Below are 41,598 nucleotides of genomic sequence, written 5' to 3'. Positions count from 1 at the left end.
CCTCGGCGGTGTGTGGAAAGAGTGTATCATGTTCTCTTTCCCACGTCTATACTAACAGAGCGCAAGCGAAGCATCTCGGCGCCTCAAAAGAGATTCTTCACTTCGCTCAGAATGACAGATGATGTCGCTTTGTGTCGCCAACTCTGCAAGACTATAGCAATTGCCTGACTCCTACCATTTCTCGATCACCCTCACGCGCAGGAACGACGCCACCGAAGCAAAGCGGTTACCTGCTAAAGGTCTCCATTCTGTAGCATGAGCTGAGCGCGCAGGATTGCCGCCACGCTGATAGCGTCGGTGATTTCGCCTGTGCACACCATGCGGTACGCCTCCTCGAAAGGCACCCGACGCACCTGCAGCTGCTCGGTATCCTCCGGTTGCGCCATGCCCATGCGCAGCCCACGCGCCAGGTACACAATCGCCAGTTCGTCTGTCACGGAGTTCGACAGGTGCATCCGCAGGATTTCGCGCCACTCGTCCGCCTCCATGCCCGTTTCTTCCTTCAGCTCGCGCTGCGCCGCCGCTAACGGTTCCTCGTCCAGCCTGCCACCGCCTTCGGGGATTTCCCATGAATAGCTGTTGAGCGTGTAGCGATATTGACCCACCAGCCAGGTACAGCCCTCCCCGTCCAGTGGTAACACGCCGATAGCGCGGTTCTTGAAGTGCACCACCCCGTAGATGCCTTCTCCACCGGAAGGCTTGATGACCCGATGCTCCGTCACCGAAATCCACGGGTTGTCGTAGACAGGCGTAGAGCTGAGTGTACGCCAGGGGTTACCTTCCATATCAGGCTATCCTTTCACCGCGCCCAATTGGACTCCCCGCACCAGAAACCGTTGCGACACCACGAACAGGATGACCAGCGGGATGATGTTCATGACGCTTGCCGCCATGATGAGGTTGGTCTGCCTGCCGTAGTTGGTGTCAAAGTACAACATGCCGATGGGCAGGGTGCGCAGGTGTTCGCTTTTAATCAGGATGAGCGGCCAGAAGAACGAGCCGTAGTTGCCCATGAAGGTGAAAATCGCCAGTGTGATCAAGCCCGCGCGGGAGAGGGGCATGATGATGTCCCAGAAGATTTGCCAGTGGGTTGCGCCGTCGATCTTCGCCGCCTCGTCCAGCGAGGGCGGGATGGTCAGCATGAACTGCCTTAGCAGGAAGGTACCGAACGCGCTGAACGCCGCAGGCACAATCAACCCGACGTAGGAATCCAGCAGGTGCAGCCACACCATCAGTGTGTAGTTGGGAATCATCGTCACCACGCCCGGGATCATCAGCGTGGCGAGATACAGCCGAAACACCGCATCGCGCCCTTTCCACTGCAGGCGGGCGAAGGCGTACGCCGCCATCGCACTCGTCAGGCACTGCAGGAAGGTCACCCACGCCGCGATGAACACACTGTTGAAGTAGTAGCGGGCGAAGGGGATTTGCTCGAACACCTTCGCGTAGTTTTCGGGATGCCACACGCTGGGCAGCGGGTTTATCTGCTCGACCTCTTCCAGCGGTTTGAAGCTGGCAAGTACCATCCACACAAACGGCGCGAGCGTGGTCAGCGCGATGAGCGTCAGAATCAGGTGGCTGGCAATCCCCTTGCCCACCCGATTCCACCACACCGCCAGCGGCGAAGGTTTTTGAACGGCTTCTGTGTTCAGCATCATACCTCCCTCAATCAGTAGCTGACCTCCTTCGCGCCAAACTTCCAGTTAATGAGTGTGACCACGAAGATAATGGCAAACAGTATCCACGAGATGGCTGAGGCGTAGCCAATCTGAAACTCTTCGAAGGCTTTGGTGTAGATGTAGTAGGTCAGGGTGGTGGTGGTGCCTGCGGGTCCGCCACCCGTCATGACCCGCGCCTGCTCGAAGCCGCCCTGCAGCCCCCCGATGAAGCTCATCACCACGATGAAGAAGGTGGTCGGTGCGAGTTGCGGCCAGGTGACGTTGCGAAACACCGACCACTTGCCCGCGCCGTCCAGCTGCGCCGCTTCGATGAGCTCCTGCGGCACGTTGGTCAGCGCGGCGAGATAGAGCAACATGTTATTACCGCCGATAGCAATCCAGATACCCATGATGATGAGTGCGTCGCGTGCGCCCAGTCCGAACTGTTTGGCAGTGAGGCGCACCTGTTCCACATCCAGCCCCAGCAGGTTGGCAGTGGACAGCAACCACTGCGGCGCTTTCACGTCCAGTCCCAGCGTCTGGCTCACTGTGTGGATGACTGCATTGATGGGACCAAAGTCGGGGTTGTACAGCGCCTTCCAGAGTATCATCAGCGCGACACCGCTGGTGATGCTGGGCAGGTAAAAGAGAGTGCGGTAGAGGACAATGCCGCGCAGTTTCTGGCTGAGCAGGAGCGCCAGCGCCAGCGACCCCGCAATCGCCACCGGCATTCCCAGCATCAGGTAGAGCGTGTTGATGAAATAGAGCCAGAACTGCTGGTCACGCATCAGCTCAAGGTAGTTTTCGAAGCCGATCCACAGGAAGGGCACTGTGCGCTGCAGGTTCCAGTTGCTGAAGCTGACCACGAGCGAAAACAGCACGGGCCCCGCGGTGAATATCGCGAAGCCCAGAAAGTTCGGCAGCAAAAAGAGCCATGCGATATAACGTTCGTCGCGAACTCGGGTGCGCATTTGTATGTACTGTCTACTGAAGTTGTAGTGAGTCTTCGACGCCGGGACCTGCCCGTCCTTCCCTGCTAACTGCACCGACCATTCCGTTTGCCGTATAATAGATGCGGAGGTGTGAACAATGGCAAGGCGAATCGTGGTAGACCCGACTGTTCACTTCGGACAACCATGCATCGAAGGTACGAGAATCCCTGTCTACGCGGTGCTCGAGCTTGTCCGGGCAGGTATCCCCTTTAGCGAAATCGTCCAAGACTATTACCCCGAACTCAGCGTGGAGGATGTCAGCAAATGCGTGGAGTACGCCGTGCAGGTCATCAAGGCGGAGGAGGTGACAGCCGAACCGCTATCTTCCGTTTCCTGACCGACCAGGACGTCTACGAGAAAACCGTGCGTCAGCTTCTGGAGTGGGGGCACGATGTGGTACGGGCACGCGACGCTGGTCTTTCCGCCGCTACGGACGCGGAACTCTTAGCATACGCCGAGCGAACAGGTCGAATCCTGATTACCCGCGACAAGGGCTTTGGGCAGCTCGTTTTCGCGCAGCGCAGACCACACGCTGGAGTCATACTGCTCAGGATAACACCTGAAACGATAAGCGATATCCATCTTCAGCTTGCCCGCTTTCTTTCCAAATACGCCACAGAGCAACTATCTAATACTTTTGTTACCCTCGAGTCCGGTCGTTACCGCCTGCGGAGAACGCCCACTGGCAGCGAATGACGAAGGTTCCTTCTCTTTCCCTTTCACCAGTGCCTCGTAGCGACGGCGCAGCTCGGGGTCACGCTGGAGTGTCTTCTGGATTTCCTCGTTAATCTGGCGGGCGGCGGTGCGCAGGGCGTCTGCTGCCGACTTCTGGTTGCTCTTGACAAGGTCCAGCTGCTTGTTCAGGATGCGTTGCACCGCCTGTCCGTTCACGAAGGGACTGATTTCGTCCGGCACCGCGTAGTTCATCGCATCCCGCCATACCGCGTTGAAGTCTTCCTCTGGGAAAGCGGGGTCGTGCAGGTATTTTTCGGTATAGGAGTATTTCTTGACCGGCGCAAGCGCATCCGCCTGATGGTTTATCAGCTCGTTGTACTCCCTGCTGGCAAGATAGAGAAGAAACTTCAGCGCGTGCTCGCGGCGGGGGCTGTTGCGGTTGATGAGCGACGCGCGCCCGTAGCCACGAAACACGCGGTACGGACCGTGAGGCGACTCGACCGCGCCCAGCCGAAGCCCCTGATAGCTGCGCAGCGTACACAGCCACCACCGGCCTCCCAGCGCCATCGCCCCCTTCTTCGCACCGAACCACGTGATGGTGCCTGACCCCCATCCGCCCTGCGTCGCCATCGCCGCCTCCTCTACCGGACTGGGCATCACTTTGTGTTTGTATATCAAATCCTGCATGAACTGCACCGCGGCAATAGCCTGTGGGCTGTCGATGATGCAGCGCGTGCCGTCGGGGGTGTAGAGCCTGCCTCCCCACTGCAGCACGAAGTGATACCAGTTCCACCAGTCCATCAGCAACCCGAACTGCACCGGTCTGCCGTTCTTATCGCGCACAGTGAGTTTTTTCGCGACCTGCACGCACTCATCCCACGTCCACGGCCCTTTCGGGTAAGGCACGCCGTACCTGTCGAAAAGGTCTTTATGGAACCAGGTGGCGTTCACCGCGGCATTGGTGGGAAAGCCGTAGACACGCCCCTCGTGGATGATGTTCGGATGCACCGCTTTCCATACCTCACTCTCCACGTCGATGCCCGCCTTCTTTAGCTCGTCAGTCACATCCCATGCGATGCCCGAACGCACATACGCGGAGAGCTGGAAACCGTCGTAGCAGTCGAAGATGTCGGGACCGACACCTGCCAGCGACTGCACGATGACCTTCTCCATACCCGTGTTGCTGGGGTCCAGGCGCAGGTCGTACTGCGGGTGCAGTCGGTTGAACAGGGCTATCTGCTCGCGGCGGGCGGGGTTATCGTCGCTCACCCACACCAGTGGGATTTTGCCTCTGGCGGTGTTTTCCGGCTGGATGCGCCACGCCACCACAGAAAGCAACACCAGTATTGCAAAGGTTGACAGAAAGACGTATTTCATGGCTCCATCCGTTTTGAACTTTTTCTCCATCCGGAGGTATACTTTCCTTCAGCAAGGTGACGGTAGAAGGAGGCACTATGCAGCGAACGTTTGTGATGATTAAACCCGACGGAGTGCGTCGGGGGCTTGTGGGTGAATGTATCCGTCGCTTCGAACAGCGCGGGCTGAGGATAGCAGGCTTAAAAATGCTGGTTGCGTCGCGCGAGCTGGCGGAGAAGCACTATGCGGTGCATCGCGAGAAGCCGTTTTACACGGAACTGGTGGACTTCATCACATCGGGACCGGTGGTGGCAATGGTCATCGAGGGACCGAATGCCATCCCGCTGGTGCGCACGATGATGGGCGCTTTGGACCCGCTTCAGGCGCAACCGGGCACGATTCGCGGCGACTTCACCTGCGACAAGCAGATGAACATCATTCACGGTTCCGACTCGCCCGAAACCGCCGAGAGTGAGATCGCGCTGTGGTTCCAGCCGGATGAACTGGTGTAAACTCACGGCGGGACAGGGCGTAGGGGCGACCACAGAGGGGTGGGCAACCACAAGGAATTGGGCAACCACAAGGGGTTGCCCCTACGGGGTGGGTTGGATGCATCACATCAATCGGGCGTAGGGGCAGACCCCTGTGTCTGCCCCGTAAACCCCGTGTCTGCCCTCCAAAACCATACCTGCTTTCCCTAGAACACCGCCTCGACGACCACCCTGCCGTTGAGACCAGTGATGTCTGCGTCGTTGCGCTCGGGATCAAACCGCTCAGTCCGTTCACCGTTGACCTGCACCGCTTTCAACGACAGACCCTCCGGATGCCGGAAGCGCACCAGCACTTTCGGCGGTGTGGAACGCAGATCCAACCGCACCTCGGCGGTAATCCGATCGCCCTCTACCGCAGGCTCGTACCGTACACTCACCCTGCCAAACCGCGTGCAGACCCCCTCCGTACCGAACGGCTTCCCGCTGCGGAACCATTCACGTGGGATAGCGCGCCCGAAATGCAGCACCTGCTCGTCGGCATACACTAACATCGCCCGCAGCCACATGATGGCGTTTGCCTCATCGCTGGTCTTGAAGTGCGCTGCGTTGGAGTAGCCCAGCACGGGCGACGGGTGTTCGATCATGGCGTTAATCTCTTCCCGATAGCACGAACACCACGCGTTGTAGAACATCCAGATAACAATCTCCGGCTCGTCGCGCTGCAGGTGCGGCATCAGTCCCGCCAGTAGATTGGGCTGGATGGAGAACCCCGCGCGGTCAAACCAGTTCGCCTCGAAATCAGGAATGAGATAGCCGTAGGGTGGCTGCGGATAGCGGTTGTCCTGAAAATCGTCCAGAATCCACTGCGCCTGCGGGCTGTCAGCGTCATACAAACCGCTAATCAACAGGTAAACAGCACCTTCCAGCACCTCTCGAATCCAGCCCACATCGCGCCCCCGCCGATACAGCCGGCTGGGGTAGTGCGGAACCCATTTTCCATCGCGCAGGCGGACCAGCGGTGCGTACTGGCGCATGGTCTCGAATCCGCGAATCAGGTCAGCGCGGTAGGCATCAGTCTCGCGGCGCAGGCGGGGTGACTCGGGATGTCCGATGGCTTCCAGCGCCTTCGTAGCGGTATCCACGCCACGCCACGTCAGGGCGTTGGTGGACAGCCAGTAGTGGAAATCGGTGACATCCTCCAGGCTCCCCGCGGGCAGGAAGCCGTATTCCCAGCCTCGCGAGTGGGGCAGGGGGCGCATGGTATTGCGTCGCTGGCGGAATACCCAATCGCAACCCGCAATCAGCGATGGCGCAACCCGTTGCAGCCACTCCGCATCGCCGGTCAGGAAGTAATGCATCCCGATACACCACAACGCCCAGCCGTGATGCTGATTGTATGCTCCGCACTCGTAGCCGCCTGCTCCGAAGTACATCCCCTCATAGTCGGTGAAGTTTCCCGGTTGCGGGGCAGTGCCCTGATACTTTATCCACAGCTCGATACGCCTGCGCGCCTCCTCGTGCAAGCCGCGCTGGTCGAGTTCGTGCGTAACCATGCACGCCTCGTTGGTGAAGTTGCCGTAGGTGGAAGTTCCTACCGATGTATTAATCAGCCCGCTGCCGTCGGGCATGGCGGTGTCGGTAATCAACACATGGTTCAGGTGCGCGGCGTGCAGGGCCGTCAGGTGCGGTTCGGGGCACTGCAGTTGCGCTCCCTGCCTCGCCTGCTCTCGCCAGAAGGCGGTCACCTCGCGATAGCACTGGTCGAGGTCCAGGTTCTGCAACGCATGCAGTTCCTGTGGCTGGTCAATCGCGATGTAGGGTATCTTCAGCAGCAGCTCGCACGCCTCGCCGGGTTGCAGCGGTTGACGGAAAACGACCTGTTTCGCTCGCACTTCCGGCTGCATGGTGCCTTCCCAGCGGGCACGCATCACCTTTTGACCGTTCCACTCCGAAAGGATGTGACTGCCTTCCACAAACAGCGCATCCTGTTCGCTGCGAGGTATCAGGTAGTCATCCTGAAGCCCGTTACTGCCGTAAGCGTTGTAGGACTTGCGCGACTGGTGCGAGTAGGCAACGGGTAGTTCCGCCACCGCCGGCGCGTCGCCCTGATTCACGAAGCGAAACCGTACCATAGCCACGATGGTGTCATCGCTCGCCAGAGACTTATCGAAGATGGGGCGCTCTAACGGCGCGGCGAAGCTCTTCTGTTCGATAGCGATATCCCCGTCGCGGGCGCGAATGTTGTATGCCAGCACGGGTGGGGGGTCGGTGTAGCGGGCTATTATGGCCTTGCGCTCCAGCCCGAAGAAGAAACGCGCGTTGCCATCGCACAGGAAGCGTGCCGTGTCCTTGCCGGGGATGCTGGTGACGTTCCATTTGTGCAGCACCAAGTCGCCGTTGGCTTCCAGCCAGAACCGCTGCCGGTTGTGCTTGCACCCCAGATTGTAGCTGACCACATGGGGACGGGGCTGTCCGTAGTACGCGCCTGCGTAGGTCTGCTCGCGATGCTCCTTCACTCGCTGGTTCAGCGTCTTCGCGCCTTCGATGCGCTTCTGGTAATCGGCAAAGCGCGTGGGGTCGCTGGCGAAGGTGATGTAAATGCCCTTTTCCGCGTACCAGATGGGACCTTCCTCCACCAGGCTCTGCAGGGAGATGGTGAACACATCGTCGTCCAGCGAGAAGGTGAGATGCCCCTCGTCCCCGCAGTAGCGGTGCGCTGGTTGCAGGTGTGCCACATACAGTTCGAACGACCGCTCTGCTTCTGGCAGCAGCTCCAGCGTCCAGTGGACTGGGCGCACTCCGCGCGGCGCATGAACGGATCGAACGAGAGAAGCGTTGTAGGTACTTAGCCGAATGCGATGTCCGGGCGTTGGCTTGCCGGCATTCAGTTCCACTCGCAGATGGCTGGTGACCGGGCGAGAAGTGGTGTAGATGTTGACAGAAACAATCTGCTTTGGGTCGGGCGCTTCGATCTTGAGACCCAGTGTGCGCCGGAAGGTCACATCGTAGTCCTGCACGTCTGGAAACTCTGCGCTCAGCCCCTTGAAGGTAATCCGTGCCGTGCGGGGGCTTTCTGGATGTACCTGTATCGCTGCCTGCTGCCACTGGGTGTTGAAGTGGTCATCGATGGGCGTCCAGCCGAAGGCGCAGGGATTGTCCATATCACGGGCATATTCTATGCGCACCTGCGGCCAGGTCTTTCGCAGGTAGTAGACGTGGAGAACCTCAGGTATCTGCCCGCGAAAGCGCACACGCAACTGCTGGATGTCGCGCGGCTCCTCGAAGCGATACTCTCCCGGTTCGCAGTTCGGCAAAGCGAATGGTGAGATATCGAATCTGTCCATGCGCACCTCCTCTGCGCGTGTGACCGCTCATCCCTCTTCATAAAGCACTACCTCGTCCTCCTTCACGTAGGGGCGAATGTGGGGGCTAAGGGCTTTCATACTAACCAACTCCACTCTTCTACCAATTCGCTGGCTAAGCTCTTCCTCCAAAGCGAACCAGCGAAGCCCCAAAGGGGGACGTTGTTCTAACGGCTTCAACTCCACGCGGATATCGACGTCGCTACTTTCCGTGTCGTCCCCCCGCGCAAACGACCCAAAAACGGCGATTCGTCGGGCGTAAGGCTTAAGTAGCGGCACGACGTGCTGACGAAGATACCGGAACCTGTCCATAGACACGATTGCCCCTTCCTCATTATTCCCAATGATACGCTCTTGCCCCGTTCAGGCGCAACCGCCACCAGCTGCCCTGACGTACTGGCTGTATCGCAGGCGCAGCCCCGCCCACGCACCGCACCTGTGCAGGCATCGGGAAGCGAGAGACGTTCAGGTCTACCACAAAGCCGCCCTCCCGTGGGTAAGCCAGCAGCTCCCAGCCGCGCCCGCGCCTGCGAACCAGCACGCTGCCGTTGGTGCGCACCGCGCCGAAATCCACCGCCTTGCCTGCCTCGTTCAGATGGCTGCGGTACAGCGCCAGCCGTTGCTCACCCGTGCTTTGCTCTGGCACGAAGCGGATGGTTCTGCCGTTATCTCGCACCTGCAGCACCCCCAGCAGGTTGCGTCCGTGGCGGTCTACCTCACCCTCCAGATTCACGCGCCCTCCGCCCGGCGTATACAGGCCGATGGTCCACTGATAGTCGCCATCGGGGATGTTTTCGGGAATGGTGACGGTGTACTCGCCGTCAATGACCTCTTCCCCACGCCGCCACTGACTGGTGGGTTTGGGCAGGGCATGGTCCTGCTGGAACTTGATGCCCTCGTCCCACGGTTCTGGCGGCAGCTGGCTGAAGTGTACGAAGCAGAAGTAATCCCTGTCCAGTGTGTCGTTCACCTGCCAGCGGTAGGTGACGCGGAAGGTGCGCTCGCCCGCCTGCGTAAACTGTGCCACCTCTGGTCGGATTCGCTTCAGCCCCGTCAGGTTCCAGTGCGCGGCGTTGCGGGCATTCACGAGCAGGCTTTCGGCGGTCTCCGCGTAGTCCACCACCACTCCCTGCCGCAGCGCGGTGTAGGCGGTCACTCCCGCTCCCGTCGCCAGCCAGCCGAAACGGGGCAGGGTGATGGCTCCGACGCGCAGGGGTTCTGGTGCGCTGTTTGCCACCACTGTTAGTCCGCTGTCGTAGCGCACGCGCACCCGCTGCCAGTTGCCTGCCTTCGCCGCGGCGGTGCTGTCCACCCATTTGCCGCCGACGTGATACTCGATGCTGATGGGCCTCGCGGTGGCGTAACGCGCCATGACGGGCGTCAGCAAGTGATGCTCTAGCCAGGCATAGGGGATAAGGTTCCACACTGCGCTGCCGAGAAAGCCCGCGTGCCCATACGCCACCTCCTGCATCCGGTACTGGTCCAAAACCACCATCGGTGGCACGCTACCCCATTTCGCATCGCTCCACCACCGTTCATAGTAACCCATGCCGTGATTGCACTGCAGCGGATGTATCTTCAGCAGGTCGAACTCCACCGCCAGCGGCGCGTGCAGACCCTGTCCCCAGCCCCAGCCGGTGCCGAACTGCGCTTCCACACCGTCCAGGCACCCGCTCCAGTACCAGTGGTTGTTGCCCTCACCGAAGACGGGGCCGCCGTGCGTTTTGCGTGCATACTGCCACAACGCGCGATGCACGTCCCACACCCGCTGGAACATGCCCGCGCCATCCTCCTCCGCGCGCATGTCCACGTGGAACCACGGCGGTACCGCCGAATGCACATCTAAAAAGCAGGCGTTCGTGCCGTAGCGGCGGTGGATTTCGGGCGATTGGGTGGCGGCAAGGCGCAGAATAGCGTTGGGTTTCACGGCAAAGGACTGTATCTTCGTGCCGGGGTTAAACCACGCCAGCTGCCGTTTTCCCTCCGAGTCGAGCGCGATGTCGTCCTCATCGAAGTGGTCGTAGTTGGGGTAGTAGTCCACATAGTTCTCGTGCAAGGCGACGTAGTAGCCCAGATTCACGCCGGTCTGCACCAGTACCTTCATGCCTTCGTCGCCGCCCAACTCGGCATTCGCGGGGAAATGCATGGGCAGGGCGTTGTCGTAGCCGCTGCGCTGCCACACGTGGATCAGCGCGACGCACCTGGTGATGCCGTGTGCGGCAAGTTGCTCGAAGCCGCGTGCGATGTCCACAAATTGCCCTCCCCAGATGTCCAGTACGATTCGGTCGCCTACCTGCTTCAGGAAGGGGGAAGGCGGGTTGGGAATGTTCGGTAGCACTTCCGCCATGTGCCACGCCGCGGTGAAGACCACTCGCTCGCGCAGCGCGTTGCGACTGCCGTCGGTCAGGGCGTTGTATTGCGCGCGCAAGCCGTCGTGGGCGGTGGCGTGGCTGTGCGTCCAGTCAAGAATGGCGTTGACGAACAGGTTTTCGGCAGGCAGGTAGAAGACCTGTCCGCTGTAGTACGGCGTGACCACCTGTCTGCGACGCATCACGGGCCCCCAGCCTCCGGCATCCAGCAAACGGATACCCGGTCGGTCTGCCTCTAGCTCCAGCACCAGGCTTTTGTGGAACAGTTTGGCGGTGATGCGCAGAGTAACCCCTGCGCGCCCTTCGCGGTAGCGGCGGGCGCACACGATGGTATCGCCCTTCCGTTCCCACTGCGCGCCGATGGGCAAGCCGTCCATCACGAACTCGAGAGTAGCGGTGGTCGCCAGTGGCACTTCTACGGGCGAGTCGCCCTTCATCTGCGCCCGCAGCGTCCACTCGCCGAAGGGGTTGGGGTCATCGGGGCGGGGCTTGCGCCAGCGATACTCCAGCACCCCATCGTCGCCTTGATAGCGGAAGATGGCGGTATCGTCACGCACCTGCAGGCTGGTTCGGTGGGCAAACGCGCTGCGCGGGGCAATCGTGCCGTTGGGCACGGAAGTCAGGGTCTGCAGTTTCAGCGGTGGTGGCGCAGGTCGGGCTTTCTGCACTGGTTGGTAGCCTTCCAGTACCAGCTCCCGCTCCGCCCACAGAGAGAAGTCCCACGAAGGGTCATCTTTCGGACCAGGGTCGGTCTCGAAGCGCAGCGTCACCGTCTGCCCGAGATAGGGCGAAAGGTCGATTCGGAAGGGCTTCCACTGTGCGTCAGTCCGATGTTCTTCCAGCACCTTCTTGCCGTTGACAAAAATGCGGAACGTCACCCCGTCGGACCGTTCTACGGTGCCGGGCCGCATGGCAGTGAAGCCGCGCAGGAAGGCGTTTCTGGCACGCGGTAGGCGGATGGTGAAGGTCTGGAAGGCTACGCCGGTGCCCCCGCGCCACGGGCAGTGCAGCAGAAACGCCTGTTTGCCGTTGACCAGCCCGGCAGGCTGGCAGGCGACACCCGTTTTCTCTTCGAAGTAGCTGCTCCAGCCGGGTGGGAACAGCTGTTCCTGCCCGCCGCGATAGGCATAGCCGACGGTGTATAGCCCGATTTCGTCCAGATTCAGAATCGGTGCATCAGGTTGAACCACGAGCGCCGTTCTGTTGCTCATCGCTTGACCCCCCTGTCTTCGTCGCACGACGGCTTTGCCACCACGAAAGGGCGACGGATGCTATCGCCAGCGCCAGCAAGGTTGCCGCAATGGGATGTTCGACAAAGATGCGCCAGCTTCCCCCTGAGAGTATCAGCGCGCGGCGCAGGTTCTCTTCGGTCATCCTGCCCAGGATGAGCCCCAGCACCAGCGGCGCAATCGGGAAGCCCCACTGCCGCAACGCCCATCCGATGAAACCGAAGACAAACATCACCCCGACGTCGAACAGGCTGTTGTTGATGGCGTAGCTGCCCACCACGCACAGCAACACAATGAGCGGGAACAGGTATTGCCGCGGGGCGCGAACCGTCTGCGCGAACAGCTTCGCCCCTGCCAAACCGATTGGCAACACCAGCAGGTTTGCCACCAAAAGCCCGATGAAGATGGCTGCCAGCAGGTGCGACTGCTTCTCGAAAAGGTCGGGTCCGGGGCGCACCCCATGCATGACCATCGCACCCAGAATCACCGCCGTTACCGCATCGCCTGGTATGCCCAGCGTCAGCATCGGGATCATCGCACCGCCGGTTACCGAGTTGTTCGCGCACTCGGCGGCGGCAAGCCCCTCTACGGAACCCCTGCCGAACTCCTCGGGACGGCGCGACACCTTTTTCGCCTGGTCATAGGCCACAAACGCCGCCACGTCTCCGCCCACGCCCGGCAGCGCACCGATGAAAGTGCCCGTCACGCTGGCAAGGAGAGTGGGCGCGGTGATTCGCCGGTAGTCGCTGCGAGACGGCAACACCCGCCCAATCCGGCGGAACAGGCTGCGGTCGGGTTCCGGTAAACTGCTCTGATACAGCACTTCGCCCAGTGCGAACACTCCCACCAGCACTGGAATCAGCGCAAGCCCCTCCAGCAACGGCGTCATGCCAAAGGTGAAGCGGGGTACAGCGGTGATGGGGTCCATGCCAATCGTCGCCAGCAACAGCCCGCAGACGCCCATCAACGCCCCCTTCAGCAGGGAACGCTCTGACAGGCTGGCGATAACGCTCAGCCCGAACACCGCCAGCGCAAAGTACTCCGCAGGTCCGAACTTCAGCGCGAAGCGCGCCACCTGCGGGGCAGCAACCATCAGCACCAGCGTGCTGAAAACCCCGCCGACTACTCCCGTGATGCACGAGATGCCGATTGCCAGCCCTGCGTTGCCTGCCTGCGCCATCGGATAGCCGTCCAGACTGGTAGCGGCGGCAGCAGGGGTACCCGGTGTGCGTATCAGCACCGCCGGTATCGCGCCGCCGTACATCGCCCCCACATACACCCCCAGCAACACCATGAGTGCAGGCAAAGTCGGCAGCCAGAAGGTGAACGGAACCAGCAAGGCCACCCCCATCGTTGCGGTCAACCCCGGCAGCGCACCAATCACGATACCCGCCACCACGCCCAGCAGCATCAGCCACAGGGTATTCCCGGTCATCAGCTCGCGCAGCGCTTCCGTCATGGCAGTGCCACCCCCAGCACGCGGGCAAACAGCCACCAGATGCCCGTACCAGCGACGACTGCATAGACCAACGCCGTCCAGAGCCGTGGACGAGCGATGGAGTAGCTACCTGCCAGCAGAAACAGGATGCTCGCTGGCAAAAACCCCACCCACGGCAACACCAGCAGGAATAACAGGACCAGCAGCCCAATCCGGAACGGACGGCGCAGGTCGGGAAGCGACAGGGTGGAGCCGGTTTGGGCGCGCACTCGTCGGTTGATCAGAAGTCCCCCCGTTAACAACACCGCCAGAACCGCCAGCAGCGCAGGAAAATAGAGATAACCGACATCCCCGCGCGTGAGGTGGACGCCCATCGAGGCTATCAGAGCCCGATTGAGCGCGCTCTGCTCCTGCACGAACTGCCGAAACGCCTCTCCTTCCAGCCACGCGAGCCGCACGCCGCGCTCCTGCATCAACTGGCGAAACCGGGGCGTCTCGAAGGCTTTCCGGAAGCCTTCCAGCAGCCGCTGCCGACGCTCTGGCGGCACTCCCTTCGGCAATGCCAGCCCGCCCCACGCACCGATATCTATGGCGTAGCCCAGCTCGGGCGCGGCGGGCACATCGGGAAACATCGAGTCGCGCTGTTTGCTGAGCAGGGCTAACATCCGCAGCTTGCCCGCCTGCACCTGCGACTGCACCTCCGTGGGGCTCACGCACACCACATCCACGTGTCCCCCCAGCAACGCCTGTACGGCGGGCGCTGCCCCACCGAAAGGAACGTGCTTGAACTTCACCCGTCCGGTCTCCTGCAGCGCCACCGCCGCCAGATGCCAGATGGAGCCGGTTCCCGAGTTGCCTGCCCGAATCGCTTCGGGACGGGATTCGGCATCGCGGAGCAGGTCTCGCAGGCTGCGCCATCCCGAATCGGCACGCACAGTGACTGCGGCTGGATTGTAGTTGGTACGCGCCAGCAGGTCGAAGTCATCGGGCGAGATGGAGCTGAGGCCGAGATGCGGCAGGATTGCCAGCTCCGCCACCACATAGGTCACTGTGTAGCCGTCGGGTTCGGCATGTGCGCCATAGTTCAGCCCCACGGCGTTCGCGCCACCCGGCTTGTTTTCCACCACTACGGGCACCCCGAACTCTTCCTGCGCCGCTGCTGCCAGCGCGCGCGTGAGCGTATCGGACAGTCCACCGGGAGCAGGCGGACAGATAATCGTGATGGCTCGCGAAGGGAATGACTCCTCACGCGGACGGCAGCCCCCGAGGCTTGCTGCCGCTATCATCAGGCACACCCATACGCCCCAACGCCAGATTACCACACGCGCCTCTCCTGCACACTGAGTTGACCGGTTCGTACGCGCTCACGCAGGTCATCAGGAATGAACGCCAGATATATCTGGCAGATGCCCGTCCGGTCTGAGTTGAACAGCACCACGCGCCCATCGGGGCTGAACTGCGGGTGCGGATGCGTCCACTGCGGATGCCCCTGAGAGCTGCGCGGGTAGCACAGCGGGCGATAGCGCCCGGTGGGCACATGCACCAGTTGCAGTCCCTCATCGGGCCAGTTGGTATCGGAGACAATCCACTCGCCGTCCAGCGTCGAGGCGGAGTGCCAGAAATACACCCCCTGCGCGATGGGGGTTGGCTTTTCTTCGCCCAGCCCGATTTGCACCAGCGCACGGTCCGGCGGAAGGGCGCATCCCTGTACGCGCTCCGTACTCCCCAGGAACGTGCAATGTGCGAAGTCGTAGCTGCTGGTATATACACCCCGCTCGTTGCCGTCATGATCGAGAAGCAACCACGTCTTTTTGCCCTCGCGCATCTGCCAGAGCAGTATACCCTCACCGCCCGGGCTGACGGAGTGCATGGCGAAGCCTCCCCGTTCTCCTTCGGCAATGAGGGTGGCTTCGGAGCCGTCCGTGCGAATGCGCAGGATGCCGCCGGTATCGTGTGCAGTGGTTACCTGGGCGAAGTAGTAAACGCCGTCCGGTGAAATGGCGCCCGCTCCCATACTCGCCACACCATGCGGCACAGCGATTTCCTCTTCGCGAAAGGTGTGGATATCCACCCTCCACAGTGTTGCCTGCCGGTGAAAGTACACACAGTCGTCTTGCGGCGACATGACAAACCCCGCCGCACCTTCGCACTCAGTGAGCTGGGTCAGGTTTGTGCCGTCTGTGTCCACGCGGAACAGGTCCGACGGCGCATCCCGGCGTGCCTCACGCTGGGAAACGAAGATGAAAGTCTTCGAATCGCCGGTGAAGTTCCTGCCGAAATAGGGCAGCGCCATGCTCATGGTGGGGAAGCTGGTCACCTGCATCAGGCGCACGCCCGTGCGGGCATCCACAAACTCGATGCGCTCGTGATTGTAGGTGGTTCCTTTTGCCATTCAATCCCCCTGAAGCACCCATTGCTCGTTGAAGTGGGCATATTTAATACACGAGCCTTTGCCCGGCTGGCTCCAGCTGTAGGTGACGTGCAACGTGCCGTCCTTAGCCTGAATGATGGAAGGATAGGAATAGGAACCTGTGCCCGGCGGGTCGTTCTCCAGATACCGCTTCCACTTCCACGTCCTGCCCTCATCATCCGAGATGAGCACCGCGAGGCGATGGCGTCCCTGCTCGGTGTCGTTACATACCATTGCCCAGTGCCCGTTCTGCAGGCGAATCACTTCCAGCCCGGAACCCGGGTTCGGGATATCGTCATCCACCACCGGTGACCATGTGATGCCGCCGTCGCGCGACTCACTGCGCAGCACCCGTTTCGGGGGCGGTCCGTTGTCGCGCATGTAGGCGACCAGTGTGCCGTCACGTTTCTGCACGAGGCTGGGCTGCACTCCACCAAAGCTGATGAGGGGGCGGCTCGCCTGCCACGTCCTGCCGCCATCATCGCTGATCGCCATGATGGAGAAGTCAAAGCCATCGGAGTAGAGAGGCACGATGATGCGCTTGTTGTCCAGCACGAAGGGATGCACGCGCGTCATCCAGCCCATGCGATGGAAGTATTTGTCTGCGGCGTTTTTGCGTCGCTCGGCGAGATACGCCAGCCCCTCCTGTCTGCGTTCGGGAGGCAGTATCTGGTCGATGCGTTTCTCGTCCTCATCGCACTGCTTTGCCACCATTTCAGCGAACTCCTCGCCCGGTTTGAGGATGAGGATGTCGCTGTGCGTCCAGCGCGGCGCGCCCGTGCTACCCGGTCGTTCCGAAATCTGGTAGCGTAGCAACGATGTGTGCCACTGGTTGGCAATCACCGCAATCCACATCAGCCACAGCCTGCCCTGCGGGTCCACGAACATGCACGGGTTGCAATCGGGGAAGCCGATGGTATCCGCCATCAGGAACCGTTCGCTCCACTTCGCTACGCCTCTGCGTTTGCGCATCCCCTCAACCTTCACGTCATCCGCCGTACGCTCGCCCGAGCCGTTATACCAGCACACCAGCAGGTCGCCGTTGGGCAGCTCCACAATACAGGAACCGTGGTTATGCCAGCGCTCCGGCGGGAAAAGCTGCTGCGACTCGTAAAACGGCTTCTGCGCTCCGGCAGGTAGAACCAGCGTCAGCAACAACATCAGTACACCCCCTGCTCGCATCGTTTGTCCCTCCCATGAGTATCGTCAACCACGACAAAGAGACCGACGGGTATTAAAGCCGTGTTCGCCACATTGTCTTTCCCTCCCTGCGCCGGGCATACAGATGTATCTGTGCCCCGCTCCTATCCTCCCGCAAATGCCCTCTGCGGGTTCTTTGCCGTCAGTTGCTCTATCTCCCCATCGGAGAAGCCCGCTTTGCGCAGCGCGGGTATCAGGTGCGTCCACAACGTGGTATACTCGCGAAACGTGCCTCCATTCGGCTCACCCACCTGATACCAGCCCGCGTCGTGCGACACCAGCACCCGGCTCAGCAAGCCCTTCTGACGCAGGTGCAGGATAAGCTCCACGTGCTGCTCCACCGTTTCAGGAGACACCCCGTCGAACTCCACCCACGCACCGCGCTCTGCTGCCCAAACATGGATGGATTTATCGCCCTCCATCTGCGCGTGAACCCAGATGAATGCGGATGGGCGCACCCCCACCTGCTCCAGACGCTCGATCTGCTTGCGTGCTGCCGCGCCCGGTCCCGTGTGCGAGGCGATGGTCAATCCCGTTTTGCGATGGGCCAGCGCCGCCGCCTCCAGCAGGCGCATATCCACCTCCGACGGTTCGGGGTCTACGCCAATCTTGATGAAACCCGGGCGGATTCCTGTGCCCTCAATGCCTTTTTGCGCTTCGGCAATCCATTCGGCGGCGATTTGTTCGGCGGTGAGGGAGTACGCGCGGGCAGGCAGATATTTGTCATTTGCCGCGCCGTACCAGCCCGTGTTGGTAAGGATGTACAGACCGCTGGCACGGCTGAGGCGTTGCAGCAGCCTGGGGTCACGCCCCAGATAGGCAGGTGTACACTCTGCCAGCGTGCGACAACCCGCCTGTCGAAGCCTTTGCAGGTAGGGCAGCGCGACGCGGTATACCTCTTCAGGGTCGTAGCGTGACCGGCTCACCCTGTCCGCGCCGATAAAGTCCACCAGAACATGCTCGTGCGGCAGAACGACGCCGAGTTTCTCTGGCGATACGCTGCCTGTCACGGTAAAAACCTGTTGACGATTGCCCATTGTCGCTGCCTCCTTCTGGAAAGCGAGATTCCGTCCGCGCCGCCAGTTCTCCTGTCTCCGCCCCTACTTCATCGTGGGCACGATGATGCCGCGCAGGATAATCTTCTGGGCGAAGATGAACACCAGCAGCGTGGGCAGCGCGGCAATAACCAGACTCGCCATCCAGACCCAGGGGTAGCTGTCGCGCCCCAGCTGCCACAGGAAGACCATCATCGTCCACATCTCGGGCTTCTGCACCACCAGGAACGCCCACATGAACCCCCCATAAGCGGACGTGAAGGCACCCAACGCTATCACCGCCAAGATGGGCATCGCCAGCGGCACGGTGATGTTCCAGAACATGCGCAGTTCGCCCGCGCCGTCCAGCATGGCCGCTTCGTAAAGCTCCCGCGGCAGGCTGTCGAAGTAACCTTTCAGCAAGAAGATGCCCATGCCGCTTGCCAGACCGGGCAACACCAGTGCCCAGTAGGTGTTCAGCAAGCCCAGCTCTTTAATCAGCAGGAAGTTAGGTATCATCGCCACTTCGGCGGGGAACGCCATCGTCGCCAGCAGGAAGAGAAGCACCTTGTGCGCATAGGGCAGGTTGAAACGCGATAGCCCGTACGCCGCCAGCGGCTGCACGGTGAGCTGCCCCAGCACCGTCAACAGCACCAGCACGAAGGTGTTCCACAGGGCGCGCCCGTGAAAGAGGATGTAGTCCAGCACCAGTCGATAGTTGCGCGTCAGGAACTCGCGCCGAATCTCGTCTTTGTTGCGCCAGAAGGTGAGTACGTCTGTCTCGGCGCGGGGCGGGTAAATCTCCTCCCAGCTCTGCCACCGCGTGCCGTGCGCGGCGTTCACCGCCTGCAACGTGCCGTATTTTTGACGCAGCCATTCGCGCCACAACCCCTCGACGGTGATGAGACGCTTGGCTTCGGCGGGAACGACGGCATCGGTGAACAGCACCCAGTCGGCAAAGTACAGGTCGTCCTGCGGTAGGGTGGCAGGGAATCGGCTCTGGGCAAGGTACGGACGCTGCGGGTGGCGTTCGCGCAAGAACTGCTGCCATTGCGCATCCCAGTTCCCTTCCACGCGCACGAAGAGCAGAGGAAACCGCTCCCGCACATAGCGGTCCCACAGGGCGCGCCATCGTGGGTCTTCAGGACGCTCACTCGGAAACAGCACCTCGTGGAGCGACTGGTAGCGAGTGCCCAGCAGCGCGTTCAGCTCGTTCACCCCGCCGATGTGCCGCTCCACCCACGCCAGGAAGGCATCGGTCGCCAGAATCGCCATCAGGTCGTGCGCAGGCAGGGTATGGCGAAACTCCAGATACAGTTCGCGCAGGGGGGCGGTCTCCTTGCGCGATTTGTGCGTCAGGTCGTACTCAAACGGCGCGACCTCGGTGAAGCTGGTATAGCTGGTGTCGTACTGGCGGTTGAAGGCATCGATGTCGTGATTAAACTTCTGCATCAGCCAGCGGGCATAGCGTTGATTGGTCAGGCGGGTGCGTCGGTCGTCGATGAAATGCGCGCGCACCCACTCGTCGGGCAGAGTTTTCACGCACTCTAACCAGTCTTCCACGCGCTGCACCACTTTGGGGTCGTGGACGCGGTAGTCGGGGATTTTCTCCAGGAAGCGAAAGCTGGTGATGTCCAGCCGATGGATGCGTCGGGCGATGTTGAAGTCCGCGCCGTAGCGGTCGTTCATCCACTTGCGGAAGAGGGCGGTATCGTCGCGCAGGTAGGCGGGGATGACGCGCCAGTCGTCGAAGTCGGTGTCGGAGGTAAGGGACGCACCCACCATCAGCAAGAAGGGATAAATCATCGTCACCGCGCCCACAATGAGCACGGTGTAGATGAAGGCGTATACCACCCGGGCGGTCAGCGTGCGTTGCTCGCAGGGACCGAACAGCGCCATCGCTCATCCCTCCACCGCATGCGCCGCGCGGAACTCCACGCGCTTGAGGATACGCAGCTGCAGGATGGTGAAACCAATCAGCACCGATCCCAGCACCCACGCCATCGCGGTGGCGTAGCCGAAGCGCAGATACAGGAAGGCGTTCGTCCAGATGTGGATGCCCAGCACCATCGTGGAGTTGGCGGGACCGCCCCCCGTCATCACGAACACGTTTTGCATGGCGTGGAAGCTGCCGATGAACGCGCCGATGAAGTTGATCATGATGAGCGGCTTGAGCGACGGGAACATAATATACCACATCTTATGCCAGAAGGTGCCCCCGTCCACCGCGATGGCTTCGTAAAGGTCCTCCGGTACGGTTTTCAGTGCCGCCAGGTAGATGAGACTGCCCGGTCCTGCCCCCGCCCACACGCCGGGAATCACCACGCACAGCATCGCCAGGCCGGGCGTATGCAACCAGTCGATGTACTTCACGTCCGGCGAGACCAGCCCCAGCGCATGAAGCACGGGCATCGCGATGCGGTTCAAAAAGCCGTAGGGCGTGGGGTCGTAGAACATCTTCCACAGGAACATGATGACCAGCCCTGTCGTGACTGCTGGCAGGTAAAAGATGACGCGGAACAGGATTTTGCCGCGCGGCACCTCGTGCAGCAGCAATGCCAGAAAAATCGGCGCGACGAAGCCGATAGCCAGATTCAACACCACATATAGCACCGTCGCCCGCACGGAGTTCCAGAAGTCGGGGCTGGTCATCACCTCGATGAAGTTTGCCAGACCCACAAACGGGCTGTTGCCGTACAGCTTGTAGTCGTAAAACGCCATCAGCGTGCCGCGAATCAGAGGCAGGTACTGCCATAACAGCACCGTCAGCAAAGCGGGCAACATCAGCGACCATGCCAGCATGGTGGTGTAGCGGCGTTTCGCTCCCGCGCCTACCACGTGCGTTGCCTGAGTCGTCAGCGTACTGCCATGTACTGCGGATTGCTCGCGCATCGCCCACACGAAACCGTACACCACCAGCGGCGCCACCAGCAAGAAGATGATAGTACCCAGCGTGTTGCGTCGTCGCTCTACTTCTGGCGGCACCACCCGATACAGTTTCTCGTTCACCTCGTTCATGCTGGTCTGGATGACCTTCGCAGGGTCTTTATACTGTCCGCCGTCGTAGAGAATGGTATCGATGGGCACCGCCAGTTCGTGTCCCTCCACATGCTGGTAGTAGGGATCGTGCGGCTGGATGCGCCCGTATTTCGGTGCCTCCTCCATCGCCCGACGGAAGGTCGGCTCGTAGTCCTCATACTCCTCCGTGAAGCCGAACTTTTTCAGCATCTGCGGGCGGATGAGATGCGGGTAGCCGTTCTTGACATACACCTCCGTGATAATACGCTGCGCCTCCTCGCTGCAGCGGAAGACGAGATAGTCCCACGCCGCCTGTAGCACCTTCGGGTCGCGTGCGGCGCGCGCGCTGATGACCCATGCGCGTCCCCCTGTGAGTGCGGCGCGTACACCACCCTCTCCTGCGCTGGGCGGAGGACCCAGCCCAATCTGGTCAGGACGCAAGCCCCCCTGTGTCAATACCTGGTCAATCACCTGCGGGTTGATATGGTCCAGCATCATGGCGATTTCGCCCCGCAGGAACATCTCCACCGGGTCGCCCCCTACGCGCGCCACGCCCACATACACGGGTTGCCCGCGCAGGTCGCGTCCGCACTGCTTGCAGTGGAAGCGGGTTTGCTCCGGCTTCACCGGTATCACCGTGCCACAGACGCGACAGCTGATGCGTTCGACTGGTGAGCGAATGGGGTTCTCTTCTTTGCACTTCGGGCAGACAGCGACGGGCAGGTTGTTGGGCGTTTTGCAATCGGGACAGCGTGTCCACTCCGTCCAGCGCAGCTTCTTGTAGAAGCGCAGGGCACGTTGCCCCGGCTCGCGCCCGTAAGCCACCTTCCAGCGCACCGGCTGGTTGGCGAGACTGCGTCCACATTTGCGGCACAAACACTGCTTGTCTTCCTGCTTGAACTCGTTGACGGTGCCATCGTAGGGGCAGGTGCGCTCCTGCAGCGTCATGTCGCCGCCCGCCTGATACACGAAGTTGGTGAAGATGTATCCTGCGGTGTAGCCCGTGCGCAACGCGGTACCGTATTGCCCCGTCTGGAAGCGCGCGCCTTTCACGTGCTTCTCGGGGTCGGTCAGCCGTTGCGCGAATTCGAAGTACTCCTGCCAGTCCTTCGGGGGACGCGGCGGCACGATGCCTGCCTCCTCGAACAGGTCGCGCCGATACCACAGCCCGAGTATCCAGTAATCGCTCACCACGGCGTACAGCCTGCCATCGGGACCGCGCGCCGCATCGTAGTGATGCTCGGTCAACCCCAGCGAAGGGGGCTTCCACTCGGGGTTGCGCTTGCGATGCTCGCGGATAAGGTCGTCGACGGGATACAGTAAGCCCTGCCGGATGTAGTTCTGCACCTGTCGGATGCTCAGGTCAAAGACATCGGGCGCACGGTCAGCGGCAAACGCCATCATCTGCTGCGCTTCCGCCAACCCTTCGGGCAAGGCAAGCCCTGTTACCCGCTCGAAGCGGTAGTGGGGATACTTCTTGAAAAAGGCGTCAAAAACCGCCAGTTCTGCCTTGTTCTGTACGCCGGTTGCGCTGCGTAGCGGGATGTTCGCCAGACGAATGGTGACAATCTCCTGTTTCTGTGCCCCGCTATCTGCGATGAACAATATTAGCACCCAGAGGGTAGTCAAAAGCTTCCACGAGAAACCACGCGACCGCATCTGCCCAACACCACCTCAGCGATAAAGGTGCCGATAACTGATTAACTGAATACCGCGTTCGCGGATGCGCTGAACCACTCGCGGGCTGGTAAAGGCGGCTGTAACCGCCGCCCGCTCTTCCGCCACGTGCTCGTAACCGATATGTCCCAGCGCACACATCTCCGGTGTATCCAGCCCCGGATGGTCTACCAGCAGCCACGTGCCCGGCGTCAGACGGTCCAGAATCTCCAGCAGGATGGCTTCCTTTCGTTCTGCACTGGCTTCCTGCCCGCCGAGACCCGCGGTGAATTGTACCCCTTCGTGCTCCAGTGGTAGCCCGTACTCTCGCGACAGCCTCTCGGTCAACGCCCGGAGATCTGGAGCTGCCACTGGCGTGCCCATGTGGCTGGAAAGATGGGAAACCTGCGGAATGTCGTCCAGCGCGATTTCGATTTGCGCCCGCAGCTCGGCTTCTACCTCGTCCAGACGATAACCACTCTCCAGAAAGCCCGTGCCCGGCGGGAAATCGGGACGCTGGCTGGTCATTGGCAGGAAGCGCCCGCGCCGGTCACACAGGCTGGGAGCGTGCGTCACCGGTCCCCACTTGCAGGCTTCCCACTCGCTGGTCAACGTCAGATGCACGCCCACGTCCAGCTCTGGATGTTCCCTCAGCATCTGCACCGCCTCCGGGTACCACGGGGCGGGAACCATCACCTCCACACTGCGCAGGATGCCGTCGCGATAACAGCGGATGCACGCCTCGTTTGCCGCATGACACGAGCCCATGTCATCCCCACGCACAATCAGGCGGATGCAAGACGTGTCGTTTGTCCCCTCAAGCACGGTTACCACCCTCGAAGAGATTCTCCTCGCGATTATTCGGTTAATCAATTCGCTCCGATCACGGCGACATCCTCCTGTATCACGCATACTTGGCTCGCAGGAACAACGGTGGGATGCGGCAAAATAAGTATGTTAACGCTTATGCTAAAATGGGGTTCCCAGCAACCAAACCTCTATCTGCAGACACCAGGCACGTCCTCCACAGACGTGCGCAACGTATCGGACAGGGCACTGGGCGTGGTGTATACGCCCCGCGAGCTGGTGGAGTTTATGGTGCACCTCGCACAGCCTTCGCGCGAACGATGTCGAGTGCTGGAGCCTGCCTGTGCCGATGCCCCTTTCCTGACCGAGTTCGCCAACCGCTACGGAACACACCACGAACTGGTCGGCGTGGAGATCAACGCGGAACGACTCGCGCTGGCGAAGCAACGCCTGCCCACTGCCACCTTTGTGGAAGCGGATTTCCTGTTGTGGGAGCCTTCGGATTGCTTCGATATCATCATCGGCAACCCGCCCTACGGCATCATCGGTGACGAGAGCCATTACCCCATCCACCCGCTGCGCGAACGCAAAGGCGCCTACCGACAACGATGCACCACCTGGCGTGGCAAGTTCAACATTTATGGCGCATTCATCGAGCATGCCACTCGGCTGCTCGCCCCCGATGGCAGACTGGTGTTCGTGGTTCCCGCCAGCTGGCTGGTGCTGGATGATTTCAAGCGGCTTCGCGCCTTCCTTGCAGAACAAGGCGGGCTGCGCGTTTACTATCTGGGCAAGGCGTTTCCGAAACGCAATGTGAGCGTGGTGGTGATGGTGCTGCAAAAAGGGGCGCAGGGTCTGGAACTATATGATGGTATGGCGCACCTCGCCCTGCGCAAGAGCCTCTATTCGGGGGAAATCATCCGCTTTGAAAGCGCGGAATGGCTGGAGATGGAGCAGGAAGGCGTACCACTCGGGGAAGTTTTCACCATCCGCTTTGCCGCTCGCAGTCCCGAGGTGCGTCGTCACCCGCTGGTGCGTCAGCAGCCCCTTGCAGGAGACGTGCCCATCCTGACAGGCAGGAACCTGCACGCAGGCTGGATCGACTATAACACCTGTTATTCGGGTTACTGGATGCCTCTCAAGCACGCGATGGATTTGCGGGACTTCTATGGCTTCCCTCATCTGGTAGTGGCGCATACCAAAGGCACGCGCGTGGTGGCTGCACTGGACGAGCGATGCTACCCCTGGCGCGAAGAGTTCCATCTGATACCGAAGGTCGATGGCATAGACCTGCGTGCCGTCACGGAGTATCTGAACGGTGAAGCGGTGCAGCGGTATGTGCGGGCGCTATATCGCGATTTCGTGCCGCATTTGACCTTGGCGATGCTGCAACGAGTGCCAGTAGTTGCATAGGGCGGCTGGACATACGGGAGCCTTCTCCGCATTCGGCAAACCAGTGCAATCCATCTGGGCGGCAATGAGGAAGTGGATGTCGTCTCAATCATCGCATTTGGGTGGGTTCATTTGCTGCACCGCTCCTCTTGACTGGCTTCTATCTCTGTCTTATCATTGTAGAAGCTGACATGGGGAGAACCAAGTGCAACACTGTCTTCTCATAAAAACCCCATGCGCGAGCTGTCCGATCAGGCGCGGTGGTTAGAGGCATTGTCAGACGGCGCAAATGGAAACCTGAGATGGCGAAGGACTGGACCTGGCTAAAGACGCAATCCGAAGGGCAGTTCCTGGAGCGCAAGAGCTTCTATGAGCGAAGCGGAATACCCCCTCGTCCCTGCCCCATCAAAGAGGTGGTGCGCGCTGTTGCAGAAGCCCTGGTGGCGATGGCCAACGCTGACGGCGGAACCGTCGCGCTCGGCATAGAGGATGACGGAACGGTCTCTGGCGTTCCGGATAGGTATGATCGGGATGCCATCTTTTTGCAACTCCACCACCTTGTCCGCCCGCAACTGAACTTTCGTTTCGAGCAAGTTACTCTGGAAGGACAGCGCGTTTGGGTTTTCGAGACCGATTGGAGCGTGGAGGTGCACCAACTCACCGATGGGCGGTATCTCCTACGGGTGGGTGAGCAAAGCCTGCCTTTCCCAGCAGGGGATATCGAGGCGATGAAGCAATCGCGCCTGCAACGCGCCACGGAAGTACAGTTTCTTTCTGACGCCACCCTTGCCGACCTAGAAACCGACCTCCTGCTGGAACTGGCGCACAAGAGTGGGCTGACTCTGTCTGTGGAGGACACCCTTGTTCATTTCAAATTGGCAGAAAAAACAGCCGCTCAGCTGCGCCTTACCCTCGCAGCGGTGCTGCTGTTCGCGAAAGACCCCATCCACTGACATCCCCGTTGTGGAATCGAATTCATTCGTTGGGATGGCACGGAACGCCGCACGGGTGCTGACCTGAACATTACCAAGCGCATTCGGATGGAAGCCCCGCTGGTTCGGTTGGTTGAGGAAGCGCACCGCACTATTCGGGCGTATATCCCCGAGCGACAACAGCTCGTAGACCTCTTTTTCGAGGAACGACTCGTTTATCCTTCCTTCGCCTGGCAGGAGGCAATTGTCAACGCGGTAGCGCACCGAGATTACCGCCTTCAGGGCCTCGGCATCGAAGTGCACCTCTTTGATGACCGCATGGAGGTCTGGAGCCCAGGCGAACTGGTCGAGCCAGCCACCATCGATCGGCTGAGGAATCGGGAACGAGTTCACGCCTCTCGCAATCCCCGCATCGTACGGGTCCTCACCGCATTTGGTTACATGCGGGAGCTGGGCGAGGGTATTCCGAGAATGTTTGAAGTGATGGAGGGACAGGGGCTGCACCCGCCCGAATTTCGGCTGGAGGGTGGACGGTTCGTGGTCACCTTGCGCAATACGCCGGTGTACCGCCCCGAAACCATGCGTTGGCTCCGGCAATTCGAGGGCGCAGGGCTGAGCCGCAACCAAACCCGATTGCTCGCTTATGCGCACGAACATGGAGACCAGTTCACCAGCCGAGCCTATCAAAAGCTCGTCGGCGTGGACGTCTATACTGCCAGCAAGGATATCAAAGACCTCATCCGCAAGGGTATCGTTCGACTCACCAAGCCGCAAGGACGTGTCTACGAGCTCGTTACTAAAGCCCAAATGGTCGCGCTTGAGAAGCCGCCTGAGTTTGTGTCTATTGAGCCGATTTTGCAGGAAAAAGGCTTTGTCAAAAATGAGGATGTTCGAAGGGTATTGGGCGTGTCGAGGATCCGAGCCTGTCGCTTGCTACAAAGTCTCTCCGAGTATGGATTCCTGGAAAAAGAAGGCAAAGGGCGCGGCGCGCGCTATGTACCCGGCAGAAAAATGCTTCATCGTTAACCGAAAATGCATCAGTCTCAGTGAGATTAAAACGATTTGAGGGTGATACATTCCATAGACGCCGATCAGGCGCATAAAATAAACGGATGCCGTTCTACATCGCACAATTCCGAAAAGTCCTTCAACTGCGTAACTTTTAACCATATAAAGGAAAGGTCCTTGTCTTGGCAACCCTCATGCCTTCAGGGCGCCGCTGGTGACCCCCTGCACGAAGGCGCGCATCCCCACCGCAAACAGCACGATGAGCGGCAGGCTACCAATCACGTAGCCCGCCAGTGTGGGTCCGTAGTCCAGATTGAACTCGCCCGCGAAGCGCGTGACACCCACCGTGAAGGTCTGCAGGCTGCTATCGCTGATGGTCACGAGGGGCCAGATGTAGTCGTTGTAGATGCCCAGCGTGCTCATGATGGCGATGGTCGCCAGCGTGGGCAGCGAGAGCGGCAGGACAAGGTAACGGTAAATCTGCAAATCGCCCGCGCCGTCCAGCCGCATGGCTTCAAACAGCTCGTCGGGCAGGCTCGCGAAAAAGGTTCGGCACAGCACCACGCCCAGCACCTGTCCGCCCGCCAGATAGGGCAGGATTAACGCCCAGCGCGTGTTGAGCAGTCCCATACCCTGCACCAGGGCGTAGGTGGGTATTAGGGTCAGGATACCCGGCACCACCAGCAGCGCAAGGATCAGCGCGAAGACCGCATCGCGTCCACGAAAATGGAGCCGTGCCAGCGCGTAGCCCGATAGCGAACTCAGCAGCAGGACACCTGGAACCACTACCACAACGATGATGAGCGTGTTGAGCAGGTAGCCTTTCAGCGCAACCGCCGCCTCGCGGTAGAAATCCCAGCGGGCAGGCTGCGGCAGCCCCCAGAAGCGCGTGAAGATGTCGGCGTTGGTCTTCAGCGAGAGCAACAGCATCATCACAAACGGCAGCAGCGATAGCGCCAGCAGCACCATCAGCACCACCGCCGCCAGCACCTCCGCCAAACGCACCTTTCGTCGTCTCTTCGTCATATCTGTTTCTCCAGCCTCCTGCCCCAGAGCAGATTCAGCAGGGACAGTGTGAAAATCGCCACGAACAGCGTCAGTCCGATGGCGGCGGCATAGCCCATGTGCCCGAAGCGAAAAGCCTGAAAGTACATATGGAGTGCGGGTACGTGCGTTGCCAGTCCAGGACCGCCGCCAGTGAGAATCAGGATGCTGCCGAAGTCCTGCAACGTGCCGATGAGGGTCAGAATCACCAGCAGACGCACCTGCGGCAACAGCAGCGGCAGGTCCACATACCAGACCCGTCGCAAGCCCATCACCCCATCCACCTGGCAGGAATCCCATACGTCGCCCGAGATGGCGTTCAGACCAGCGAGATAGATGAGCAGCGCCAGCCCGCCCGCCCAAGGAAAGCCAATGCCGATAATCGCCCACAGCGCGGTGCCCGAATCGCCCAGCCACGAACGGGTCAGCCCGCCCATGCCCAACGTCTCCAGTATCTGATTCAGCAGGCCGACACTGCCATCATAAATGAAGCTCCACAGCAACATCGTGACCATGCCGGGCACCACCATCGGCAGGATGAAGGCGGTGCGCAAGATATACTGCCAGCGCGGCGAGCGCAGGCTCATCAGCAGTTCCGCCACCAGCAGGGGCATGGTGAGCGTTTTCAACACGTTCGCCACCAGCAGGATAAGCAGGTTGCGCAGGCTGAGGCGCAGGAACTCGTCATGCCACATCGCCACGAAGTTACCCAGACCAATCCACTGCGGTTCCTCACCAGTCTCCCACCGCGTGAAGGCACGCGACAAACCCAGCACCGCCGGATAGTAGTTAAACAGCGCGAGCAACACCAGCGTCGGCGCGAGCATCAGCGCAATGACCACGATAGAAGTGCGTCGTCGGCTCATGAGGGTGTGTCCTTCGTACGGGGATTCATGTCCAGTTTCTGCATGGCAATCACGCGCGGCACCGCCTCTTCCATCAGTCGCTGATAGCGGTTCAGAAACTCCCGCAGGGAGATGCGCCCTTCCATGTATCGCTGCGCCCACACCGTCCACTGCCACACGGACTCCTGCTCGTCCATCAGCCCGCGGAAAGAGAGCTTCTCGAAACCTCTACCCTCGAAGGGGCGATAGTATCGTTGCAGTTCAGGCGGCATTTTGACGCCGGGGATGAGCATCGGGCCGCTGAGAGGGCGGCGGTTTCGTACCGCTTCATCCACCAGTATCTGTGCGCCCTGTGGACTGGTCAGGAACATCAGGAAGTCTATCACGCGCTGCGTCTGTTGTGGGTTCTTTTTCACCACGCCCAGCACCAGCCCCGGTCCGCCCACGCCGCGGAACGGAGGCACCCGGAAGCGCGAGGCGGTGAGCGGAGGCACCGCGAAGATGCCCCAGTCAAAACGCGCCCGAGGCGGCAGGTCTGCCATGTCCTGCATCAAATCGCCGATGAGCCACGAGCCTTCCAGCAGGATGGCGGCGCGCCCCGTCAGGAACAGATTGTACGCGGTCACCGAGTTCGCACCGTGAAAACCCCTCTGCCAGTAGCGCGAGAACGTCTTGATGTGCGCGTACAGCTCGGCGAAACGCTCGCTATCAAAACGGATGATGCGCCTGCGCACCGCGTCCAGCAACCGCTCGCCGTTGACAATGACCAGCGAGTCGTTATACGGGTCGCTCAGGTTCAGGCGGAAGCTGGCGTTGCGCGTGGGGTCATAGTCCCAGTCGCCCGGGCGCGACATCACCAGAGGCACCCAGTGGCGCGTGTAGGCATCGGTGAAAAAGCGCACAATCCAGCCCACCGTGCCCGACCAGTAGGAATCGGCGTTGCCCGGCACGGCAAACGGCAGGTAGCCCGCCGCACGGATGCGCTCCGCCAGAGTCAGCATCTCCTCCCATGTGCGGGGAGGCTGTAACCCCAGCTTGTGGAAGAGGGTTGCGTTGTAGTAGAAACCGATCTCCACGAAGTCGACGGTGACGAACGAGACGCCGCCTGCGGTTTTAAACTTCTCGATAAACTGCGGGTTCAGAGTTTCTATCCACGCCTTGCCCGTGTAGGGATTGCGCCGTTGCAGGTAGGGCGCCAGGTTCACCAGCAATCCCTTCTCGTACATTCCCCAGGCAAAGTTGGCGTTGAAGAGGTCGGGGGCTTTGTCGCCCGCGCCGGGGATTTGCGTGCGCAGCCAGGTCTCGTAGCCGTTCACGGGCATCACCTGCACCTTCACCCGCACGCCGGGGTGGGCGCGTTCATATTCCCGTGCGAGGCGGTGAAAGCCCTCGCGATAGTTGCCGCTGACGGTGGCAAGAAATATGGTGGCTGCCTGCACAGGCATCTGAACTCCCCTTCCCGAAGTTACAAGTTCTTGGAGTGTTGGAAATACTCCTGTTGGACGTCTGGTTATCGCCCACATCCGCCTGACAGCCTGCTTTTTTCCAGACAGAGTGGTTGCTTAGGCTATGATGATTGCAAAAATCACCTTGTACCCTTTTCAAATGGGAGAAGTTGGTGTACTATATTGGTTGAAGCAACTGAATCACAGCGACGCACGGAATCAGGCAGGTTACGTGTCACCCCCCTGAAACACGCACCTGTCCTGGTGTGCAACGGACAACGCTACACAGAAAGGGATACGACGATGGCACGTTCGTATATTACGCTAGACGGTAACGAAGCAGCGGCATATACCGCTTACCGCACCAACGAAGTGATTGCGATTTACCCCATCACCCCCTCTTCCCCCATGGGCGAACTGAGCGACGAGTGGGCAGCGAAAGGCATCCCCAACGTGTGGGGCACTGTACCGCAGGTCGTCGAGATGCAATCGGAAGCGGGGGCAGCAGGTGCCGTGCACGGAGCGTTGCAGGCGGGCGCATTGACGACCACCTTCACCTCCGCGCAGGGACTGCTGTTGATGATTCCCAACATGTTCAAAATCGCGGGCGAGCTCACCAGCACGGTGTTCCACATCGCCGCGCGAACGGTCGCCACACATGCGCTCTCCATCTTCGGTGACCACAGCGACGTGATGGCGTGCCGTTCCACCGGCTGGGCGATGCTCTTCTCCAACGACCCGCAGGAAGTGATGGACTTCGCGCTCATTGCCCAGGCGGCGACTCTGGAGGCGCGCGTGCCCTTCCTGCACATCTTCGACGGCTTCCGCACCTCACACGAAGTGCGCAAGATCGAGCAGATTACGGAAGACGACATGCGCGCCATGATAGACAACGACCTGGTGCGCGCCCACCGTGAGCGGGCAATGAGCCCCGACCGTCCTATCATCCGCGGCACCGCCCAGAACCCCGATGCCTTCTTCCAGTCGCGCGAGCGCATCAACCCCTTCTACGCCGCGACGCCGGGCATCGTGGAGAAGGCAATGAACAAGTTCGCCAGCATTGTGGGCAGGGAGTATCACCTCTTCGATTACGTGGGTGCGCCCGACGCCGAGTACGTCATCGTCATGATGGGATCGGGCTGCGGCACCGCTGAAGAAACGGTGCGCGTGCTGGTGGAGAAAGGCGAGAAGGCAGGCTTGATCAAGGTGCGCCTGTATCGCCCGTTCTCGCGCGAGCACTTCATGAAAGCCCTGCCGCCCACCGTCCGGGCTATCGCCGCGCTGGACCGCACGAAGGAACCGGGCGCGCTGGGCGAACCGCTGTATCAGGACGTGGTCACCGCGCTGGGCGAGGCAATGATGGAAGGAACCTTGCCCTTCGAGCGCGTGCCGCGCGTCATCGGCGGGCGATATGGGCTGTCCTCCAAAGAGTTCACGCCGGCGATGGTCAAAGCCGTCTACGATGAACTGGCGAAGGAAACGCCCAAGAACCACTTCACCGTGGGCATTATCGACGACGTCACGCACACCAGCCTCGATGTCGACCCCAACTTCAGCACCGAGGCGCCCGATGTGGTGCGTGCGGTGTTCTGGGGACTGGGTGCAGACGGAACCGTCGGCGCAAACAAGAACTCTGTCAAGATTATCGGTGAGGAGACACCCAACTGGGCGCAGGGTTACTTCGTGTACGACTCCAAGAAGTCGGGAGCGGTTACGGTATCGCACCTGCGTTTCGGTCCGCGCCCCATTCTGGGCACTTACCTGATTCAGCGGGCGAACTTCGTGGCGTGCCACCAGTTCCACTTCCTCGAGCGCTACAACGTGCTGGAGATGGCAGATGAAGGTGCGACGTTCCTCCTCAACAGCCCGTACGGTCCCGAAGAGGTCTGGGACCATCTGCCGCGTTCGGTGCAACAGCAGATTATCGACAAGAAGCTGAAGTTCTACGTCATCAACGCATACGACGTCGCGAAGCGGGTGGGACTGGGTGTGCGCATCAACACCATCATGCAGACCTGCTTCTTCGCCATCAGCGGTGTGCTTCCGCGCGATGAAGCCATCGCCAAGATTAAGGAAGCCATCCGCAAGACCTACGGGCGACGTGGAGAGGCTGTGGTGCAGCAGAACTTCGCCGCGGTCGATGCCGCGCTCGAGAACCTGTTCGAAGTGAAAGTACCCGGGCAGGTCACCAGCACCTTTGACCGCCCGCCAGTGGTTCCCGACCACGCGCCGGATTTTGTCAAGCGCGTGACGGCAGAGCTGATGGCAGGGCGAGGCGACCTGTTGCGGGTGAGCGCGTTCCCGGTGGATGGCACGTATCCCACAGGCACCGCGATGTGGGAGAAGCGCAACATCGCACTGGAAGTGCCCGTCTGGGAACCCGACCTGTGCATTCAGTGCGGCAAGTGCGTATACCTCTGTCCGCACGCCACCATCCGCGCAAAGGTATACGATAAAGAACTGCTGGCGAACGCCCCGGCGACCTTCAAGGCGGCCCCCGCCAAGTGGCGTGAGCTGCCCGATAAAATGTTCACCATTCAGGTCGCTGTGGAAGACTGTACGGGATGCCAGCTGTGCGTGGAGGTCTGTCCGGCGAAGGACAAGAGCGACAGTTCGCGCAAGGCGCTCAACATGCGTCCCCAAATCCCGCTGCGGGAACAGGAGCGCGCGAACTGGGAGTTCTTCCTGAGCCTTCCCGATGTGCCGAAGCACGACAGCCTGCGATTCAATAACATCAAGAACGTGCAGCTGCTGCGCCCGTTGTTCGAGTTCAACGGCGGTTGCACAGGGTGTGGCGAAACCCCGTATGTGCGCTTGCTCACCCAGTTGTATGGCGACCGGCTCTACATTGCCAACGCCACGGGTTGCTCCAGCATCTACGGCGGTAACCTGCCCACGACTCCGTACACCACCGACAGCGAGGGCAGAGGTCCCACCTGGAACAACTCTCTGTTTGAGGACACCGCCGAGTTTGGGCTGGGTATGAGGCTGGCGATCAACCGCCAGAACGCCTACGCGCGCCAGCTGCTGGAGGAGCTGCGACCCGTGATTGCCGATGACGAACTGGTCAACGCTCTGCTCAACGCCGACCAGTCGGATGAGGCGGGCATTTACGCGCAACGCGAACGTGTGGCGAAGCTGAAGGAGAAGCTGGCAGGCAAAAGCGAGCCGAAAGTGCGCGACCTGCTCGCCGTTGCCGATATGCTGGTGCGCAAGAGCGTCTGGATTATCGGTGGCGATGGGTGGGCGTACGACATCGGCTATGGCGGACTGGAGCATGTCCTTGCCAGCGGGGAGGACCTCAACGTGCTCGTGCTGGACACCGAAGTGTACTCGAACACGGGCGGACAGGCGTCCAAGTCCACGCCGATGGGAGCGGTTGCCCGCTTCGCCGCGGGGGGCAAGCCCACCGCCAAGAAAGACCTGGGCATGATGCTGACGCACTACAGGAACATCTACATCGCACAGGTGGCGATGGGCGCGAACGAGCTGCAGACGCTGAAGGCGTTCCAGGAAGCGGAGGCATATCCTGGGCCCTCCATCATCATCGCCTACAGCCACTGTATCGCACACGGCATCGACATGAGCAAGGGACACGTCCAGCAGAAGCTGGCGGTAGATTCCGGCTACTGGCCGCTCTATCGCTACAACCCGCTGCTGGCAGCACAGGGCGAGAACCCGTTCCAGCTCGACTCGAGCGGACCGACCATTCCGTTCAAGGAGTACGCCTCCAAGGAAGGGCGTTACCGCATCCTGATGCAGTCCAATCCCGAAGCTGCCGAGCGGTTGCTGCAGCAGGCGCAGCAGGTGATCGAGGAGCGGTGGCGCTTCTACCGCATGCTGGCAGGCAAAAACGCCGAAGGCACAAAGTAGAAAATGCCGGGGTTGGCACTTGCCAACCCCCTTCCCCATCTGTGACGGAATAGAGATTTCAGGAGGACTATAGCCATGGATTTGAGCACAACGTACATGGGTTTGAATCTGCGAAACCCGCTGGTTGCCTCTTCGTCGCCGCTGTCGTACAAAGTGGAAGGCGTTTGCAGGATGGCGGAGGCGGGCATCGGCGCAGTAGTGATGCACTCGCTATTTGAAGAGCAAATCACCACCGAGAGCCTCGCGCTCGATTACTTCCTGACACACGGCACCGACAGCTACGCCGAAGCGCTTAGCTACTTCCCCGACCTGGGCGATTACAACGTGGGACCCGACGAGTACCTCAATCTCATCCGCAAAGCGAAGGAATCGGTGGACATTCCCGTCATCGGCAGTCTGAATGGTGTCTCTTCAGGTGGATGGGTGAAATACGCCAGGATGATTGAGGAGGCGGGAGCAGATGCGCTGGAACTGAACGTGTACTACCTGCCTACAAACCCGGAGATGACCGGTGCCGCTGTCGAGCAGCTGACCACCGACGTGGTCAAAGCGATACGCCAGGAAGTGAAAATCCCTCTGGCGGTGAAGATAGGGCCCTTCTTCAGCTCCATCCCAAATATGGCAAAACAGCTGGCGGAAGCGGGCGCCAACGCGCTGGTGCTGTTCAACCGCTTCTACCAGCCGGATATCGATATCGAGAATCTGGAAGCTGTGCCCCATCTGGTGCTCAGCGACTCGGACGAGCTGCGTCTGCCGTTGCGCTGGGTGGCTATCCTCTACGGGCGAGTGCCCGCCGATCTGGCGATTACCACCGGCGTCCACACTTATGAGGATGTGTTGAAGGGACTGATGGCGGGCGCGAAAGTGACGATGATGGCTTCCGAGCTGTTAGAGAACGGAGTAGAGCGCGTCGGGCAGATTCTGCAGGAGATGCAGATGTGGATGGAGGAACACGAATATTCCTCCGTCCAGCAGATGATTGGCAGTGTCAGCCACCAGAAGGTAGCCGAACCCGCCGCGTTCGAACGCGCTAACTACGTCAAGGTACTCGGTTCCTACAAGCGGATGATATAAAAGCATAAGCGGGGGCGTACCACTACGCCCCCGCTTACCAGGCTCCTGATCCGAAAAAACGGCTCACCCATATCGGGGTGGTCCGGGGTGCAGACTACCGCACGTTGTCCGCGACCGTGCGACGAACGATAAGGTCCGCAATCTCCGCAGCCGAGACGTGGTACTCTCCCGCTTCAATCTTCTGGCGAAGCTCCTGCACCATCTCCTCGCGCACGTCCGGGATGTCATCCAGAAGAAACTTAATCTGCCGGATTTCCTGGGCGCGCGGAGACAGCTCCACCACAGCGGCGGGAGGTACGTCCCGTTGAGCGTCGACCGATGGCGGGGCAGACACCACTGCCTCCCCCACCCTGCCCGTGCGGCTTAACTGCAACACCCGGCTGTACTCGTCCAGCGAGATTTTCATAGCAATCCTGCCTCCTACGACGACGCCCTGCGAAGATGCGCCGTGTCGTTGGGCAGAACTTCGGCAGCCGGGCGATCATATCCCGACCCTCGTCGGGACTTAGACCCCATAGCTTTGCGCCCCCACATTTCTGTGGGTTTGCCTTTATCGGATCCGCCTGTCAATCGGATTATCGGCAAACCTTCAGGAAAACTTTAGGGTTGCCGCCGAAAATTTTCGCACTTTTTTTTTCGAGCGCATTATAACAGCAACAGCGCATTGGTTGCAAGTACCTGCCCATACTGCAAACAAATGCCCCGTGACTACTCGCTGACCTCCAGGCTTATCAACTGGTGCCCCAACGCTGGCAGGCGCGCCCACAGGGTAATCTGTGCGTCCCGCTGATGACACGGCGCGTCCGTCGCACGCACAGAAAGCCCTTCCGGCAAGCCGATATCGCTCAGGTGAAACCGAATCTCTCGCTCCACCTCGGTCTCGGCGAGGTTGAAGACGTTCAACACGGCAACCGTGCCCTGTGCAGGGAGGTTTTTACTCCACAGGGTATGCGCGTGAACGGTTTCGTCGATACCATAAAAGGTGCCCCGCGTGTAGAACGGCTTCAGCGAACGGTATGTCTGCATGGCTCGCTTGTGCGCTTCCCAAACCTTCGGGTCCGGGTGTTTGCCCCCCACGCCCAGGTGCCTGCAGGTGCTGGCATACCACCAGAACACCAGCGCGTGTTCGTTATCCTTACGCAGGTCGATATGCAGGTAAATCGGGATGGAATAGGCGAGATTGACGTAATACAGGCTCAACGACCGCCCGCTGCGCAGGTCATCCATCGTTTCCCACATGTACTCGTAGCCCCAGAGTTCGTCGGACGAACCGGGCAGGGCATGTAAGAAGTAGGTGGGTGCATACCGTATCATCGAACCGCCGACTACTGGGTCGTGTAATTCAATCAGTACCTGCGGAAACTCACGCTTGACTGCCTGCAAGAGTTGCAATATCGCCATACAGTGCTCATGACGAGTGAGGGGCAGGGAATGCCCGTGCGACTCGTCGTAGCACTCGCCCGTGAACATCGCTCCGTCGTACATCAGGAACGAAGCCCCGTCCCGGCACAGCTGCACCAGGCGTTCTGCTTTTGTCTGAAGATAGGCGGGCGATGCACTACACAGGGCAGGTAGAACCTGACCATCCTTGTCCTTCCGACGCGCCTCCATCGGGTAGCCGTTGATGTCGCACCACGCTGCCAGTGGATTGTGCAACGCCAGGCGCATACCGTAACGCTCCTCCAGCCATCTGACGAAATCCCGCTGTGTGCCCAGCCGGTCTTCCGCCCATACCGAGGAGGCAAACAGAGTATCCCAGCCCGGGTCCAGATACAGCGCCTCGCAGCCTATTTCGGCGGCTTTCTCCGCTTCCGCCTCCATATCGGACAGCTGATAGACCTCCTGCCGTCGCTCGGGGGTGTCAGGTCCCCACCACAGCGGGTTGTCGTAGAGTTCGTTCCAGTGCACGGGCGGGTCGTAGTTTGCGGGAAATCGATGCCCCAGCGTTTCCGTCCACTCGCGAAACACGTAGAACGCGCCCTTCCAGCCGCCTTCGCACGCGACGAAGCGGGTCACCCCAAAGCGGAAGCTCTGCCATGGGTCGAGTTGTGCAACGGGTTCGGGGTCACCCAGTTTCCATAACCCCGCCCCACCGAAACGCAGATAAGTTTTGCCTTCGCGCTGGAACGGCTGCAGCAGAGACCACTCCATCGCGTCGGGGTTGTGCTTGGCGATGAGGAGGGCGTGTTCTGCGTCCGCGTCCACCCATGCCCATGCCTCTGACCCGAAGGCGACGGTGAGGATAAGCTGCGGCACCATGTCAAACGACCAGAAGTAGAAGCCACCCTGTCGCGACAGCAGATCGTCCGCTGTCATGTCCAGAAATTGACCGTTGAACGGCTCCCTGCGGTATGGGATGGGGTAAAAGCGACTGCCCTGCAAGTCCGCGCACAGAGATTCACCTTCCAGCAGGTTTCTGGTGAAGCCAAAAACGGCATCACGCAGGTCGAGCGGTTGCTCCCCTGCGTTCGTCACCGTCAACTGCTCCTCCAGCGCCGAGGCTGTCGCCCGAAAGGCGTGTTCCACCAGCAAGGTATCGATGCGGGCGCGAAGGGTCACGCGATAGGTTCCGTCCTCCAGCTGCCCTATCTGCGGAGGCTCTTGAATTGGGGGCAACGGAGTATCGGGACTGACGTAGCAGTAATCGCCGTCGGCGTACACGCGGCCAGTTCGGCGCTGCACCAGACGGCAGGGGTTCAACCCATCGCGAGTGCGAATATGCAGCTGCAGAGCCGCGTTTCCCAGCATGAGCTCGCCCGTTCGTCGGCTCCACCGCACGAACGGAGCCTCTTGCGACCTCTTAGCCATGTGTTTTCCTCCTGATTGTGATGTGGCGACGTCCGCCTGAAGACGCACGTCGCAGAATGTTTGCGGCTTGTTTTACCGCAGCTTGACGGTCACCACCTCAAAGGGCCGTATCTGTACGGTGAACGAGCCGTTCTCCAGCGGCAGCGGCTGGAGGTCGCGCTCCAGCAGGTCGCATAGCACCGCCTCTCGAACGGGCAGGCTGGTGGTTACGGTCACCTCGCCCCGCGAGTGGTACGCCTCGTACAGCCGAACCACTATCGCCTCCTCGTCCTCCGCCTTCTTGACTGCCTCGATAATCACCCCGTCGCGGTCCACCCAGAAGAACTTGCCTTCGGTATCCTGCCCTGCCGATTTGCCTGCAGGTAGTAGCAGCGTGCGCGGCGGGTTATTCAGCCAGTACGCCTCCTCGATGACGCCGCCTTCCTGCGGGCTACCCGCGTGCGGGAACAGGGAGTAGGTGAACTGGTGATGCCCCATGTCCGCTTCGGGGTCGGGCGCTTTGGGGGCGCGCAGTAACGTGAGGCGCAACGTGTTGCCGAACACGTCGTGCCCGTACTTGCAGTCGTTCAAAAGTGCGACGCCGTAGCCATGCTCGCTGAGGTCCACCCACTTCTGCGCGGCGACCTCGAAGCGCGCCATGTCCCAGCTGGTGTTATAGTGGGTGGGTCGCTCCACGTGACCGTACTGTATCTCATAGGTAGCCCTCTGGCTGTTGACCGCGACGGGGAAAGCCACCTTCAGCAGTTTGTACTCCTCGTGCCAGTCCACTTCGGTGACGAAATCGATGCGGCGGCTCCCCGCTGCGAGGCGCACCGTCTGCACCACACAGGAGTTACCGAACCGTCGGGTGAAGCGCACCGCCCCGCGCAGGGGGCCTGCCTCCACCACTTCCTTCGATTCCAGTTCGGTCAACACGCGCCCTTTCTCCTGATAGAAGATGTCGATGTCCCACGCATCCCAGAAGAGCGGTTTGTCTTCGTATAGCTGCAGCTGATTGCCCTTTTCGCCGGCAGCCAGCACCTCGCGCCGGTGTTCATAGTCGAAGATGCGGGTCATCAGCCCATGCTCGTCGAACTCTACCCGCAGGATGCCGTTGTCCAGTACACGAGGCGAGACAGTTATTTCCGGCTCTTCGGGGCAACCCTCTTCGCGCAGGTCGTACACGGAGAAGGAGTACTCCTCCGAGCTCCCGACGTCCTCCAGAAGGGCGTAACGCTGTCCTTCTCGCTCCACAATCTGCACGGGCATCACGTCCTCGCCGCAGCGAGCGGAGCGCGGCGTGAACCCATCGGGAATGCGCACCTCCAGCAGCTGGGCAGAAGAGGGAGGCGGAAGAGTGCGCACCACCAGAAGCGGAGTGTGCATCCCCTGGGTGTTCACCGTTTCGCCGATAGCCCGCAGTGACTCTTCCACGATGCGTTCGCCGATTGCTCTGACTTCTGCGTAGTCGCGCTCGGAGTCGCGATACACCTCGTTCACCGACGAGCCCGGGATGATGTCGTGGAACTGGTTCGTCAGCACCAGTTTCCAGGCGCGCTCCAGCTGCGGAGCGGGGTAGTTTCGCAATCCATCGGGACGCACGCAGGCAAGGAACTCCGCCTCGCGCAGCAGGAACTCGCTTTTGCGGTTGTGGCGCTTGTTGCGTGCCTGCGTGGTGTAGGTACCGCGATGCAGCTCCAGATACAGCTCCCCCACCCAGACGGGCAGGTCTTTTGCCTCCGCTTCCGCTTTGGCAAAGAACTCGCGGGCGAACTCCAGGGTCACGCGCGGCATCCCTTCCACGTCGCGCAGGCGACGAGCATATTCCAGCATCTGCGCAGTGGGACCGCCGCCGCCGTCGCCATAACCGTAGATGTAAAGCGCGCGCGTGGCGCGGTCGTGCTCTTTGAAGTTACGCACGTGATACATCAGCTCGCGCGGTGTCATGTTGCCGTTGTAGGTGTCTGCGGGCGGGAAGTGGGTGAAGATGCGCGTGCCGTCAATGCCCTGCCACAGGAACGTGTGATGCGGGAACCTGTTCACCTGATTCCAGCTAATCTTTTGCGTCATAAAGTAGCGGATGCCCGCTTTCTTCAGGATTTGCGGCAGACAAGCCGCGTAGCCGAACACATCGGGCAGCCAAAGGTCTATGGTCTCGATGCCGAACTCCTGCATCCAGAACCGCTTGCCATACAGTATCTGTCGCACCAGCGACTCGCCGCCGGTGATGTTACAGTCCGCTTCCACCCACATCGAGCCGGCGACCTCCCACTGCCCCTCGCGCACTTTCTGCTTGATGCGCTCGTACAGCCGTGGCGCCAGCTCCTTGACCCATGCGTATTGCTGTGCCTGCGAGCAGATGAACTTGTACTCGGGATACATCTCCATCAGGCGCACTGCCGTAGCGAAGGTGTGGATGCACTTTTGCTGGGTGCGCTCGAGGGGCCACAGCCAGGCGGTATCGATGTGGGCGTGTCCGATGGCGCTAATCTGGTGGGCTGACGGGCAGGCGGGTTTGTTATAAGTCTGCGCGACAATCTGTCGGCAACGGGCGATGCTACCGCGGTCGCTGGGGTCAAAAGCGTTCACCGCCTCGTTCAGCGCGTAAAGCAGCTGCGCCCGGCGTGGCTCGTTTGCAGGCAGTTCCTTCAACACCTCCAGAGCAACCTGCATGTCGAAAAAGAGCGCGGTTATCTCCCGATCCCACACCGCGAGATTGGCGTAGCGGAAGGTGAAGGGGTTGGGAGGAGGCTCGACAGGTCTGGCATCCACGCTGACGTAAGGGTTCATGCCCGTCGCCTGTACATAAAGGGTTATCTCCTCGCCGCCAATCGCCGAATCGGTCAGCAAATACTCGCGGTGGTTTTCGTCGATGCCCTGTTTCGGGTCATCGCCTACCCACACCACCGCCTCCGCACCGCAGTCGATCAGGGCGCATACCGTTTGCCCGCGCCATTCCGGGGGAACCACCGCGGTAAACCGGAACCACGCATCGCTCCATATCGGTCCCCACGTGTAGCCCGGCTGCACGGGAGTATATACCTGTCTGGGAGCATCGCCTGGCGAGATATTGCCGCTCGGGCGGTACACTCCCGCCTGCATTGCTACCTGCGAAGCCCAGATTCGAGGCTGGAGCTCATTTCGAATAAAACGCTCCACACGCGCCAGGGTCAGTTCGGGATGTTTCAGCATGGATGCCTTCTCCTCACCTCCTGAACAAACTGGTGATGACGACTGTAGGTTTCTCTTCCGATAAACGGGGTTCCTGCAGGGGAACGAACAGGGCGTCCAGAAGGAGAACCTTCACTTCGCTCCGGGTGGCGGTGCCCAAGGCGGGTTCGAGGGCGAACCTCAGGTGAGTCGTCCACTCAACCCAGGCGGATAAGGAGGTTAGGACTTACGCAGTTGCGATGGGCACCTGACGGCCCATGCATTTTTCAACGACTGCGGACCCGATTTACTGTCATGCTGAAGTCTATGTTGTTTGTCAAGGGCTACCAGCC

General features: G+C 60.6%; 29 protein-coding genes and 1 riboswitch. Of the genes, 8 read left to right on the top strand and 21 right to left on the bottom strand.

The genetic code is table 11. The features are described 5' to 3' along the window. Positions 1-233: 233 nt before the first annotated feature. The 3 genes from K6U75_13975 to K6U75_13965 are packed head-to-tail and all read right to left on the bottom strand — an operon-like array spanning position 234 to position 2,629. Positions 234-785, bottom strand: coding sequence for an NUDIX hydrolase (locus K6U75_13975; protein ID MCL6476146.1), 552 nt, complete (start codon positions 783-785; stop codon positions 234-236). A 6-nt stretch (positions 786-791) separates the two neighbouring features. Next, positions 792-1,658, bottom strand: a complete 867-nt coding sequence (locus tag K6U75_13970) for a carbohydrate ABC transporter permease (GenBank protein MCL6476145.1) — start codon at positions 1,656-1,658, stop codon at positions 792-794. Between the two features lie 11 nt (positions 1,659-1,669). Then, positions 1,670-2,629: a sugar ABC transporter permease gene (locus tag K6U75_13965; protein MCL6476144.1), complete on the bottom strand. Its 960-nt coding sequence runs from the start codon at positions 2,627-2,629 to the stop codon at positions 1,670-1,672. A 118-nt stretch (positions 2,630-2,747) separates the two neighbouring features. Here K6U75_13965 and K6U75_13960 point away from each other — a divergent pair, with 118 nt between their 5' ends. Further along, positions 2,748-2,987 (top strand): DUF433 domain-containing protein, encoded by a 240-nt coding sequence (locus K6U75_13960; GenBank protein ID MCL6476143.1) that lies wholly within the window; start codon positions 2,748-2,750, stop codon positions 2,985-2,987. Next, the gene (locus tag K6U75_13955) at positions 2,915-3,346 is read left to right on the top strand and encodes a DUF5615 family PIN-like protein (GenBank protein MCL6476142.1); all 432 of its coding nucleotides are present in this window, start codon (positions 2,915-2,917) and stop codon (positions 3,344-3,346) included. The genes K6U75_13960 and K6U75_13955 overlap by 73 nt, the downstream gene beginning before the upstream one ends. Here K6U75_13955 and K6U75_13950 read toward each other — a convergent pair. Beyond that, positions 3,275-4,732 carry an extracellular solute-binding protein gene (locus K6U75_13950; protein MCL6476141.1) on the bottom strand — a complete coding sequence of 486 codons (1,458 nt, stop codon included), beginning with the start codon at positions 4,730-4,732 and terminating at the stop codon, positions 3,275-3,277. The two genes, K6U75_13955 and K6U75_13950, sit on opposite strands and share 72 nt — an antisense overlap. Positions 4,733-4,779: 47 nt before the next feature. On the opposite strand from K6U75_13950, the gene ndk reads away from it, so the two are divergent. Next, positions 4,780-5,193, top strand: a complete 414-nt coding sequence (ndk, locus tag K6U75_13945) for a nucleoside-diphosphate kinase (protein MCL6476140.1) — start codon at positions 4,780-4,782, stop codon at positions 5,191-5,193. Positions 5,194-5,378: 185 nt separating this feature from the next. On the opposite strand, the gene K6U75_13940 is transcribed toward ndk, so the two are convergent. The 11 genes from K6U75_13940 to K6U75_13890 form a co-directional block, all read right to left on the bottom strand. After that, positions 5,379-8,516, bottom strand: a complete 3,138-nt coding sequence (locus tag K6U75_13940) for a hypothetical protein (GenBank protein ID MCL6476139.1) — start codon at positions 8,514-8,516, stop codon at positions 5,379-5,381. Positions 8,517-8,543: 27 nt separating this feature from the next. Beyond that, positions 8,544-8,852, bottom strand: coding sequence for a nucleotidyltransferase domain-containing protein (locus K6U75_13935; protein ID MCL6476138.1), 309 nt, complete (start codon positions 8,850-8,852; stop codon positions 8,544-8,546). 16 nt (positions 8,853-8,868) lie between these two features. Beyond that, a complete protein-coding gene (locus K6U75_13930; GenBank protein ID MCL6476137.1) occupies positions 8,869-12,114 on the bottom strand; it encodes a hypothetical protein in 3,246 nt (1,081 codons plus the stop codon). Beyond that, positions 12,080-13,591 carry a tripartite tricarboxylate transporter permease gene (locus tag K6U75_13925; protein MCL6476136.1) on the bottom strand — a complete coding sequence of 504 codons (1,512 nt, stop codon included), beginning with the start codon at positions 13,589-13,591 and terminating at the stop codon, positions 12,080-12,082. The genes K6U75_13930 and K6U75_13925 overlap by 35 nt, the downstream gene beginning before the upstream one ends. Continuing rightward, complete coding sequence (locus tag K6U75_13920) at positions 13,588-14,892, bottom strand: tripartite tricarboxylate transporter TctB family protein (protein MCL6476135.1); 1,305 nt, start codon at positions 14,890-14,892, stop codon at positions 13,588-13,590. Before K6U75_13920 ends, K6U75_13925 begins: the two co-directional genes overlap by 4 nt. Beyond that, a complete protein-coding gene (locus K6U75_13915; GenBank protein MCL6476134.1) occupies positions 14,886-15,962 on the bottom strand; it encodes an oligogalacturonate lyase family protein in 1,077 nt (358 codons plus the stop codon). The genes K6U75_13920 and K6U75_13915 overlap by 7 nt, the downstream gene beginning before the upstream one ends. Then, entirely contained in the window at positions 15,963-17,162 is a 1,200-nt protein-coding gene (locus K6U75_13910) for an exo-alpha-sialidase (protein MCL6476133.1), read from the bottom strand. Positions 17,163-17,284: 122 nt separating this feature from the next. After that, entirely contained in the window at positions 17,285-18,217 is a 933-nt protein-coding gene (locus K6U75_13905; GenBank protein ID MCL6476132.1) for a phosphotriesterase, read from the bottom strand. A gap of 63 nt (positions 18,218-18,280) precedes the next feature. Beyond that, positions 18,281-20,113, bottom strand: coding sequence for an ABC transporter permease subunit (locus tag K6U75_13900; GenBank protein ID MCL6476131.1), 1,833 nt, complete (start codon positions 20,111-20,113; stop codon positions 18,281-18,283). A gap of 3 nt (positions 20,114-20,116) precedes the next feature. Then, complete coding sequence (locus K6U75_13895; GenBank protein ID MCL6476130.1) at positions 20,117-22,891, bottom strand: extracellular solute-binding protein; 2,775 nt, start codon at positions 22,889-22,891, stop codon at positions 20,117-20,119. Between the two features lie 15 nt (positions 22,892-22,906). Beyond that, the gene (locus tag K6U75_13890) at positions 22,907-23,722 is read right to left on the bottom strand and encodes a polysaccharide deacetylase family protein (GenBank protein MCL6476129.1); all 816 of its coding nucleotides are present in this window, start codon (positions 23,720-23,722) and stop codon (positions 22,907-22,909) included. A gap of 132 nt (positions 23,723-23,854) precedes the next feature. On the opposite strand from K6U75_13890, the gene K6U75_13885 reads away from it, so the two are divergent. From K6U75_13885 to K6U75_13875, 3 genes are all read left to right on the top strand, one after another. Next, entirely contained in the window at positions 23,855-25,108 is a 1,254-nt protein-coding gene (locus tag K6U75_13885) for an N-6 DNA methylase (GenBank protein MCL6476128.1), read from the top strand. 281 nt (positions 25,109-25,389) lie between these two features. Continuing rightward, positions 25,390-26,040: an ATP-binding protein gene (locus K6U75_13880; GenBank protein MCL6476127.1), complete on the top strand. Its 651-nt coding sequence runs from the start codon at positions 25,390-25,392 to the stop codon at positions 26,038-26,040. Between the two features lie 87 nt (positions 26,041-26,127). Further along, the gene (locus K6U75_13875; GenBank protein MCL6476126.1) at positions 26,128-27,045 is read left to right on the top strand and encodes a hypothetical protein; all 918 of its coding nucleotides are present in this window, start codon (positions 26,128-26,130) and stop codon (positions 27,043-27,045) included. Positions 27,046-27,219: 174 nt separating this feature from the next. On the opposite strand, the gene K6U75_13870 is transcribed toward K6U75_13875, so the two are convergent. From K6U75_13870 to K6U75_13860, 3 genes are read right to left on the bottom strand one after another with little or no spacing between them, the layout of a single operon-like run. Beyond that, entirely contained in the window at positions 27,220-28,053 is an 834-nt protein-coding gene (locus tag K6U75_13870; protein MCL6476125.1) for a carbohydrate ABC transporter permease, read from the bottom strand. Then, entirely contained in the window at positions 28,050-28,937 is an 888-nt protein-coding gene (locus K6U75_13865) for a sugar ABC transporter permease (protein MCL6476124.1), read from the bottom strand. The genes K6U75_13870 and K6U75_13865 overlap by 4 nt, the downstream gene beginning before the upstream one ends. Then, positions 28,934-30,361 carry an extracellular solute-binding protein gene (locus tag K6U75_13860; protein MCL6476123.1) on the bottom strand — a complete coding sequence of 476 codons (1,428 nt, stop codon included), beginning with the start codon at positions 30,359-30,361 and terminating at the stop codon, positions 28,934-28,936. Before K6U75_13860 ends, K6U75_13865 begins: the two co-directional genes overlap by 4 nt. A 303-nt stretch (positions 30,362-30,664) precedes the next feature. Here K6U75_13860 and nifJ point away from each other — a divergent pair, with 303 nt between their 5' ends. Both nifJ and K6U75_13850 read left to right on the top strand, forming a co-directional pair. After that, a complete protein-coding gene (nifJ, locus tag K6U75_13855) occupies positions 30,665-34,234 on the top strand; it encodes a pyruvate:ferredoxin (flavodoxin) oxidoreductase (GenBank protein ID MCL6476122.1) in 3,570 nt (1,189 codons plus the stop codon). Positions 34,235-34,309: 75 nt separating this feature from the next. After that, positions 34,310-35,308, top strand: a complete 999-nt coding sequence (locus K6U75_13850; protein ID MCL6476121.1) for a dihydroorotate dehydrogenase-like protein — start codon at positions 34,310-34,312, stop codon at positions 35,306-35,308. 94 nt (positions 35,309-35,402) lie between these two features. Here K6U75_13850 and flgM read toward each other — a convergent pair whose 3' ends face one another. The 3 genes from flgM to K6U75_13835 all read right to left on the bottom strand — a co-directional run bounded on the left by flgM (position 35,403) and on the right by K6U75_13835 (position 41,287). Further along, the gene (gene flgM / locus K6U75_13845) at positions 35,403-35,714 is read right to left on the bottom strand and encodes a flagellar biosynthesis anti-sigma factor FlgM (GenBank protein ID MCL6476120.1); all 312 of its coding nucleotides are present in this window, start codon (positions 35,712-35,714) and stop codon (positions 35,403-35,405) included. A 59-nt stretch (positions 35,715-35,773) separates the two neighbouring features. Then, positions 35,774-35,867, bottom strand: a riboswitch (cyclic di-GMP riboswitch). Positions 35,868-36,016: 149 nt separating this feature from the next. Then, positions 36,017-38,116, bottom strand: coding sequence for a hypothetical protein (locus tag K6U75_13840; protein MCL6476119.1), 2,100 nt, complete (start codon positions 38,114-38,116; stop codon positions 36,017-36,019). Between the two features lie 72 nt (positions 38,117-38,188). Beyond that, on the bottom strand, positions 38,189-41,287 hold the full coding sequence (locus K6U75_13835; GenBank protein MCL6476118.1) for an alpha-mannosidase: 3,099 nt from the start codon (positions 41,285-41,287) through the stop codon (positions 38,189-38,191). Positions 41,288-41,598: the final 311 nt, after the last annotated feature.

The sequence above is a fragment of the Bacillota bacterium genome (assembly GCA_023511455.1).
GTDB lineage: Bacteria > Armatimonadota > HRBIN16 > HRBIN16 > HRBIN16 > HRBIN16.
Note: the sequence above shows the minus strand (reverse complement) of the source record. Positions and strands in the feature narration are given on the sequence as shown.

Bases quoted from the DNA above. Each gene is read 5' to 3' on its own strand.
- K6U75_13885 (MCL6476128.1), top strand. From the start codon at position 23,855: ATGCTAAAATGGGGTTCCCAGCAACCAAACCTCTATCTGCAGACACCA.
- K6U75_13905 (MCL6476132.1), bottom strand. From the start codon at position 18,217: ATGGGCAATCGTCAACAGGTTTTTACCGTGACAGGCAGCGTATCGCCA.
- ndk (MCL6476140.1), top strand. From the start codon at position 4,780: ATGCAGCGAACGTTTGTGATGATTAAACCCGACGGAGTGCGTCGGGGG.
- K6U75_13875 (MCL6476126.1), top strand. From the start codon at position 26,128: ATGGAAGCCCCGCTGGTTCGGTTGGTTGAGGAAGCGCACCGCACTATT.
- K6U75_13950 (MCL6476141.1), bottom strand. From the start codon at position 4,732: ATGGAGAAAAAGTTCAAAACGGATGGAGCCATGAAATACGTCTTTCTG.
- K6U75_13940 (MCL6476139.1), bottom strand. From the start codon at position 8,516: ATGGACAGATTCGATATCTCACCATTCGCTTTGCCGAACTGCGAACCG.
- K6U75_13975 (MCL6476146.1), bottom strand. From the start codon at position 785: ATGGAAGGTAACCCCTGGCGTACACTCAGCTCTACGCCTGTCTACGAC.
- K6U75_13835 (MCL6476118.1), bottom strand. From the start codon at position 41,287: ATGCTGAAACATCCCGAACTGACCCTGGCGCGTGTGGAGCGTTTTATT.
- K6U75_13925 (MCL6476136.1), bottom strand. From the start codon at position 13,591: ATGACGGAAGCGCTGCGCGAGCTGATGACCGGGAATACCCTGTGGCTG.
- K6U75_13860 (MCL6476123.1), bottom strand. From the start codon at position 30,361: ATGCCTGTGCAGGCAGCCACCATATTTCTTGCCACCGTCAGCGGCAAC.
- K6U75_13970 (MCL6476145.1), bottom strand. From the start codon at position 1,658: ATGATGCTGAACACAGAAGCCGTTCAAAAACCTTCGCCGCTGGCGGTG.
- K6U75_13895 (MCL6476130.1), bottom strand. From the start codon at position 22,891: ATGCGGTCGCGTGGTTTCTCGTGGAAGCTTTTGACTACCCTCTGGGTG.
- nifJ (MCL6476122.1), top strand. From the start codon at position 30,665: ATGGCACGTTCGTATATTACGCTAGACGGTAACGAAGCAGCGGCATAT.
- flgM (MCL6476120.1), bottom strand. From the start codon at position 35,714: ATGAAAATCTCGCTGGACGAGTACAGCCGGGTGTTGCAGTTAAGCCGC.
- K6U75_13850 (MCL6476121.1), top strand. From the start codon at position 34,310: ATGGATTTGAGCACAACGTACATGGGTTTGAATCTGCGAAACCCGCTG.
- K6U75_13880 (MCL6476127.1), top strand. From the start codon at position 25,390: ATGGCGAAGGACTGGACCTGGCTAAAGACGCAATCCGAAGGGCAGTTC.
- K6U75_13900 (MCL6476131.1), bottom strand. From the start codon at position 20,113: ATGGCGCTGTTCGGTCCCTGCGAGCAACGCACGCTGACCGCCCGGGTG.
- K6U75_13840 (MCL6476119.1), bottom strand. From the start codon at position 38,116: ATGGCTAAGAGGTCGCAAGAGGCTCCGTTCGTGCGGTGGAGCCGACGA.
- K6U75_13915 (MCL6476134.1), bottom strand. From the start codon at position 15,962: ATGGCAAAAGGAACCACCTACAATCACGAGCGCATCGAGTTTGTGGAT.
- K6U75_13930 (MCL6476137.1), bottom strand. From the start codon at position 12,114: ATGAGCAACAGAACGGCGCTCGTGGTTCAACCTGATGCACCGATTCTG.
- K6U75_13960 (MCL6476143.1), top strand. From the start codon at position 2,748: ATGGCAAGGCGAATCGTGGTAGACCCGACTGTTCACTTCGGACAACCA.
- K6U75_13955 (MCL6476142.1), top strand. From the start codon at position 2,915: ATGCGTGGAGTACGCCGTGCAGGTCATCAAGGCGGAGGAGGTGACAGC.
- K6U75_13910 (MCL6476133.1), bottom strand. From the start codon at position 17,162: ATGCGAGCAGGGGGTGTACTGATGTTGTTGCTGACGCTGGTTCTACCT.
- K6U75_13865 (MCL6476124.1), bottom strand. From the start codon at position 28,937: ATGAGCCGACGACGCACTTCTATCGTGGTCATTGCGCTGATGCTCGCG.
- K6U75_13870 (MCL6476125.1), bottom strand. From the start codon at position 28,053: ATGACGAAGAGACGACGAAAGGTGCGTTTGGCGGAGGTGCTGGCGGCG.
- K6U75_13965 (MCL6476144.1), bottom strand. From the start codon at position 2,629: ATGCGCACCCGAGTTCGCGACGAACGTTATATCGCATGGCTCTTTTTG.